General features: G+C 43.8%; 49 protein-coding genes (2 of these 49 running past the window's edge). 18 read left to right on the top strand and 31 right to left on the bottom strand.

The window, feature by feature from the left end; genetic code table 11:
• A protein-coding gene (locus E2R65_RS19235; protein ID WP_134338118.1) for a cyanophycinase crosses the window boundary here: on the bottom strand, positions 1–408 show its 5' end (the start). It extends 516 nt beyond the left edge of the window; 408 of the gene's 924 nt are visible here — the first part of the coding sequence; its start codon is at positions 406–408; its stop codon lies beyond the left edge, outside the window.
• Positions 409–557: 149 nt separating this feature from the next.
• On the opposite strand from E2R65_RS19235, the gene cphA reads away from it, so the two are divergent.
• On the top strand, positions 558–3185 hold the full coding sequence (gene cphA, locus E2R65_RS19230; RefSeq protein WP_134338117.1) for a cyanophycin synthetase: 2628 nt from the start codon (positions 558–560) through the stop codon (positions 3183–3185).
• Between the two features lie 243 nt (positions 3186–3428).
• Here the strand turns inward: cphA and E2R65_RS19225 are convergent, their stop codons facing one another.
• Positions 3429–4061 carry a DNA-3-methyladenine glycosylase family protein gene (locus tag E2R65_RS19225; RefSeq protein ID WP_134338116.1) on the bottom strand — a complete coding sequence of 211 codons (633 nt, stop codon included), beginning with the start codon at positions 4059–4061 and terminating at the stop codon, positions 3429–3431.
• A gap of 68 nt (positions 4062–4129) precedes the next feature.
• On the opposite strand from E2R65_RS19225, the gene E2R65_RS19220 reads away from it, so the two are divergent.
• The 5 genes from E2R65_RS19220 to E2R65_RS19200 all read left to right on the top strand — a co-directional run bounded on the left by E2R65_RS19220 (position 4130) and on the right by E2R65_RS19200 (position 8868).
• Entirely contained in the window at positions 4130–5410 is a 1281-nt protein-coding gene (locus tag E2R65_RS19220; RefSeq protein WP_134338115.1) for a replication-associated recombination protein A, read from the top strand.
• Between the two features lie 78 nt (positions 5411–5488).
• Positions 5489–6142 (top strand): TMEM175 family protein, encoded by a 654-nt coding sequence (locus E2R65_RS19215; protein WP_134338114.1) that lies wholly within the window; start codon positions 5489–5491, stop codon positions 6140–6142.
• A 6-nt stretch (positions 6143–6148) separates the two neighbouring features.
• Positions 6149–7621 (top strand): DUF5687 family protein, encoded by a 1473-nt coding sequence (locus E2R65_RS19210; protein WP_134338113.1) that lies wholly within the window; start codon positions 6149–6151, stop codon positions 7619–7621.
• A gap of 2 nt (positions 7622–7623) precedes the next feature.
• Positions 7624–8364 carry an ABC transporter ATP-binding protein gene (locus E2R65_RS19205; RefSeq protein ID WP_134338112.1) on the top strand — a complete coding sequence of 247 codons (741 nt, stop codon included), beginning with the start codon at positions 7624–7626 and terminating at the stop codon, positions 8362–8364.
• A 9-nt stretch (positions 8365–8373) separates the two neighbouring features.
• Positions 8374–8868: a GNAT family N-acetyltransferase gene (locus tag E2R65_RS19200; protein WP_134338111.1), complete on the top strand. Its 495-nt coding sequence runs from the start codon at positions 8374–8376 to the stop codon at positions 8866–8868.
• 141 nt (positions 8869–9009) lie between these two features.
• Here the strand turns inward: E2R65_RS19200 and gltX are convergent, their stop codons facing one another.
• The 9 genes from gltX to E2R65_RS19155 form a co-directional block, all read right to left on the bottom strand.
• Positions 9010–10530: a glutamate--tRNA ligase gene (gene gltX / locus E2R65_RS19195; RefSeq protein WP_134338110.1), complete on the bottom strand. Its 1521-nt coding sequence runs from the start codon at positions 10528–10530 to the stop codon at positions 9010–9012.
• A gap of 262 nt (positions 10531–10792) precedes the next feature.
• On the bottom strand, positions 10793–11641 hold the full coding sequence (locus E2R65_RS19190) for a transglutaminase-like domain-containing protein (RefSeq protein WP_134338109.1): 849 nt from the start codon (positions 11639–11641) through the stop codon (positions 10793–10795).
• Positions 11631–12368, bottom strand: coding sequence for a peptidase (locus E2R65_RS19185; RefSeq protein WP_134338108.1), 738 nt, complete (start codon positions 12366–12368; stop codon positions 11631–11633). Before E2R65_RS19185 ends, E2R65_RS19190 begins: the two co-directional genes overlap by 11 nt.
• 106 nt (positions 12369–12474) lie before the next feature.
• Complete coding sequence (locus E2R65_RS19180; RefSeq protein ID WP_134338107.1) at positions 12475–13452, bottom strand: transglutaminase family protein; 978 nt, start codon at positions 13450–13452, stop codon at positions 12475–12477.
• 14 nt (positions 13453–13466) lie between these two features.
• The gene (locus tag E2R65_RS19175) at positions 13467–14402 is read right to left on the bottom strand and encodes an alpha-E domain-containing protein (RefSeq protein WP_134338106.1); all 936 of its coding nucleotides are present in this window, start codon (positions 14400–14402) and stop codon (positions 13467–13469) included.
• 107 nt (positions 14403–14509) lie between these two features.
• A complete protein-coding gene (locus E2R65_RS19170) occupies positions 14510–15961 on the bottom strand; it encodes a circularly permuted type 2 ATP-grasp protein (protein ID WP_134338105.1) in 1452 nt (483 codons plus the stop codon).
• A 281-nt stretch (positions 15962–16242) separates the two neighbouring features.
• On the bottom strand, positions 16243–17442 hold the full coding sequence (locus E2R65_RS19165; protein WP_134338104.1) for a glycosyltransferase family 87 protein: 1200 nt from the start codon (positions 17440–17442) through the stop codon (positions 16243–16245).
• A gap of 114 nt (positions 17443–17556) precedes the next feature.
• Positions 17557–18291: a hypothetical protein gene (locus E2R65_RS19160; RefSeq protein ID WP_134338103.1), complete on the bottom strand. Its 735-nt coding sequence runs from the start codon at positions 18289–18291 to the stop codon at positions 17557–17559.
• 111 nt (positions 18292–18402) lie between these two features.
• Positions 18403–19053 (bottom strand): autotransporter outer membrane beta-barrel domain-containing protein, encoded by a 651-nt coding sequence (locus E2R65_RS19155; protein WP_134338102.1) that lies wholly within the window; start codon positions 19051–19053, stop codon positions 18403–18405.
• Between the two features lie 159 nt (positions 19054–19212).
• Here E2R65_RS19155 and E2R65_RS19150 point away from each other — a divergent pair, with 159 nt between their 5' ends.
• From E2R65_RS19150 to E2R65_RS19135, 4 genes are read left to right on the top strand one after another with little or no spacing between them, the layout of a single operon-like run.
• Positions 19213–19590, top strand: coding sequence for a nuclear transport factor 2-like protein (locus E2R65_RS19150; RefSeq protein WP_134338101.1), 378 nt, complete (start codon positions 19213–19215; stop codon positions 19588–19590).
• A gap of 53 nt (positions 19591–19643) precedes the next feature.
• Positions 19644–20417: an exodeoxyribonuclease III gene (gene xth, locus E2R65_RS19145; RefSeq protein WP_134338100.1), complete on the top strand. Its 774-nt coding sequence runs from the start codon at positions 19644–19646 to the stop codon at positions 20415–20417.
• A 44-nt stretch (positions 20418–20461) separates the two neighbouring features.
• On the top strand, positions 20462–21022 hold the full coding sequence (locus tag E2R65_RS19140; RefSeq protein WP_134338099.1) for a YeeE/YedE family protein: 561 nt from the start codon (positions 20462–20464) through the stop codon (positions 21020–21022).
• Entirely contained in the window at positions 21019–21429 is a 411-nt protein-coding gene (locus tag E2R65_RS19135; protein WP_229704707.1) for a DUF6691 family protein, read from the top strand. The genes E2R65_RS19140 and E2R65_RS19135 overlap by 4 nt, the downstream gene beginning before the upstream one ends.
• Positions 21430–21523: 94 nt before the next feature.
• Here the strand turns inward: E2R65_RS19135 and E2R65_RS19130 are convergent, their stop codons facing one another.
• Together E2R65_RS19130 and E2R65_RS19125 are read right to left on the bottom strand one after the other, a co-directional pair.
• Positions 21524–23032 carry a SusD/RagB family nutrient-binding outer membrane lipoprotein gene (locus E2R65_RS19130; RefSeq protein WP_134338097.1) on the bottom strand — a complete coding sequence of 503 codons (1509 nt, stop codon included), beginning with the start codon at positions 23030–23032 and terminating at the stop codon, positions 21524–21526.
• An 11-nt stretch (positions 23033–23043) separates the two neighbouring features.
• The gene (locus tag E2R65_RS19125) at positions 23044–26214 is read right to left on the bottom strand and encodes a SusC/RagA family TonB-linked outer membrane protein (RefSeq protein ID WP_158285300.1); all 3171 of its coding nucleotides are present in this window, start codon (positions 26212–26214) and stop codon (positions 23044–23046) included.
• 883 nt (positions 26215–27097) lie between these two features.
• Here E2R65_RS19125 and E2R65_RS19120 point away from each other — a divergent pair.
• From E2R65_RS19120 to E2R65_RS19095, 6 genes are all read left to right on the top strand, one after another.
• Positions 27098–27703: an RNA polymerase sigma factor gene (locus E2R65_RS19120; protein ID WP_134338095.1), complete on the top strand. Its 606-nt coding sequence runs from the start codon at positions 27098–27100 to the stop codon at positions 27701–27703.
• A gap of 70 nt (positions 27704–27773) precedes the next feature.
• Positions 27774–28787: a FecR family protein gene (locus tag E2R65_RS19115; RefSeq protein ID WP_134338094.1), complete on the top strand. Its 1014-nt coding sequence runs from the start codon at positions 27774–27776 to the stop codon at positions 28785–28787.
• Positions 28788–28889: 102 nt separating this feature from the next.
• Entirely contained in the window at positions 28890–32285 is a 3396-nt protein-coding gene (locus tag E2R65_RS19110) for a SusC/RagA family TonB-linked outer membrane protein (RefSeq protein ID WP_229704706.1), read from the top strand.
• 14 nt (positions 32286–32299) lie between these two features.
• Entirely contained in the window at positions 32300–33829 is a 1530-nt protein-coding gene (locus E2R65_RS19105; RefSeq protein ID WP_229704705.1) for a SusD/RagB family nutrient-binding outer membrane lipoprotein, read from the top strand.
• A gap of 78 nt (positions 33830–33907) precedes the next feature.
• Positions 33908–35542 carry an alpha-L-fucosidase gene (locus E2R65_RS19100; protein WP_134338092.1) on the top strand — a complete coding sequence of 545 codons (1635 nt, stop codon included), beginning with the start codon at positions 33908–33910 and terminating at the stop codon, positions 35540–35542.
• Positions 35543–35568: 26 nt separating this feature from the next.
• Positions 35569–37896 carry a beta-N-acetylhexosaminidase gene (locus tag E2R65_RS19095; protein WP_229704704.1) on the top strand — a complete coding sequence of 776 codons (2328 nt, stop codon included), beginning with the start codon at positions 35569–35571 and terminating at the stop codon, positions 37894–37896.
• A gap of 13 nt (positions 37897–37909) precedes the next feature.
• On the opposite strand, the gene E2R65_RS19090 is transcribed toward E2R65_RS19095, so the two are convergent.
• The 12 genes from E2R65_RS19090 to E2R65_RS19035 form a co-directional block, all read right to left on the bottom strand.
• Positions 37910–38821, bottom strand: a complete 912-nt coding sequence (locus E2R65_RS19090; RefSeq protein WP_229704703.1) for an SDR family oxidoreductase — start codon at positions 38819–38821, stop codon at positions 37910–37912.
• An 8-nt stretch (positions 38822–38829) separates the two neighbouring features.
• Positions 38830–39600: an enoyl-CoA hydratase/isomerase family protein gene (locus E2R65_RS19085; RefSeq protein ID WP_134338091.1), complete on the bottom strand. Its 771-nt coding sequence runs from the start codon at positions 39598–39600 to the stop codon at positions 38830–38832.
• Between the two features lie 35 nt (positions 39601–39635).
• Positions 39636–41447 (bottom strand): AMP-dependent synthetase/ligase, encoded by a 1812-nt coding sequence (locus tag E2R65_RS19080; protein WP_134338090.1) that lies wholly within the window; start codon positions 41445–41447, stop codon positions 39636–39638.
• Between the two features lie 29 nt (positions 41448–41476).
• Positions 41477–43270 (bottom strand): acyl-CoA dehydrogenase family protein, encoded by a 1794-nt coding sequence (locus E2R65_RS19075; RefSeq protein WP_134338089.1) that lies wholly within the window; start codon positions 43268–43270, stop codon positions 41477–41479.
• Positions 43271–43297: 27 nt separating this feature from the next.
• Positions 43298–44476 carry an acetyl-CoA C-acyltransferase gene (locus E2R65_RS19070; RefSeq protein WP_134338088.1) on the bottom strand — a complete coding sequence of 393 codons (1179 nt, stop codon included), beginning with the start codon at positions 44474–44476 and terminating at the stop codon, positions 43298–43300.
• Between the two features lie 20 nt (positions 44477–44496).
• Positions 44497–46869 carry a 3-hydroxyacyl-CoA dehydrogenase/enoyl-CoA hydratase family protein gene (locus tag E2R65_RS19065; RefSeq protein ID WP_134338087.1) on the bottom strand — a complete coding sequence of 791 codons (2373 nt, stop codon included), beginning with the start codon at positions 46867–46869 and terminating at the stop codon, positions 44497–44499.
• Positions 46870–46908: 39 nt separating this feature from the next.
• Positions 46909–47364, bottom strand: a complete 456-nt coding sequence (locus tag E2R65_RS19060) for a DUF2147 domain-containing protein (RefSeq protein ID WP_134338086.1) — start codon at positions 47362–47364, stop codon at positions 46909–46911.
• 242 nt (positions 47365–47606) lie between these two features.
• A complete protein-coding gene (locus E2R65_RS19055) occupies positions 47607–47870 on the bottom strand; it encodes an acyl-CoA-binding protein (RefSeq protein ID WP_134338085.1) in 264 nt (87 codons plus the stop codon).
• 6 nt (positions 47871–47876) lie between these two features.
• Positions 47877–48326, bottom strand: a complete 450-nt coding sequence (locus E2R65_RS19050) for an acyl-CoA thioesterase (RefSeq protein ID WP_204986337.1) — start codon at positions 48324–48326, stop codon at positions 47877–47879.
• Positions 48327–48330: 4 nt separating this feature from the next.
• Complete coding sequence (locus E2R65_RS19045) at positions 48331–49308, bottom strand: electron transfer flavoprotein subunit alpha/FixB family protein (RefSeq protein ID WP_134338084.1); 978 nt, start codon at positions 49306–49308, stop codon at positions 48331–48333.
• A gap of 22 nt (positions 49309–49330) precedes the next feature.
• Positions 49331–50074, bottom strand: a complete 744-nt coding sequence (locus tag E2R65_RS19040; protein WP_134338083.1) for an electron transfer flavoprotein subunit beta/FixA family protein — start codon at positions 50072–50074, stop codon at positions 49331–49333.
• Between the two features lie 235 nt (positions 50075–50309).
• Complete coding sequence (locus tag E2R65_RS19035; RefSeq protein ID WP_134338082.1) at positions 50310–51197, bottom strand: helix-turn-helix domain-containing protein; 888 nt, start codon at positions 51195–51197, stop codon at positions 50310–50312.
• 276 nt (positions 51198–51473) lie between these two features.
• Between E2R65_RS19035 and E2R65_RS19030 the strand changes: the two genes are divergently transcribed.
• Positions 51474–52697: an OmpP1/FadL family transporter gene (locus tag E2R65_RS19030; protein WP_134338081.1), complete on the top strand. Its 1224-nt coding sequence runs from the start codon at positions 51474–51476 to the stop codon at positions 52695–52697.
• Between the two features lie 18 nt (positions 52698–52715).
• Positions 52716–54044 carry an SGNH/GDSL hydrolase family protein gene (locus E2R65_RS19025; RefSeq protein ID WP_134338080.1) on the top strand — a complete coding sequence of 443 codons (1329 nt, stop codon included), beginning with the start codon at positions 52716–52718 and terminating at the stop codon, positions 54042–54044.
• A gap of 135 nt (positions 54045–54179) precedes the next feature.
• On the opposite strand, the gene E2R65_RS19020 is transcribed toward E2R65_RS19025, so the two are convergent.
• The 6 genes from E2R65_RS19020 to E2R65_RS18995 all read right to left on the bottom strand — a co-directional run.
• Complete coding sequence (locus tag E2R65_RS19020) at positions 54180–55175, bottom strand: zinc-binding dehydrogenase (protein ID WP_134338079.1); 996 nt, start codon at positions 55173–55175, stop codon at positions 54180–54182.
• Between the two features lie 223 nt (positions 55176–55398).
• A complete protein-coding gene (locus E2R65_RS19015; protein ID WP_134338078.1) occupies positions 55399–56010 on the bottom strand; it encodes a superoxide dismutase in 612 nt (203 codons plus the stop codon).
• A 165-nt stretch (positions 56011–56175) separates the two neighbouring features.
• A complete protein-coding gene (locus E2R65_RS19010; protein WP_134338077.1) occupies positions 56176–56649 on the bottom strand; it encodes a nucleoside deaminase in 474 nt (157 codons plus the stop codon).
• On the bottom strand, positions 56649–57023 hold the full coding sequence (locus tag E2R65_RS19005; RefSeq protein ID WP_134338076.1) for an SdpI family protein: 375 nt from the start codon (positions 57021–57023) through the stop codon (positions 56649–56651). Before E2R65_RS19005 ends, E2R65_RS19010 begins: the two co-directional genes overlap by 1 nt.
• Entirely contained in the window at positions 57020–57355 is a 336-nt protein-coding gene (locus E2R65_RS19000) for a tRNA-binding protein (protein ID WP_134338075.1), read from the bottom strand. The genes E2R65_RS19005 and E2R65_RS19000 overlap by 4 nt, the downstream gene beginning before the upstream one ends.
• A 138-nt stretch (positions 57356–57493) precedes the next feature.
• Positions 57494–57671, bottom strand: partial view of a hypothetical protein gene (locus E2R65_RS18995; RefSeq protein WP_134338074.1) — the 3' portion only. The gene runs 38 nt beyond the window's last position; 178 of the gene's 216 nt are visible here — the last part of the coding sequence; the start codon falls outside the window, past its right edge; it ends in the stop codon at positions 57494–57496.

The following is a 57671-nucleotide window of genomic DNA, read 5'->3' as shown; positions in this document are numbered from 1 at the left end:
ATGCTTCAGAATCTGTAAAAATTGCGTGCCGCCAAAAATAGCGGTCAGGCGCAACTGGTCGCCGCCGCTAAACATTACCACATCCGCTTTGCTGATGCGTTCTAAAAAATCAGGGTTAGATGCATCTTCCCGGCTTTTAATGTGCAGCACATTAACATGGGTTACATTAAGCTGGTTAAACGCTTTGATATATTCGTTACCAACCAGTTCGGGTATTTGCGAAGCCGTGGTAATAACCTCCACTACAGAACCCTCGTGCTTATCCGATTCATTGATAATACGCCGGAGTATGCCCTTTTCAAAAAACTTGATATAGTTAGGCTGCATAATGTGCTCTAACACGCTTACGTTACTGCCCATATCAACAGCACCACCAATAATTACTAATTTTCCTTTAGGGGCATCCATAATCTTTGTATCAATTTATACAAATTAAAATAAAATTGATTAAAAACTAATGGTTTAATTAATAAAACTGCATTTTTAGGCTGAAACATTTTATTAGATTGATAAGTTCTTTAGATTTAAAAAGAAATTCTGAACTGATTAAAGCAAACATGAAGATTGAAAATATACAGGTACTACGTGGGCCGAACATCTGGAGCGGCAGCCGCAAAAAATTGATACAAATGCGGTTGAACCTGCAAGAGATGGAAGACCGCCCATCAAACACCATTGATGGCTTTTACGAAAGGATGAAGGAACTGATCCCCAGTCTTTATTCGCACCGCTGCTCGCCGGGTGTACCGGGGGGCTTTTTTGAGCGGGTTGCTGCCGGCACCTGGATGGGCCATGTGATAGAGCATATTGCTTTAGAGATACAAACCCTTGCCGGCATGGATACCGGCTACGGCCGTACACGCGAAACCAAAACACCCGGCACCTATAACGTAGTATTTGCTTACGTGGAAGAAAAAGTAGGCGTATTTGCGGCAGAAAGCGCTGTAAATATTGTACAGGCTTTAATTGACGGTACAGAGTACGACCTGGAGAAAGATATCCAAACCATGCGCGAGATCAGAGAGCGTACGCGCCTGGGCCCAAGTACCGGCTCCATTGTAGAAGAGGCTATTGCCCGCCGCATCCCCTGGATCCGCCTGAATAACCAATCGCTGGTACAATTGGGTTATGGTAAAAACCAGGTACGTTTTCGTGCCACCATGACCGAGAAAACCAGCAGCATTGCCGTTGATATTGCCAGCAATAAGGATGAAACCAAGCGCCTTTTACAGGAGCAGGCCATCCCGGTTGCCAAAGGCATAACCATCAGCAGCACCGAACAAGTGGTAGAGGCTATTAAAAAAATCGGTTTTCCGCTGGTATTTAAACCTTTAGATGGCAACCACGGCCGCGGCATCAGTATCAATATCAATACGATTGAAGATGCCATCAGCGCCTATGAATTTGCCGCTAAAATTTCGCGCCGGGTTATTGTAGAGCGCTACATTACCGGTTTTGATTTCCGGGTGTTGGTGATCGATAATAAAATGGTTGCTGCCGCCCTGCGCGACCCGGCCCATGTGGTTGGCGACGGCGAAATGAACATTCAGCAACTTATTGATAAAGAAAACACCGATCCGCGCCGCGGCTACGGGCACGAAAATGTGCTTACCCTGATAGATGTTGACCGCGATACGCTGGACCTGTTAGAGAAAAAAGGCTATACGCTGGAAACGGTGCCCCAAAAAGGCGAAAAGATCTTTGTAAAATCTACCGCTAACTTAAGCACCGGCGGCACCTCGGTAGATGTTACCGACCATGTACATCCACAAAATATCTTCATCTGCGAGCGGATCTCCAAGATCATCGGTTTAGATATCTGCGGGATAGATATTATGGCCCAAAACCTTACCGAACCCCTTACCGAGAATGGCGGTGTGGTATTAGAGGTGAATGCCGCACCTGGCTTCAGGATGCATATTGCTCCCAGCGAAGGCTTAAAACGTAACGTGGCCGGCCATGTAATTGATATGCTTTACCCGGCGGGCAAATCTGCCACTATCCCAATTATTGCTATAACCGGCACCAACGGTAAAACCACCACCACCCGCTTAATTGCACATATTGTTAAAAACAATGGCCACCGTGTAGGCTTTACCACCAGCGATGGGATTTATGTGCAAAATAACATGATGCTTAAAGGCGATACTACCGGCCCGGTAAGCAGTGAGTTTATTTTGAAAGACCCTACGGTTGATTTTGCCGTGTTAGAAACTGCCCGCGGCGGTATCCTGCGCTCGGGCCTGGGCTTTAGCAGGTGCGATATTGGCGTAATAACCAATATACAGGAAGATCACCTGGGCCTGTCAGACATTCACACCCTGGATGATCTTACCCGTGTAAAAAGCGTAGTAATTAACGCTGTTAAAAAAGATGGCTGGGCTGTTTTAAATGCCGACAATAAATACTGTGTGCAGGTTGGCAAAAAAGCCGACTGCAACGTGGCCTACTTTAGCCGCGACGAGCATAACCCGGTAATTGTATCGCATTGTAAAAAAGGCGGGATCGCCTGCGTTTGCGAAAACGGCTATATCACCATCATGAAGGGCGATTGGAAGATCCGCGTGCAGCGTACCATCCTCATTCCCCTAACATTTGGCGGTACCGTTCCGTTCATGATCGATAACGTGATGGCCGCCACCCTGGCTACCTTTTTGCATGGCTTTAAAACCGAGGATATCAAAATGTCGTTAGAAACATTTATCCCATCGGCAGCGCAAACACCGGGGCGGATGAACATCTTTGAGTTTAAAGATTTCCGTTTTATGATTGATTTTGCACATAATCCGGATGGCTTTAACGGTATCAAAACCTTCCTGAGCCATATCGATTCGCCACTGAAAATTGGTATCATAGCCGGTACCGGCGACAGACGTGATGAGGATATCCAGGAGATAGGCAAAATAGCTGCCGAAATGTTCGATTACATCATTCTTCGCCAGGAAAAACACCTGCGTGGCCGTACAGAAGAGAATATTTTGGACCTATTGATAAAAGGCATTAAATCGGTTGATGAAAATAAATCATTTGAAATAGTACCAAAAGAAATAGATGCCATTAAGCACGCCATGAGCAAGGCTAAACCGGGCACATTCATCACCGCACTAAGCGATGTGGTTGATAACGCCATTGAAACGGTACAAAACTACCAGGAGCAGGAACGCAACGGGTTATTTAACGTTTAAGAAGCCCCTCCCTGACCTCGCCAAAGGAGAGGATTCAAAAAAGCTCGTCTGAAAATCAGGCGGGCTTTTTGGCTGTAGAGACAATACTTCGCGTCTCTCTCAAATATGCAATTTGAAAAACAAGGCGTAATAATTCTCGTCTCTCGTAAATTTGAAATTTTCCTAAATAAGACACGATAATCTGCATCTTTCGCAACCCTGTAATTTAATACCTTCTTAAATAAGACGCGAAGTATCGCGTCTCTACGGTTTGGGTTTTCTATCGCTTAAATAATAATGCCATAACAACATACTGGCCACCGTTCGGTATGGCCGCCATTGTTCGGCAATCATCACTAATTCTTCTTTGGGCGTTTCTTTGGGCAGCCCTTTTAGCCGTTTTACAGCATTTACAATAGCCAGGTCGCCTACCGGGAAAACGTCGGTATGCTGCAGGGCAAACATTAAGTACACATCCACCGTCCAGTTGCCAATGCCTTTTAATGCGGTTAATTGCCTGCGGATAGCGTCATCTTCCATCTGCTCAAAACCTTCAAGATTTATTTGTCCGCTGATGATGGCTGCTGCCAGGTAACGTATGTAGGCTGTTTTTTGGCGGCTGCAATAACATTCGCGCATTTCGGCATCAGTCAGGAGCAGGATGCAGGCCGGGGTAATTTCCTGTACACGCTCGCGCAATTTATTCAGGGCAGATAACGCCGATGCCAGCGACACCTGCTGCTCTAATATGATATGCACCAAACTCTCGAACGTGTTAGGCCGCGACCAAAACGGAGGGTAGCCGTGTTGCTTAATAATTTGGTTAAAGTCGGCATCTGTAAGCGCAAGTTCATTGCACAGGGAATGATAAGTGGCTTGGGTAAACTGTTGTGGCATATAATTGTTAGTGATAAAATTACTAACTTTTTTAGGATTTAGCGTTTCAATTACTGATTTTTACATTTATGATTAACCTGCCGCCATTAGCCGAACGCATGCGCCCCAAATTATTAGATGAATATGTGGGCCAAAAACACCTTGTTGGTAAGGGCGCGGTGCTGCGCAAGGCTATTGAAAGCGGCTCGTTGCCATCCATGATCTTTTGGGGGCCGCCGGGAGTGGGTAAAACTACACTGGCTTATATTATATCCCAATCACTTTACCGCCCGTTTTTCGCATTAAGCGCTATTAACTCGGGAGTAAAGGATGTACGCGAGGTTATTGAAAAGGCATCATTACTTAAAGAACAGGGCGAGATACTGCCCATATTATTTATTGATGAGATCCATCGCTTTTCCAAATCTCAGCAAGATTCTCTATTGGGCGCGGTAGAACGTGGCATTGTAACGTTAATAGGTGCTACTACCGAAAACCCATCCTTCGAGGTCATCTCCGCTTTGCTGTCGCGATGCCAGGTTTATATTTTGCAGCACCTTTCAGAGCAGGACCTGCTCGACCTGCTGGACACTGCCAAAAAAGAAGATGTTGTACTGAAAGAAAAAAACATCGTTATACAGGAACACGAAGCCCTGCTGCGCCTGAGCGGCGGTGATGCACGTAAGCTGCTTAACATATTCGAGTTACTGGTAAATGCCTTTGACAGTAAAAAGATAATACTGACCAACGAAATTGTGCTGGAGCATGTGCAGCAGAACATGGCCTTGTATGATAAAACCGGCGAACAGCATTATGATATTATCTCAGCTTTCATCAAAAGCATGCGCGGCAGCGACCCAAACGGCGCCGTTTACTGGCTGGCCCGCATGATCGTAGGCGGCGAAGACCCGCTGTTTATTGCCCGACGCATGCTGATACTAGCATCAGAAGATATTGGCAATGCCAACCCTAATGCTCTGCTGCTGGCGCAGGCCTGCTTTGAATCGGTTAATAAGATCGGCATGCCCGAGTCGCAATTGATCCTGAGCCAAACGGTTATCTATCTGGCAACCTCGCCTAAAAGTAACTCGGCCACTACGGCTATTGGTGCAGCCATAGCCCTGGTGAGAGAAACCGGCGACCTGCCCGTTCCGCTACACCTGCGCAATGCCCCAACCAAACTGATGAAAAACATTGGCTACGGTAAAAATTACAAATACGCCCACAGCTACGAAGGCAACTTTGCCGACCTTGATTTTTTACCCGAAGCAATCCGCGGAACAAAAATTTATAACCCCGGTAACAATGCGCGCGAAAATGAATCAAAAGAAAAGTTAAAGAAACTTTGGGGCGACCGGTACAAATACTGATCCTGCCGGTTAATATTTATACTAATACTTGTCCGGTTGTTTTAAAAAGGCTATTTTTCCAATACGGAAACCTGTTAAATGATCAAAGACGATACTCACCATAAAAAATTTCAGCTTGATAGAATTGCGCTGTTTAGTGATGCTGTTTTTGCCATCGCTATCACCTTGCTCATTATCGAAATAAAGGTACCGGAGATAGAGCATCCTTTTACAGATAGTAAAGTATTATCGGCTTTGAGTTTACTCATTGGCAAATTCATCGGGCTGCTGGTAAGCTTTTTTGTAATTGGCCGCTACTGGCTTTTTCACCATCGCTTATTTGGTTATGTAACAGATTATAACGGGAAACTGCTTTGGGTAAACCTTTGGTTTTTACTTTCTATTGTGCTGATGCCTTTCAGTTCGGCATTTTTTAGCGAATATTATGTTGACGGGCTGCGTGTACCCCTGATGTTTTATGTACTTAACATCTGTTTTACGGGTTATATGAATTATCGTTTGCTTGCAGTTGTAAGTAACCCCAATTATAAACTCAGCACCAATTTACAAAACCCTAAAAAGGTTAAATTTTATCAGCAAAGATCGGCTATTGCGCCTTCTGTTTTTTTGTTTGCGGCAATCATTTCATTCCTTAACCTGTACCTTGCTTATGCTGCCTTTATCCTGATCCCAGTATTTTCCTTTACCATAAACAGGTACTATCGTAAACACTATCCCGATTTTTTTAAATAGCCTTATATGATAACAACCTTCTTTAATCACGAATTAAAATCTTTTTGGCGCTCAAAAAACACAGGTAAAAGTGTCGCTATAAAAGTGGTAATGGGCGTCCTTATCCTTATCTTGCTTTTGTATGTGCTTGCCTTTGGGGTATTTCTGGATATTATCTTAAAAAAGATGTTCCCGGCAGAAAATCTTACCGTTACCTTCTGCGGCATTATTCTGGTTTATTTCCTATCAGACCTGTTAATGAGAATGCAGTTACAGGAGCTGCCTACTTTAAAAGTTCAGCCTTATTTGCACCTGCCGGTTAAGCGCAATAGCGTGGTAGGCTACCTGGCGCTAACATCTTTGTTATCGTTTTTTAATTTATGGCCAATCATCCTTTTCGGGCCATTTATCCTTAAAGTGATCGTATCTGCGGCGGGCGGCGGGGTTGCAGCCGTTTTTATGATCGCTATTATCGCTTTAGCCATATTTAACAACTACCTGGCTTTGTATATCAAACGCAAAGCCAATTTAAACGGCTGGATCTTTTTGATGGCCGGCGGCATTTTAGCCTTAATAACTTGCGGCGATTACCTGTGGCACCTTTATTCTTTTAAGTCGCTGTCTTATTTATTTTTTGGTAACCTTATCCTTAAGCCTTACCTGGTGGCATTGCCTTTAATACTTGCGGCGGGTATGTTCTACATCAACTTTTACTATCTTAAAGGCAACCTGTACCTGGAGGAGCTCAGTTCAAAAAAAGAAGCGGCAAAAAGCAGTACCGAGATCCCTTTTCTTGGCCGGTTTGGCCAGGTTGGCGATTTGGTTGCCAACGAGGTGAAATTGATCCTCCGTAATAAAAGGCCGCGGTCTGCCTTGATCATGGGCTTGTTTTTTATGTTTTACGGGCTGATATTTTACACCAACCCTAAAATGGGCGAAGGCTTTAAAGTGTTTGTAGGCATGTTTATGACCGGCATCTTCATCATTAATTACGGGCAATTCATGTTTAGCTGGCAGGCCTCGCATTTTGATGGCATACTGGTAAGCAAAGTAAAGTTTACTGATTTTTTGAAAGCCAAATACCTGCTTTTCACTATAGTATCAACCGTTGCTTTTATCCTTACTACGCCTTATGTTTATTTTGGATGGCGCACCGTATTAATTCATTTTGTAATGTACCTGTGGAATTTGGGCATCAACACCACTATTGTGCTTTACTTTGCCAATCGCAACTATAAACGCATAGACCTGAGCAAAGGCGCATCATTTAATTGGGAAGGCGTTGGCGCGAGCCAGCTTTTATTATCGTTTCCGCTTATACTGCTCCCCTACCTGATATACCTGCCGTTTAAATTTTTAGGTTATACGGATGCCGGCCTGGCCGTACTGGCAGTAACAGGTGTCGTATTTATCATCACCCGCGACTTCTGGATCAAAAAGCTGGAAGGCGATTTTTACAATAAAAGATATCAAATAGCCGAAGGCTTCAGAAACAAATAATCATGATAGAGATCAAAAACCTAAAGAAAGTTTACAATGGGGCGATTGTTGTAAACGTACCTGCTTTACAAATTAATAATGGCGAAAGCATTGGCCTGGTTGGTAATAATGGCGCGGGTAAAACCACCCTGTTCCGCATGATACTGGATCTGATTCGGCCCGAAAGCGGCGAAGTTTTATCAAAAGGAGAAAACGTTGCCGGCGGCGAAAGCTGGAAAAGTTATACGGCATCTTATCTGGATGAAGGCTTTTTGATAGATTACCTTACGCCGGAAGAGTACCTGTACTTTATAGGCGGCCTGCATGGGCAAAACAAAGCACAGGTAGATGAGAAACTGGCTGGTTTAGCCGAGTTTTTTAATGGCGAGATCATCAAAAAAGGCAAGTACATCCGCGACCTATCCAAAGGTAACCAGTGCAAGGTTGGTGTGGGCGCATGCTTGTTACAACAACCGGAACTATTGATGCTGGATGAACCTTTCGCTAATATTGACCCAAGTACACAGTTCAGGCTAAAGAATATTTTAAAAGATCAGAACAAAAACCATGGCGTAACTACCATCGTATCCAGCCATGACCTTAACCACGTAACCGACGTTTGCGACCGTATTTTACTAATGGAAAAAGGTGTGGTGATCAAAGATATTGCCACAAGCTCTTCAACGCTATCTGAACTGGAAGAATACTTTGGTGTTGGGCAAAACACATCAACTTTTACGGTTGATAAAGAAGAAAAACATTAATTTTAATTTATGTTTTTGATAAGAGAAGCAACCACTGCCGATGTGGATGCCATTTTACAGATAGCCAAACAAACCTGGTGGCCTACTTACGAACCTTTATTGGGTAAAGAGCAGGTGGCCTATATGCTGGCAGAATTATATACCGCTGATAAAATAACCAAACAGATAACAGAAAAACAGCAAACGTTTTTGTTATTGATTGAGGATAATCAGCCGGTTGCATTTGCCGCTTATTCGGCACGCCCGGAAGATGCAGAAATATACAAATTACACAAGTTATATTGCCTGCCCGTAACCCAGGGTAAAGGGTATGGCAAAATACTGATCAACGCGGTTGCAGATAAGGTTATTGCGGCAGGCAAGCATACTTTAGATCTTAACGTGAACCGTTTCAACAACGCCAAAAACTTTTATGAAAAAATGGGCTTTACGGTAATATTGGAAGAGAACATCCCCATTGGCCCATACTGTATGAATGATTATGTGATGCGGAAGGAGTTATAAAATTTAAGCTGTCAAAGCTATCGCGGGCTTTCAGCCCGTGATATAGCATGGCTGCAGCTTTCAGCTGCAGCCATGCTGAAAGCTTACATTTGTTGCATCACGGCTTATACTACGCGAGACCACGACAGCACGGGGCCTGCCTTATGCTGCAAATGCCTCAATTGCTTTCTCTATCCTGATGATAGTTTCGCTTTCGCCCAGTAATTTGGCAATATCAAATACATGCGGGCCAAATTTGCCACCAACCAGCATAATACGGAATGGCAGCATCACATCACCTGCCTTAAGGCCCTTTTCTTCGGCCAGGGCTTTAAATTTAGCCTCCAGTTCGTGTGCATCAAAGGTTTCGGGGCTGCTTAATACGGCTATAAATCCATTAAAGAAATCTGCTTTGGCATCAGTCCATTTTGGTTTTACCGCATTGATGTCATATTCGGCAGGCTGCTGAAAAAAGTATGCGGCCTGCTGATAAAAATCGGGCAATAAAACGCAGCGTTCTTTAACCGTATCTATCACTTTCAGCAGGTAAGCTTCATCTTTGATAACGATGCCCTTTGTCTTCAAGATCTCCCAAACCTTAACCTTTAGGGTTTCGGCATCGGTACGTTTAATCCATTCGGCATTGTACCATTTGGCTTTCTCAAAATCGAATTTTGCGCCTGCTTTGCTGATCCGGTCGATAGAGAATTTTTCTATCAATTCATCTAATGAGAAAATTTCCTGATCGGTACCATCATTCCAGCCTAACATGGCTAACAGGTTCAAAAATGCCTCGGGCAAAAAGCCTAACTCGCGGAAACCGGGGGTTAGTTCGCCTATTTTAGCATCCAGCCAGTTCATGGCATACACCGGGAAACCCAGGCGTGCGCCATCGCGTTTGCTTAACTTACCGTGCCCATCAGGTTTTAGTATCAACGGTAAATGGGCCCATTGCGGCATCTCGGCCTTCCAGCCCAGGTATTCCCAAAGCAGGATGTGTACCGGTGCAGATGGCAGCCACTCCTCGCCACGGAAGGCGTGGGTTATTTTCATCAGGTAATCATCAACCACCACCGCTAAGTGATAAGTTGGCATACCATCGGCCTTTAGTAAAACCTTATCATCAACCTGGTTAGTTTCAAAGCTAACATGGCCGCGTATCATATCATTAAAGCTGATGGTTTCGTCTTCCGGCATTTTTATGCGGATAACGTGCGGGGTACCGTCATGCAGTAGTTTTTCGGTTTCGTGCAATGGCAACGAAAGTGAATTGCGCAGCCCTTTACGTGTTGCTAAACCATACTGAAAGTTTGACACTTCCTTACGTTTGGCATCCAGCTCTTCGGCGGTATCAAAGGCGTAATAGGCATGGCCTTCTGCTACCAGTTTTTCGGCATATTCGCGGTAGATAGGTTTGCGTTCACTTTGGCGGTAAGGCGCGTATTGGCCGCCAACTACGGGGCTTTCGTCCGGCGTAATGCCGCACCATTTTAAGCAATCTAAAATATATTGCTCGGCACCATCCACATAGCGGGTTTGGTCGGTATCTTCTATACGTAAAACAAAATCGCCCTGGTGTTTTTTGGCAAACAGGTAATTAAACAAAACGGTGCGCACACCACCCAAGTGTAAACCACCTGTAGGGCTTGGCGCAAAACGGACTCTTACTTTTTTATCTGACATCGCGCAGCAAAGATAATGGGAATAACCCGAAGCCGAAAGCTTGATGTTAAATGTGGCAGGAAGGATACAAAAAGAGTATGTTATCCCTGGCTTGTGGAAAGGCATTGAAATGTTTTATTCCCTCCTCGGGGAGGGGTGCGGTTGGCGGGGGTGATGGCGGGGAGGGGTTTGTACATCACACCTTCAACCTAAATATCGAATAAACCCCTACTTCCTCCTTCCCCAAGGAAGGAATCGCACAGGCGATCGCTTTTATTTTCTCCTACAAATACGTCACCCCGTCAAATACGGATTTGGTGTAGTAGATGGGGTTAAACGGTTCATCCTCTACCATCTGGCAATCGGCTTTTACATAATTACAATACACATCGCCAAATATGCTGGCAATGGCGGCATCGGCAGCATCGCGGCCGGTAGCAATTTTAACCAGGCCGTTTAGCGGGGCCAGCTTGGTGGCATCAAACAAGATCCACTCGCCGCCAATATAAGCTTCAAAGCAGGCGTGGAAATCGGCCGGGATCAGTTTATAGGCATAACCTGTAAAATAACGCGCCGGGATAGTTAAGGCACGGCAAAGGGCTATGCCCAAGTGCGCAAAATCGCGGCATACACCGGCCTGTTGCGTAACCGTATCATAAGCTGATGTTTCGGAATTACTAAAACCGCTTAAATATTCTACATTTTTATGGATCCACTCGGTTACGGCAACTACCTGGCTATAGCTATTGTTTATCTGCCCGAAAGTATTGTTGGCTAAACGATACAGCTTGTCCGACTGGCAATACCTGCTTGGGTTTAAATAGGTAAGCACCGCAGGGTCAAACCGGCTTACGGGCACTTCCTGAAAACTGCGGTAATCTTTTATCTCGTAGTAATTATCAACCGTGGCTTCGTATTTAATGCTAAACTCGCCGGGTTCAGTAATATCCAGGCGTACAAAGCGATTCTCGCCATTAGTTGAGGGTAACTCTTCGGCTTTGATGTATGGATCTATCAAAAGTTCTTCCTGCAGTACAGTTTGCCGGGCGGTACGCAGCGCATGTACGTTTAATATTAAAGTGCTTGGGGCTTTTACTTCGTATGCTAATTCTGCCGAAACTTTAAACTTCATCTTTAACCTTTGGTAATTTTGCAAATGCTTTTTCCATCCAATCGCCCGATATATGCTGCAGGGCGGCTTTTAGTTCATCATCCCATTGGGCCGATATACTGGCCATATCTTTTTGAGTATATCGCTGCTCCACTAATTCAAACGTATCTTTTCTATATAAAGCAATATCTATCGGGAAATCTACATTGTTACTGCTTACCCGCGTAGAATCAAACGACAGGAACGCTGCCTTCAATGCTAAATGCATGCCAGAATCTTCATCCAGCGTGCGGTTTAAAATAGCCTTGCCATGCCCCGAGTTACCAATGGCTACAAACGGCGCGCCCTGCCCCAGCTCTACCCAGTTACCTTCCGGATAAAGCAGGAAAAGTTTATGCTCATCGTCCCCTTTTAACTGGCCGCCAATTATCGTATTCAAATCGAATTTAAAGCCGGCTTTCTCCAGTGTGGCGCGGTCCTCTTCGGCTACACGACGCACCTGTTCGCCAAAGGCATTAACGGCCTGGTAAAGTTTCTCGAAAGTTTGGGTTTCTACCAGTTCGTTAAAGTAAACTACCGCCTTATCCCGTACAGATCGCAGGCCGCTGGTCATGATGAACATGCTGCCGCCATCTTTTTGTACGGTGGTCAGTTTCTTTTTTACAGTAGTTTCTGTGCCTGATGTAATGCGGGTATCGGCAAGGGCAATTAAGCCTTCTTTAACTTTAATTCCTAAACAGTAAGTCATGATTTACCTTTTTTGAGGGAGGCAAGAATCAGGAGAACAAGAACTAAGACACCAATTATTCGCTCTTTGTCTTGCCTCTGGCTTCTTAAGATCTTGCCTCTCTTAATTATTGCTGCTGTTGTTGTTGCTGCTGCTCTATCATCTCCATGTACTTGGCATAGCTGTTACGGGCAATGCCGGCAGCCGGCCGTGCATGATTAGCAACGGTAAATATATCCTTTTCCTCGTGAACCTGGCCGTCTTCGTATCCTACAGAAACAGACACTTCCAGCCTATGGCCGGCCACACCTTTATACACTCCCTTAACCGGCGAGCAATCACTAAAATTACGCCCAACAGCTAAACGCACATGGTTTTCGTTAGCCACGCAATTATTAGTGGGGTCGATACCTAACCAACCGTAACCGGGCAGGTAAGCTTCGGCCCAGGCATGGGTAGCCCCTTCGCCGCGCATACCATCTTTGTTCGGGCAGATATAGCCGCTCACATAACGCGCCGGAATGCCAACCAGGCGCAGCATAACCATCAGCAAATGGGCAAAATCCTGGCAAACGCCTGCCTTTAATGCCCAGATCTCGTCCAGCGTGGTTTCTACCGTGGTTACGCCTTTTATGTATTCAAAGTTTTTGTAAACGTATTTACAGAATTTTAGGGCGGTATGGTAAGGCGTATCTTCGGCCTTGCGCTCGGCTTCTACCACGGGGCGCAGTTCGCTCAGTCCTTCAAAATACTCTTGTTTTAAAAAATCAATATAAGGCACCACATAGCGCAGGTTAAACAGCTCGTTCCACTGCTCGGCAGAGAATATGTTATCTAAAGGTAATGGCCGCGGGTGGGTGATGATAGATAGCTGCGAATTGATTATCATCAGGTTATGCGGCTCGGTATAGGTAAAGCTGCCAACTTCGTTACCGTAATAATCAACATAGGTATCAACCTGGGGGTGCCCGGTAATATTCAGATCGTGCTTTAAAACTTCCTGGTAAATATCAACAATAGGGTACAGGATAATTTTATTGGCACTATCGCGCACAAAACCATCGTAAGCGTATTTGGTGATATGTTGTATTTTAAATTCGGGCATGGTACTAATGTTTATCAGGAATTTGCAAAATAATATTCGTTAAGCGAGTTACCTATGCGGTACAGGTCTTCGCGCAGGCTGGTGAGGTATTCGTGCAAACCCATTTGCCTGATGCTTTTAACCGAACTATATTTAATGTTGCTTTGCAGCTTACCTATCTGAAAGGAGATCTCGCGGTAATCGTTCACATTACTATTGTTCTTCAACCTGTCGAAATACCGTTGGATATTATTTACCGAATAGATAACCGAACGCGGAAAATCGTTATTTAAAATCACCTGCTCAATAACATTATGCGCTTCCAATCCGTCGCGATAGGTTTTTTGGTACAATTCGTACCCACCTATAGATAACAACAGGTGTTTCCAGTAGGTGATATCCAGCAGCAGATCGGGGTTACTGTTGATGGGCCCAAACTTTACATCCAAAATATCTATAGACTGGATGGCGCGCTCCAGATATTTACCTATGTTCATAAAGCTACGGGCCTGGCCCCGCTCCATGGTAATTTCGGCCGTGCCATAATAAAGCATAACCTCTTTGATCAGGATATCTAAAACGCCTATCGGGTCATCCTTTTTAAGGCCATTAACAATGCGCGGCTCTTTGGCAGTATGGTAATATTCGTTAAGGCATTGCCAAAGATCTTTGGGGATATGTTCCTGTACACTCCGGGCGTTCTCTCGCGCCAGCGTAACCAGGTTTACAATAGAGTTGGCATTATCCTTATCTATCACCATATACTTTAAAACGGCGCGGCTGTCGTCCCCTAACTTTTCTATCAGCTCCTCATCTGAGCCGGAGAAGATCCTGATCACGGGCTCCCAGGTAAACCCAGCCACCGAATCCTGCGACGATGCATAATTGGTTTTCAGCATTCTTAAAATACCGTCGCTACGCTCTATATACCTGCTTAACCAATAAAAACTTGCTGCTACCCTGCTTAACATATTGGTTCGCCCCCCGGCCCCCTGAAGGGGGAGTTTTTTGAATGAGATATTTTATTTATACAGATATGCATATAGTTAGTTTAAAATTCTGTTCCCCCTTCAGGGGGTTAGGGGGCTAATACCCACGTATCCTTACTGCCGCCCCCCTGCGAACTGTTCACCACCAGCGAGCCTTCTGTTAAGGCCACACGGGTTAAGCCGCCGGGCACAATCTCAATGCCATCCGGGCCGCAAAGGGCGTAAGGCCTTAAATCGATACGCCTGGGCTGCAGCACCCCACCTATATAACATGGCGCTGCCGATAAGCTAATTGTTGGCTGCGCGATGAAATTTCGCGGATCTTTTAATATTTCTAGTTTGTACTTCTCTATCTCTTCTTCGCTGGCTGCATGGCCCATCAGCATGCCGTAACCGCCGCTTTCGTTGGTTTTTTTAACCACCATGGTGTTGATGTTTTTGAACACGTGCTCGCGCTCGTCATCATTACTTAACCTATGGGTAGGCACATTCTTTAATAACGGCTCTTCATTCAGATAATAGCGGATCATATCCGGCACATAAATGTAGGTGGCCTTATCATCGGCAACACCGTTACCGATGGCGTTTACGATGGCTACGTTACCTTTACGATAAGCGCCCATTAAACCGGCTACACCTAATACACTGTTGGGATTAAATACCAAAGGGTCTAAAAAGTCGTCGTCTACCCGGCGGTAAATTACATCTACCTGTTGCAGGCCGGTAGTGGTTTTCATATACACTTTGTGATTATTCACCACCAGGTCGCGGCCCTCTACCAGTTCCACACCCATTAAACGGGCCAGCGTGGTATGCTCAAAATAAGCTGAGTTGTAAATACCCGGACTAAGCAATACGATAGTAGGGTTACTTATTTGCCTTGGCGATAACGACAGCAGGTTTTTATATAATATCGACGGATATTCGGTTACGCTGCGTACGCCGCAATTCGGCAACAGATCCGGAAATAAACGTTTGGTTATCTCGCGGTTCTCCAGCATATAACTTACGCCCGATGGGGTTCGCAGGTTATCCTCCAGCACATAAAAAGTGCCGTCATGGTCGCGGATCAGATCTATCCCCGCAATATGTACATAAACATCATAAGGTACATTCAATTGGTACATCTCGCGCAAAAAGTGCGGGCACGAATAGATGATATCAATTGGTACAATACCGTCTTTTACAATAAACTGATTATGATAAATATCTTTCAGAAATAAGTTTAGCGCGGTAAGCCTTTGCTTGATGCCTTTCTCTACAAATTCCCATTCGGCGGCTGTAATAACGCGCGGAATGATATCAAACGGAAAGATCTTCTCGATACCTTCGCCGCTGTTATAAACCGTAAAGGTGATGCCCTGCGTCATGAACAGGCGTTTGGCCAATTCTTCTTTTTTGTTTAGATCATCAGGCGATTCTTTGGCTAAATATTCTATTACCTTTTGATAATGGCCACGAACGACACTATTTTCATTGTACATTTCGTCCCATACGCCGTTTATTAAATTGTACTTTTCAAAATGCTGCGATTTGTACATAAAAATGCCCTTAATTCATTAAAAAAATCAAACGTCTGTCATAAAGTATTTATTTAAGACCGGTTTAACAATCACAATTATGATTTCTTTGGTAAATTATGAAAATAAAAGCACAATTAATGCAACATTTATATTAAATACATTACGAATGGTTAAATTTTGAAATATAAGAAGTAAATGATTCACATTGACAGGCATTTACCAAAGACAAAACATAACACGCCGCCTGCAACACTGTTTGATACACCGTTATATTATTTATACCAGAAAAATTAAGGATGTTATACGGATTCGCCGGTAGCTGTTTTCAATGGCAGCTTATCGTTGCTAAAATCTTTAAACAATAGCTCCCAGGCTATTTTAAACCAGATAATAATTGGCACGTAAGCTTTTATAGCATAGTTCTGCATCCAAACACGGGCAGGCTTAGGGAAGGCATCCGACGGGCCAAGCCCGGTAACCACCAACAGCAAAACCAGTATCACAATATTAAAGGGTGTAAAAGGCTTCTCCTGCATCATCATGTAAATTATGGCGCCTGCGGTAGCTATAATAAAGGTAGGGTGCTCTGACGCGGTGCTGAATATCACTACCATTAACAACATGGAGCACATTACCTGCAGTTGAAATTTAAGCGAACTATATTGTTTAAACCGCAATAATGCCCCGCTAAATACAGCCACGCCACCCAGCAAAAATGGCCAGTTTGGAATGCTTGCATCCTGAAATAAACGCCTTGTTACGCCCATCAGGCACCAGTCGAACCCGGTGGTTAAACTTTGGTTGGTTAGGTTTTTGGAGGTTAATGCCGCAAACCAATCCTTATAGGTTTGCACCAAAAATTGCGGCCCGGATATGATTGCCGGCAGGCACAGTAGAACAATTAGCCATATAAATGACCAGGCTATATACTTCAGCTTATTTTTAGAGAACATAAAAAAAGCCAACCCTACAATTGGGTAAATTTTCATGAGCGTGCCAAACACCGTAAATAGTGTGGCATATTGCTCTTTTTGGCGCCTCACCATCGTAAAGCTAAGTATAATAATGGCGGCAATTATCGGGTTAAATTGCATGTAATGGCTGGAGTTGGCAAACTCAATAGCGCAAAGCAGCAGTATGGCGGTTTTAGTACGGTTTGTAAAAGGCAGGGTATTAATGGCCCACAAAAATGCTGCGGCATTACCTACTTCCCAAAAAAAGAAGCCCCAACCCTCGGGCATTAAGGCAAGCGGGGCAATAAACAAAGTAAATGCCGGCCCATAAATATACACGTCGTAATACTCTTTGGGGTAAAGCAGGTACAGGTTAAGATGATCTTTAAAATGATAGAACGAGGTGCGAAAAATGAGGTAGTTATTATCTATATGCCTGAAATATTTAAGCTGCCAGCAAAAAATGGCCACGGCTATGTATAGCATGCAGGCCCATTGATAGCCGGTTAATTTCAGAAATTTTTTAGGTGATGATTGCTCGCTCATTTACAGATATAAATTAAAGCAAAAAATGTTATTTGTCCCGCTAATTTGCAACAAAAAAGCCGCTCATAAAAAGCGGCCTCTCCATTAACCTATACAAAACTGATTTAAATTATTTTACTTTTTTTTATGTTTTTCGAAACCACGCGCTTCTATTGCTAAAAGCAAGTTGGCTATAACTTTATTATAAATAGCGGTATTGCTGGCATTACTAATTACAATTGCACCGTTAGTACGGGTAGCGGCATCTATTTGCGTAGACGGAATAGCAGTAAGTAATTTATTTAAATGGAAATTAAGCTTTGCAGTAACATCTGTAGTTGCATCAACAGTTACGTTCTCCACTTCTGCTTTCAGGATAGCATTGTCATTATAATCAAACTCTATTGGCACGGCTGCACCGCCAGCTGATGTAAATGTACCCTTAACAGTAAGCGGGATATCAGTGCCGGATGATTTTACAAGCAATACTTTTATAGATATCTCTTTATAATTACCTGTATCTATTTTAGCGGCAATAGTAGCCGGGTCAATAGCAAAAAGATCAAGATTGGTGATGTTTTTTGTAGTAATCTCAATCTCTTTACCATTCTTTTTTGCCTCAAGCTTAAAACGGCCGATATTGGCAATGGCCGATGTCCACTTAATGCTGGCAGCCGTAACTCCGGTAACATTAATAGCAGGGTTGCCAACAGATTTGGTGACCAGGGTTGATGAGGCATTATCGGCCGATAAAGCAAAGGCCACTTCGGCAGTTGAAGCAGTTGCAGGCGTACTATCCTTTTTACACGATACGGCAGCAATGCTCGTTAACAAGGCAAGTACGCTAAATTTAAGTAAGTTTTTTTTCATGTTATCTTTTCGGGGTTTTTCTTACCTATTACGATAGATATACACATGTGGTTGTGCAATTATAAATTTAATTCAGCGCCTTAAGTTTTTAGGATAAGGCGCTGATAAAATTTATTTACCAAACACGTAATTAACAGATAAGGTAAGTGAGTTAGCAAAAGTCAGGTTAAAATTACTGTTGCTACCTTCTGTTGAACCGGTATAGGTCAGTCGAGAATAGTTTAGATTACCCATTACAGCAGAAAGCGCTAATCTTTTTACCGGGAAATAAATAAAATCCAAGCCTACTCCGCCAGCATAATAATTGCCTTTACTAATATTATCCGCTACATCCGGATAGGAGCGGGTTATATTTGAATTTTGATAACTCAAATAAGGCCCTGTTCTTACACCTACCTTATTATCATATAAAAAATATTTCCTTAGATATACAAATGCATTAAATCCACGCTCTTTATATTCACTGGAATATATTTGCTCGCCATCATATTTTTGGTGGCTGGATAAATAGCCTATGGCTCCGCCAAGATCAAGCTTATCTGCAATAAAATAACTGTAATTTGGCGTAATTGTGTACTGCGTTATTTTGCCATGATAATTTTGCCCATAAGCGCCGGTTGCGGAATCGAAACTTTTAGAGTCTGACCTTGATGTCATAACACTAAAACTTGCGCCAAGCAACTGGCTGCCTTTTTCTGTTTGTGCTTTAACGGTTTGAATGGTAATTGCTGATAAGCATATCAGCAGGAGTTTTTTGTACATAAAATTGTTTTAAAGGTTTGTTGTTGATTTAAAAATCGGCTGTATGACAGCGCATGGTTAAATAGGTTTAATTACCTTTATCATATTTTTATAATGAGCTTATAACGTGCCTATTAATTTAAAAACAGCCTATAATTAACTTCTATTACACATAATTTGATGCAAAAACAGCAAAACATCATTAAAAGCTATATCAATGCTTACAACAACTTCGGTATTGATGGCATGTTAGCTACTTTAGATGAATCAATTGTATTTGAAAATATCACAGACGGCAAACTTACCATGACGCTTAAAGGCATTAATGAATTTAAAATTCAGGCAGAATATGGCAAAGCGTTATTTAGCAGCAGGCGGCAAACTATTACCGATTTTAAAGATGCATCCCAGCATACCGAAATAGAGATAAACTATCACGCTGTATTAGCCACAGACCTGCCAAATGGGATGAAAAAAGGACATGAGCTGAACCTGAAAGGCAGATCTATATTTAAATTCACTGAAAATAAGATCGTTTACATTAGAGATGAAAGTTAATTATCATCACAAACATTTATAAATTGCGCTATTAATTCAATCGTTCCTCAACCATGAAAATAGCCACCTACAATGTTAACGGCATAAATGGGCGCCTGCCTGTATTGCTGCGTTGGCTGCAAGAAACCCAACCGGATGTAGCCTGCCTGCAGGAACTTAAAGCACCCGACGAAAAATCCCCTCTTCAGGCCATAAATGACGCCGGGTATAACGCCATCTGGCATGGGCAAAAAAGCTGGAATGGTGTAGCAATACTGTCTCGCAATTTACCTCTTACCGAAACCCGCCGCGGCCTTCCCGGCGACCCGGACGATACCCACAGCCGCTACATAGAGGCAGAAGTGAACGGCATTACTATTGGCTGCCTGTACCTGCCCAACGGCAACCCGGCCCCCGGGCCAAAATTTGATTATAAGCTACAGTGGTTTAAACGTTTTACCCAACACGCCGCAGCGTTATATACATCCGGCAAGCCCGTTGTGCTAACCGGCGATTATAATGTTATCCCCACCGGTTTAGATGCTTATAAACCCGAACGATGGGTAGAGGATGCACTTTTTAGGCCGGAAACGCGGGAGGCGTTTGAAAACCTGCTGGCACAAGGCTGGACAGATGCCCTGCGCAAAATTTATCCGGATGAGGTTGTTTATACTTTTTGGGATTATTTTAGGGATGCCTACGGCCGTAACGCAGGCCTGCGCATTGACCATTTTTTACTGAATCCCCAGTTGAACGACAGGCTGCTTACAGCAGGGGTTGACCGCAACGTACGTGGCTGGGAAAAAACCAGCGACCATGGCCCGGTATGGATACAACTGGCAGATTGATAACGCGTATGCACATCAGCTAACGCTTAAACCTATTAAAACAGATGAATTTTATTTTACAACCCTGGCCCTGGTATGTAGCCGGGCCATTAATTGGGCTTATTGTGCCTGCACTGCTACTGCTGGGGAACAAAACATTTGGTATTTCGGCCACATTACGCCATGTTTGCGCCGCATGTATCCCGGCGGATATAGATTTTTTTAAATATGACTGGCGAAAAGAAAGCTGGAATCTATACTTTGCTTTAGGGATAATTGCAGGCGGTTTTATAGCCACTTATATACTTTCGCATCCCGGGCAGGTAAACATAAGCCCCGAAACCACAGCATTACTTAAGCAGCAGGGGGTTAAAGATTTTAACGGCTTGCTACCACAGGATATTTTTAGCTTAAGCCAGTTACTAACGCTTCGTGGTTTTGTTTTTATAGTTGTGGGCGGCTTTTTAGTAGGCTTTGGTACACGTTATGCAGGCGGCTGCACATCTGGCCACGCCATTATGGGTATTTCATCGCTCCAATGGCCCTCATTAGTGGCAACCTGCTGCTTTATGGCGGGCGGTTTTGTTACTGCATGGTTTATTTTACCTTATTTATTACAGTTATGAAAAACATCAAATTCCTGCTATTGGGACTACTGTTCGGCATTATCCTGGTTAAATCAGAAGTTGCATCCTGGTTCCGGATCCAGGAGATGTTCAGGCTACAAGCTTTTCATATGTACGGCGTAATCGGCAGCGCCATTAGCGTAGCCATGATAGCTATATTAATTATTAAAAGGTTCCACCTTAAAACTATCCATCAGGAAACAATTGTTATCCCTCAGAAAAAGTTCCATTGGGGCAATGTATATGGCGGTTTAATATTTGGAGTAGGCTGGGCTATCACAGGCGCTTGCCCGGGGCCGCTTTTTGCACAGATCGGCAGCGGCTTTTTTGTGATTGTAGTTACACTTTTAAGCGCTGTTGCCGGCACCTGGGTTTATGGCCTGCTGCGGCAACGGTTGCCTCATTAGCATCATTTCTTCCAAACCGCCTTTAATAACAAAACGGGTACAAATACTAAAATTCAATAGCATTTATACCCGTTTTATTGTTGTTTACAGTCGGTTATTTATCCCACCATACATGTGTAGATAATACATCCGGGCCTTGCCTTGCAACTACTTCGTTGTAGTTTTGCACATTAAGTTGCAATTCTGTTTGCGGATATTGTTGCCTGCGGGGGATATGCTTATCAGCATTTAAAGCAGTAGGTACCGGGTCTAACAAACGTGGGAAACCGGTACGGCGATATTCTGCCCATGATTCCCAACCGTTACCAAGGTAATTAGCCAACCATTTTTGAGTAATAATCTGCTCTACAGCGGTTGTTGCATTAAAAACAACACCCGGTTTGGCCAGGTAAGTTGCCACATCCGCACCTGCTATACCATTTTGTGTTAATGAAGCGGTTATGCCCTGGTTGTACAGCGTTGCTGCTACCGCATCACCTCCGGTTATCCACCCTAAGTGGGCTGCTTCTGCCTGGGCAAATAATACCTGTGCATAGCTTGTCCAGGTAGCTGGCGAACTTTGGTTTGAGTATGCAATCCCAATTTGTGAAATATTACCTGGTCTGAATGTTCCTTCACTTACATCACGATTACCTATTTTGTATTTACCCAAATCGGTGCCGGCAGTTCCGTAAGGCAACCCAACAAATGTACCTGTTGAGGTTGGCTGTGCATAAACCGGTAAGCGCGGATCATCATTGGCTTGCAATTTATCTACCACAATACCACTTACGGCATAATCATACCTGGAGCGGTAATTACCAAAATAAGGGTTCTCGTTATTTTGTTCGCCAAGGTAACTATAGGTTGCGTTATCATCATTAGATGCCATTAAGCCATCGGCAACAGCTTTTTTAAATTCGGCGCTACCGGTAGTTGGGTCAACTTTACTTAAGCGTAAAGCCATTACCGCACGTAAAGAATTTGCCCAATGTTTCCATTTAGTGTTATCACCTCCAAATAAAATATCTCCACTAAGAGACGCACCACCATCAAATTGTGCTTGTGCTTCAGTCAGCTCTTTAAATAAGTCTGTATAAATATCTTTTTGCGCATCAAATTTTGCATTAAGATTTTTATTTCCCTTTAAAGCTTCCGAATACGGAATGTCGCCCCATCTATCAGTAATTGTTAAAAAGATAAACGCCTTTAAGATACGGGCAGAAGCTATCTGATTGGCATTTGAGCCGAATGAAAGAGTAGTTGCTTTATTTTTAGTGGCTTCATCTGTATTAAAATTGATGATCTGCTGCAAATCTGTAAGAGGGCCTGTATAATATCCCTGATAATCATACTGTGCTAATGCAAACCTCGATTCGTTGTTATAAAACGTTTCTGAAAGGTATTGTGAATATAACTCGCCTGCAGCACTATTAATATTTGTAGTACTATTGCCACCACCTGTGCCGCCCAGATATTGAATAGCACTTGTAAGCGCATATCCTGTTGATAAATTAACAGGCTGGTTAGGGCTTACATTGATATCGTCTGTTATTTTTTTGCAAGATGACATTACGGCACCTGCAATAAAAACTAACAGAACTTTATTTAAAAACTTTTTCATAAATACTCTTCTTAAAAGGTTAAATTAAGGTTAAAGCCGAGTGTGCGGGTTGCGGGTAATTGCCCGCCTTCGTAAAACGAAGTTTGCAACTGGGATGGATCGATACCTTTAACCCTGGCTTTAGTGTATATTAACCATGGGTTTTGGCTAACGATGGAGAATCGTGCTGTTTGCAGCGGAGTTCTGCCAAACCATTTTTTTGGTAAATTATAACCAATGCTTACTTCCCTTAATTTAATATACGTGGCATCATAAGTGTATTGCTCCCAAATTGCGCTGTAGTAACCCTCGTTAAGTGTACGGGTATCAACATAGGTAGTGTTGGGGGTGCCATCTTCATGTACGCCTTTTACTAAGGTACCGCCGCCATTTGCAGGGTCATCACGCTTAGGGTTGCCTTTATCATTATTACCCACAGTTGATGCCCCTAAGCCGGAGCCTGCAAGGTTTTGCTGCGTAACCGATACAAATTTACCACCATATTGGAAATCGAACGAGAAACCAACCATTACGCCTTTATAAGTAACACTATTGGTAAAACCACCTGTAAATTTTGGCAGGATGTTACCTAAGTTTACATTGTCATTCCTTTCCGGGAAACCGTCAGCATCAACCACAATATTACCGGCACCGTCCCTTACAAAACCAGAACCAATCAACTCTCCATAAGGTTTACCAACAACACTGTTAACTGCAAATGATGGCGAACCCACAAAGCCAAAGCCGGATGCACCTGCCCCCTGATAACCCGATAGCGTTGCGCCACCGCCGCCTTCCGGAGAGGTACGAAGTGTATTAAAGTTTGGATACAGTGAAACAACTTTATTACGGTTAAACGCAATGTTAAAGCTGGCATCATAAACAAAATTGCTGGTTTTAACCGGCGTACCACCTAACGAGATCTCGATACCATGGTTAACTATAGATCCCGCATTGATCAGGATAGTAGAGTAACCTGTAGTACCGTTAACCGGCAACGGCAATATCTGGTTTTTTGTATTACGATGATAGTAGTTAAAATCAAAACGGATCCGGTCGCCTCTTAAAAAGTGCAGTTCGGTACCCAACTCGTATGATGTAGACAGCGTTGGTTCAAGGTTAGCGTTTGGCAGGCTATTAGGCACAAATTGTACCGGGCTGCTGCCGTAAGGTACAGTACTTAAATTATACGTTTGCCCAACCTGGTATGGATCGATATCAGAACCTACCTTGGCAACCGAAGCCCTCAGCTTACCAAAGGTAAGGAAGTTGTTCTTTTCGATAAGTCCGGATTCGGTAAATACGAAAGATCCTGAAGCGCCGCCATATACATAAGAATTATTTGCTTTTGGCAAAGCCGATGACACATCATTCCGCACGTTCAGATCTAAATATAAGAATTGTTTGTAACCTAATGAGGCATACCCATATAAGCTATTTACCACTTTAGTGCTGTGTATGGTTGCTGTACTTGGCCTGTCTAAAGAGTTACCTACAGTGTACAATTCCGGTATAGCCAAACCACCAACAGTACTGCTGGTTAAATATTTAGTTACATCCTGCCTCGATTCGCCGTAGGCACCTGCGCGGAGGGATAAGTCTTTACCAAACATATGGTCATACTCTAATGATGCCACATAATCATACTCCTTGTACTGATAGCTGTTTTCTGCATACTCATCCGGGTTAATGGTATATGACCCCACTCTGCTGTTAGCATCGCGGTTTAAGTAATCGCCACGCGCAATAACAGATACTTTCAAATCTTTACGGATATTGTAAGCAGCTGTTAAGTTACCGTACAGACGGTTATTGTTAGCCTCTGATGTATTTACGTAAGCTTCGGTATAAGGGTTATCCCAATACTTTGGCGTAAGATCTGCCGGCCCTGTAATATTCCAGGTAGTAAAAGTACCATCTGGTCTTTGGTAATTTTTTAGCTTCCCAATTTCCAGGTCACGGTGAAACCACTGATTAAATGAGCCGGAAGTTTGCGTTCCGTAACCTTCTGCCGGTACATTCTTCAGATTTTCCTGAAACACGTTAATGTTGGCACTAACAGTTAATTTAGGCGTAATTTTCAGATCGCCGTTAAAACTTACGTTGTTACGCAATTGTTTAGTGTTAGGGCTTACACCGGTACGGTTTAAATTGGTATATGATAGGCGGGCATTATACTTATCGCCGGACTGAGAAAAAGCAACGTTATTGTTAGTAGCAACGCCCGTTTTGTAAAAATCTCTTACGTTGTTTGGCTGCGCAACAAATGGCTTTAATTTACCAAAATCCGGGTTGCTTGGGTCCCAGAAATACCATGGGGCATACAAGGTACCATCCATTTTAGGGCCCCAGCTTTCATCAACAGAATAATCATAATATTTAGTGCCGTTAAATTGCTTTAAGTAAGCCGGATCGTTTGCGGGATCATAAGTATAAGTCTGAAACTCTTGGTCGGCACCACCTCCATACTCATTTTGATATTTAGGTAAAGTATATACCTTCTCAAAGGTAGTGGTTTGATTAACCGAAATACCAAAGCCTTTTGCAGAGCCCTTTTTGAGCGTAATAACCACTGCACCTTCTGATGCGCGCTGGCCGTACAATGCTGTGGCAGCGGGACCTTTAAGCACGGTTAACGATTCAACATCATCATTGTTAATGGCATTAGGATCGGTAACTACACCGTTAACCACGTAGATTGGGTTACCACCCTGTAAAGAGTTGATACCCCTGATACGCACGGTTGATGCACCAAATTTAGCGCCCGAACCACCCAGAATTTGCACACCGGCAACTTTACCTGCCAGTGCGGTATTAAAATCCTGCTGACGGGTCATGGTTAGGTTTTCGCCTTTTATTTGCTGGGCAGCATAACCCAATGATTTTGCCTGGCGCGAGATACCTAAAGCGGTTACTACAACCTCGCCCAGTTGCTGGTTACTTTCGGCAAGCTGAACGTTTACAACACTTTGGTTACCTACTACCACTTCCTGACTGGTAAACCCCAGGAACGAAAATACAAGCGTATTACCGCCGGCTGACACGTTTATGGTAAATTTACCATTTGCATCGGTAACGGTGCCCGTTTGTGCCCCTTTTACTCTTACACTAACGCCTGGAAGCGGCCCTTTGTCTGATTTTGCTGTAACCGTACCTGTAACCGTTTTGGTTTGGGCAGAGGCTATGGCAACATTAAAAATCAAGATGATTAGTAAAAATAATCTATTCATACTCATTACTCCTATTCATAAATTAACATTTTTATTTAGCATTATTTAACAATAAAAAGATACTCCCTACGCTCAAGAGAGCATCTTTTCTAATTAACTGATCTTATAAAGAACAAATAGCGTTTTAATATTTTTATGGCAACAAAAAGCCGTTGCATTACAATTGATTGTACACACAAGCATAAACAGTAAGTTTAATTAACAGGGCAACAGATTAGCGGCACATCAGGGGTAGATACACCATTGCCAGATGAGGTAGTGACATCCGACATGGCAAACTTATTAATTTTTGATTAAAAACAAATAATCATTGATTAACCAGAAATGGGTATTATTTAGAATTAAGTCGCTCAAAGAAATAACATATTAACTCTAAAAAAATATGGGTATCATAGTAATAATACATTTCCACATAAGCTTAAAACCATTAAATTATATAAATAGCAAATATAATACCTCACCTAATAATACTTTTTTTGAAAGATTAGTAACCGTTTTATTACACAAAATGGCCAAAAAATGTCCATTTATATTGCGCAAACAAGCCACTATGTGCCAAAAGCGACATTAGAATTCCATTAGAGAATCATAATCGATAAAATCCATTATTTATTTGTAGATGAAGCGTCCGGTTCCTTTAAAAAGAAACTCACGTCAACTGTTTGCTGTTCCTCATTTGCTTATTTGGTAAGCACTAATACTGGGAGTTTGCCAGATAAATTGGTTAATCATTTGGCAATTAAAATTTTAGGATAGTGTAAAAAACAGCTCTGTAACACATTAAGTTAATATTAATTTTCTATTATTATTTTGAAACCCTATCTTAGATTTGATTTCCAACCCGATTAATACCGTAATGCCTAAAACTGAAGAAACATTATCGCTTTGGAATTTATTTAAACAAGGCGACTGGGAGGCTTATACGGAGATATATAACCAAAACTTTAAAATCTTAAATAATTATGGGCATAAGTTTACCAGGGATGTTAACCTGATAGAAGATGCGGTTCATGATCTTTTTATTAAATTATGGACTAACAAGGATAATTTAGCCACTCCCGTATCTGTTAAAAATTATTTATACAAGGCGCTACGCAATATCATCTTTCGTAAGATGCAGTCTCAATCCAGGTTTACCGAGATAGAAGATGAATATCCATTTTCATTCGAGGTATCTTTTGATGATATTGTAATTAGTAACGAAAAAGAAAAAGAGTTACAGGATAAAATTAAATCTGTTATTAAAACACTGCCTCCACGGCAGCAGGAGATTATATATTTAAGGTTTTATGAAGGGTTCAATTACCCTGAGATTGCCGAGATCATGAACATTAATGCAAGCTCTACTTATAAATTACTTTATAAAGCATTAAACAACATGGAAGTGGCGTTAAAAGCATCAAAATTGGCAATAATATGGGTGCTATTTTGTGAATTTCATCAAAATCATAAAATTTTATAAAAAAAATCTTTTTTTAAGGGATAATTTTCCCGCTATCATGTATATAAGTAATGTTTAACACACTTAATGCATGGATCTTAATAAATACGCCTCCTTTTCGTTAAAAGATTTTTTAGAAGACGATGATTTTGTTAATAGTATTATTAACACATCTAAAGAGGACAGCCTTTTTTTTGCAGAAATGCTTTTGCATTATCCCGAAAAAAAAGAAGACATAGAAACCGCTGAAAGCCTTATCCATAACTACCGCAAACAGGATACTTTTTTAAACGAGGACCGCCAGGCCGAAGTGTGGAAACGTATAGAGGCCGAAGCCCGCCCGGTTAAACAGGCTAAAGTTTTCAGTTTATTAAAACTCATGCGCGTGGCAGCAGCTGTTTTAGTGGTAGGCCTGGGTGCATTTACTTTTTGGTATAACCAGCAACAAAATTTCTCCACAACATTCGGCGAAATAAAAACAGTAGTAATGCCCGATGGGACTACCGTATTGCTTAACGGCAATTCAAGCCTCAGCTATCAACGTGGTTTTGGCAAAAACCCACGCGAGGTATGGTTAAAAGGCGAAGGCCTTTTTAAGGTTATACACCTTAATAAAAACCCGGCCAATATTAAGCCCGCCGAAAGATTTATAGTGCATTGCAACGATTTAAATATCGAGGTTTTAGGCACAACTTTTAACGTTAATAACAGGCACAATAAAATTAACGTGGGCCTTATTACCGGGAAAATAAAGGTAACAGCAAATAATGTTAAAAAGGCGGCCCCGTCTCTGATACTTGCACCGGGCGATTATGTTGAATATGCTACAAAAAAAGTTGTGCTGAAAGGTAAACTGGCTCATCCCGAAAGATTGGCCAATTGGTCAAAACGCCAGTTTGTGTTTGCTAATGAAAAGCTGAAAAACATCCTAAAAACACTTGAAGATACTTATGGGTACCAGATAAAATACACCAATGCTGCAGCTATGGATATGGAAATTGAGGGTGAAATAAATGTTACGGGGGTTAAAGAACTCCTGGAAACGATATCCGCCTCGTTACACGTAAGTATTTATCAGAATGAAAACCAGATAATAATTAACTAACCCCTATTAATTAACTTTACTAAATTAAAACGTATGAGAAATTTCAACTCAAAGAGTTGTTTAAGATGTTGTATCGTATTGCTTTTGCTTTTGATGAATGTTATGCCCAGCAGAGCCCAGTTAGCCCTGGCGGCAAACACAAAGAAAAACAATATTAATTACACCACACAGTCCGGGCAATTAGATACGGAGCCAAGGCAAACTTTAAAAGAAGTTATAGAAAAACTTAAACTGCAGTATCATATTCAAGTTGCATTTAAAGAAGGCCTGCTGAATGACAAATATGTTTCGGCTGCGTCGCTTAACGAAAATAACGGCGGCCAGGTTGAACTTATCTTAACACAATTACTGCATGATTTTTCTTTGGGCCTTAAAAAAATAACCGCAAATCAATATGTTATTTATCAGGCTGCCGCCCCCGTGGTTATGATTAATAATAATGCCGATATTATTAAGGGTAAGGTTTTATTTGCCGAAGATGGTACAGGGGTACCCGGGGCTACCATTACTTTAAAAGATGACCCTAAAGTTGGTACAACAACAGATGTTAATGGTAATTTTAACCTGAGCATACCTGCAAGTTATGATAATAAACCCTTAACAATTATAGCCGCTTTTATAGGTTATGTAAAAGCAGAATTAAATATTACCAACAGGTCTGCCCCTGTTACCATCAAATTAACCCAAAACAGCCAGGCGTTAAACGAGGTTGTGGTAACCGCACTGGGTATCAGTAAACAAAAAAAGGCTTTAGGTTATGCCATTACAGAAGTAAAAGGGAGCGAACTTACCCAAGCCCGAGAAAACAATGTGGTTAATTCACTATCCGGAAAAGTGGCTGGTGTTAACGTTGCCGGTATGTCTACTGGGCCGGGCGGTTCAAGCCGGGTAATTATCCGTGGTAACGGATCGTTGTCTCGCGATAACCAACCCCTGTATGTTGTTAATGGTATGCCAATGAATAATTCGGTACCAGGAAACGCCCCTACAACAAGCGGCGGCGGCAGCAATGTTGATCGTGGCGACGGTATAGCAGCTATAAACCCTGATGATATAGAATCTGTTACCGTGCTAAAAGGCGGAACAGCCGCTGCTTTGTACGGTTCGCTGGCAGCAAACGGCGCTATTTTAATTACCACTAAAAAAGGTAAAGCGCAAAAAGGCATAGGTGTAGAATTTAGCAGTACGGCAACCATGGAAACAATTTCTGTACTGCCCGATTTTCAATACGAATATGGCCAGGGAGATAATGGCATTAAACCAACCACGCTGGCTGCTGCACAAGCTACCGGACGCCGATCATGGGGTGCCAAAATAGATGGCTCTACAGATTATGTAGGTGTTGATGGCTTAACCCATCCTTACGTAGCACAAAAAGATAATATTAAAAATTACTACCAAAACGGAAGCACATACACCAACACCCTGGCATTGTCGGGTGGTTCAGAGAATCTTGTGTACCGTTTTTCTGTTGCTGATTTAGATAGTAAAGGCATTTTACCCGGTACCACTTATAATCGTAAAACGGGCAATCTTTCTTTAAATGGTAAGTTAAGTTCTAAATTAAGCTTTGAGGCATTAGCCCAGTATAATTTAGAGGTTGCGCACAATCGCAGCAGTGCTGGCGATGCTACGGCAAACCCCAATTGGTCGCCTTACATGATAGCCAATACGGCAGATGTACGCTGGCTTAACCCCGGTTATGATGCTAAAGGCAACGAAACCGTATGGAATGATGCAAGTGTTGCCACAAACGGTTACTTTGTAATTAATAAATTCAAACAAAACGACCGCAAGAACAGATTTATAGGCCAGGGATCTATCAGTTATGAATTTGTTAAAGATCTGGTACTGAAAGGGACTGTAAGCCAGGATCATTACGATTATAATTATACCAATATTACTCCTACAGGCACGCTTTATGCACTTACCGGCCAGTACAACGGCATCAAATCTGATGTTACCGAAACCAACGGTTTGGCCACATTGTCATATAAAAAACAGATTAAAGATTTCGGTTTGTCGTTTTTAGGAGGTGTAAATAAAAGGCATTTCGAAAACAATGAGTTCAACCAGTCCGGAACCGGCTTCGTAATACCTTATTTTTACAGTTATAATAACCTGTCGGCAGGAGTAACGCAGGCAGTGAATCAACATTTTGAAGTAAATTCGATATTCGGCTCTGCAGATTTTAGTTACAAAACCTTTTTATATTTAACAGCTACCGGCCGTAAAGATTGGTTTTCTACGCTTAGCCCGCAAAACAACACTATTTTTTATCCAAGCGTTAATGGTAGTTTAATCTTGTCGGAGGTATTAAACCTGCCTAAAGCTATCAACCTGCTGAAACTTAAAGGCGCTTATGCGCAGGTAGGCGGTGGTGCACCAGACCCATATACGGTAAGGTTATCATATAGTAACGTTGCAAGCTCGGGGCAGCCTTTACAAAATGTTAGCGCTAATACGCCAGGTACAGGCATATCCGGTATCAGTAACATTAACCTTGGCCCGCTCAAATCAACTACATCCGAAGGTGGGATTGAAGCCCAGTTATTTAACAACAGGTTAAGTTTTGATTTTACCTATTATAACAGGCTGACTGAAGATGATATTGTTAACGCTACTATTTCGGCAACGTCGGGTTATAATAATGTGATTTTAAATTCCGGCCGGGTGCGTAACCGTGGTATTGAGGCCCTGGTTAGCGGTACACCAATAAGAAGCCAAAACTTTACCTGGACAACCAGCTACAACATCGCTTATAATGACAATAAAGTGTTAAGCTTAACACCTGGCATTACTTCACAAAATGTAGCATCAACTGTGGGTAACTGGGGCAATCTCAACAACGTTGTAGGGATGTCGTCTTTTGAAATTTATGGTACAAAGATTTTAAAGGATGCAAACGGTAATACTGTGTTTAACGCAACCAGCGGCTTGCCGGTTGCTACAGGCCAGTCTCCATTAGGTAAAAGCGTTGCTCCCCTAACAATGGGTTACAGCAACGAGTTCAGGTACAAAAGATTTAACTTTAGCTTCCTGTTAGATGGCAAGTTCGGCAATAAGGTATTCTCTATAGCCGAAGTTTACGAAACCCGTTTGGGATTACTTAAAACTACACTGCCGGGCCGCGAAAATGGTTTAACTTTAACAGGAGTAGATCAAACCGGCGCCGCTTATAGCCGTGTGGTGCCTGTAAGTGGTTTAAGTGCTTACTATAATAATTATAGAAATTATTCGGAGCTGTTTGTACATGACGGTAGCTTTGTTAAGTTACGCCAGGCAATTTTATCATACAGCCTGCCTGTAACCAACATCAAAGGGTTTAAAATTCAATCGGCAAACATATCTTTGGTGGGTCGCAACCTGCTTATCCTGTACAAGAAAACTGATTTCGATCCGGAGCAAAGCTACAGTAACAATAACTTCCAGGGGTTTGAATCCATTGGTTTACCGCGTACCAGGTCGTTTGGCTTAAATCTTTCAGTTAAATTTTAACGATAAAAATTAAAATGATGAAGAAATCTATATATATAAACAAGTTTCTTGCACTGTTTGGGCTTATGGCCCTGGTATCGTGTACCAAGAACTTCGAAACACTTAATACCAACCCTAATGCAGTAACAAATCCGTCTGCAGAATACGTTTTCACCAAATCGCAATACGATGGTGTTGCCAATATGCTTAACTTGCTGCTGGGTACCATGCAATATACTACCAGCTTTAATGATGTGGCAGGCTTTGGCTCAAAATATGTTGCAGCACAAGTAAATACCTCGTCGTCATCGTTCAGCAGTGCTTATCCGGGCGCTTTAAACGAGCTGGCAGTAGTTATCAATACGGTAACGCCCGATCCGGCTAAAACAAATTTATTGGCGGCAGCACGCATCTGGAGGGTTTATTGCTACAGCCGTTTAACCGATGTTTATGGCGATATTCCTTATTCTCAGGCTACAGGTGGTTATACCGCTTCTGTGTACTCCCCGATGTATGATCCTCAAAAAGATATCTATGCCAATATGCTTACCGAGCTTGATGAGGCAGCAGCGAGCCTGGACGCATCAAAAGCTACTTTTGGGTCTGCCGACCTGATCTACGGCGGTAACACTACGCAATGGAAAAAATTTGCATATTCCCTTATGCTTCGTTTAGGGATGCGTTTAACAAAAGCTGATGCAGCCACGGCCGAAACTTGGGTTAAAAAGGCTATTGCCGGTGGTGTTATAACTGCCGATGCCGATATTGCAAAAATAGCTTACTTGGCCAGCGGACAGGATATAAACAAAAACCCTTTAGCTTTAAGCTTATGGAATAGCGATTATATTGCCCAAAACGGTAACACTAACCAGGAAGGTGGTAAATATCAGGAAGTATTTATTAATTATCTGAAGCAAACCAATGATCCGCGCCTGGGTATAATATCCATAGTTTATTCTGGCGGCAGCCCTGATACAGCTTATGCCAAACAGCAAGGCATGCCGGCTACGCTGGGTGCAAAACCTGCAAACTTTGCATCTTTAAGCGAGCCAAACCCTAAAACAGTTTTGCTGTTCAATTCTTCGCGATTAATATTTACAGCATCAGAATCATATTTTTTACTGGCAGAAGCGGCCTTAAGAGGCTGGTACACAACCGAGTCAGCATCTTCATTATACAGCAACGGTGTAAACGCTGCTTTAAGGCAATGGTCAATCATCAGTTTAGGTTCAAGCAATGGCACCTTATCTGCAGCACAGATAAGCACTTATGTAAACAACAATCAGCTTGTTGCAGGTACGTTTGACCAACGGATGAACCAAATTTACACACAATTTTGGGTAAGTATCTTCCCTGATGCACAGGAGGCTTTTGCCAGCTACAGAAGAACCGGTTACCCGGCTTTAACACCTAATAATTATACAGGCAACGCCACCGGTGGCCAGTTTCCTCGCCGGTTTTTATACCCCGTGTCTGAACAAAACCTTAACGCTGCATCGTATGCTGCAGCTGTAGCAAGGCAAGGGGCTGATAACCTTTTAACAAGGGTTTATTGGGATAAATAGCAATTTGGTACATTAGTTTAATAGTTTGATTATTTCAGGAAGGGCGAAAGTCCTTCCTGATTATTTTTATGCCACGTGATGATAAACAAAACCCTGATACTTCTTTTAGCAATTCTTTACTTCAATTTCAATAAGGCATCCGCGCAAAACGATGTTGTTAACGACGACGAAAAAAGCAGCTTTAACCTTAACAAGCCCGAACGCGAACAATGGTTAAAAAACACCGGCGCCGGCTTATTTATACATTTTAGTGTTGATGCCCAACTGGGCGTGGTGATCAGCCACTCGCTTGTTGGCGCTTCTGACGATTATGTGGACCGTTTTTTTAACGATCTGCCAAAAACATTTAATCCTGATAAATTCGACCCGTACCAGATAGCTGTTCTGGCCAAGCTTGCGGGCATGAAATATATTGTGTTCACTACTAAGCATCATTCGGGATTTTGTATGTGGGATACTAAAACAACCGACTTTAATATCACTAAAACCCCCTATAAAAAGGATTTGTTAAAAGAATTTGTTAATGCTACGCGCGCAGTTGGCCTGGATGTAGGCTTATATTTTTCTCCGGAGGATTTCTACTTTCTGCATGCCAATCATATTCCTATCAGCCGTACTAACGTAAAAATGGATGCGGCTCTCGAAAAAAAATACGCTGATTACAACCGCAGGCAATGTGAGGAACTGATGAAAAATTACGGCAAAATAGATGTTTTTTTTATCGACGGCGAGCCTAAAGAAGTAGTTAAAGAAACCTGCTGGAAAATTCAGCCCGATCTGCTGATCACCCGTGGCGCCATTAAAACACCCGAGCAAACTTTACCCGGCACCCCTATCACCCAACCCTGGTTATCGCCTATTACCATAGGTACAGCATGGCAGTACCAACCTACTAACGAACGTTACAAAACGGGTACGCAATTAATTGACCTTTTAGTAGAGGCACGCTCAAAAGGCGGATCGTTACTGTTAAATGTTGGCCCCAAACCTAACGGCGAATTGCCCGAAGAGCAGGAAGGCCGCTTACGCGAAATGGCCGCCTGGTACTTTATAAACCACGAATGCATTGACAGTGTTAAAAGCTGGGTGATTAATAAAGAAAATAATATTTTATTTACTGCTAAGGGCAAAACGGTTTATGCCATTGTTACCGAAGCCGCAGGCTGGAAAGAAGGCGAACGCAAAACGTTTACCCTGCACTCTGTAAAGGCTGGTAAAAATACCATCGTTAACGTATTAGGGCAAAACAGCAAAATTATGGAGTATAAGCCTGATGCTGATGTAAGCTGTACTTACAAACAAACAGCTGCCGGTTTAGAGATATCTGTGGTAAAGACACAGCGGATCTATGACGATCATCGCTGGCCTAACGCCGTGGTAATTAAACTCGAAAACGTTTTACCTGCTATTGCCGAAGCCGTTACCGTACAAACCGACGATGCTAAAGCTACTGCTGCCGGGGTTTTATTCAGCGGCCGCTTATACAATTTTAAAAATAAGGACGTTAAACGCGCCCGCTTTGCTTACCGCGCATACCGTGGCCGGGTAGAAACATTATACGCCGACCAATGGAAATATACCAACTGGATAAACATTGGCGCTGATGGCCGCTTTAGTATCCCTGTTAAAGCATTAAAAGGCGATATTGAATATAAAGCCGTTGCCGAGCAAAGCAACCTTGAGGTAGAAGGCGACAACAAGCTGCTCAACTAAACAGATACCGGGTGAAAACAACTCCTTTGAAAAAATTACTAAATCCTAAAATCGGGCTGTATTGGGTTAAACTTACCGCCGCTATATTTTTTGCGGCGGTGGGCTTGCCGTCTACAGCCCAGCAGGCTAAGAGGAATTATGACATTGATGTAATACCCCGGCCTGCAAAAGTTATTGGCTTTAAAGAGGTATTTACCATAACCCACAAAACCAGCATACAAACAAGCAATGCAGAAGCTTTAAATGTTGCCGGTATGCTAAAACAGCATATTAATGCAATAAGCGGAATAACACTTAACACCGGCCAGGCAAAAAACAGTTCAAATACTATTAATTTAAAAATTGATAGTACCACAGTATCCCAAAGGGAAGGTTATCATTTGGTTATTCATACCCATCAGATCACCTTATCAGGCCATGATGAGGCTGGTTTGTTTTATGGCCTGCAAACGCTTACCCAGCTTATTAAACCCGGTGCAAAATCAAACATCAGTTTGCGCGGTTGCGATATTACCGATTATCCGCGTTTTGCTTACCGCGGGATGCACCTGGATGTAAGCAGGCATATGTTTACAGTTACCGCTATAAAAAAATGGCTTACCGCCCTGGCCGCCTACAAGATCAATACTTTCCACTGGCACCTTACCGACGACCAGGGCTGGCGGATAGAGATCAAAAAATATCCGCTTCTGCAAAGTATTGCGGCTTACCGCAGCCAGACCCTTATAGGGCACAAAAGGGAGTGGCCACACCTTTTTGACGGTAAAAAGTACGGCGGCTTTTACTCGCAGGATGATATTAAGGATATGATACAATATGCCGCCAAGCTGCATATTACCATTATACCAGAAATAGAGATGCCCGGCCATGCAATGGCTGCTTTAGCAGCCTACCCCTCGCTGGGGTGCACCGGCGGCCCATACCAAACTGCTACCTACTGGGGTGTATTCGATGATGTGTATTGCGCCGGGAACGAAGCGACATTTACCTTTTTAGAAGGTGTTTTGGATGAGGTTGCAACGCTATTCCCCTCCAAATACATCCATATTGGTGGTGATGAATGCCCTAAAAGCAGATGGAAGGCCTGCCCCAAATGCCAGCAAAGAATAAAAGACGAACACCTGGCAGATGAAAGCCAGTTACAAAGCTATTTTATAAAACGTATCAGCAATTATCTGGCATCCTATAACAAAAAAATTATTGGTTGGGACGAGATCTTAGAGGGTGGCTTAACTCCCGGGGCCACAGTAATGAGCTGGACCGGCGAGCACGGAGGGATAGAATCAGCCAAACAGGGCCATAATGTGATCATGACACCCGAAAAACAGGTGTACCTTGATTATTATCAATCCTTATATCCGCAGGATTCCATTGCTGCAGGTGGATATACGCCCTTAAATAAAATATACAAATACGACCCGGTTCCGCAGGTTTTAACAGCCGGGCAGGCCCAATATATTATTGGTGTACAGGCAAACGTTTGGACAGAGTATATGCCTAATACCCAAAAGGCCGAGTACATGATGTTCCCCAGGATACTCGCACTGGCAGAGATTGCATGGTCTCCTAAAAAGCAGCGCAATTTAAAGTCTTTTTTGCGGCGCATCCGCGCCGGCCGGGAAACCTTAAGCAGCATGGGCATAAATGCGGCAAACAATTTCGATCAGATAACCGATAGCATAAGCAGCGGTAAAAACGGCATGCCATTATTACATTTAACATCAGTTTTAAAAAACGCCGTGATCCGATACACTACTAATGGCCGGGTGCCGAACCAGCAAAGCAAACTTTATCAATCAGCGCTGCTGGTAGATAAAACCTGTATAGTTAAGGCTGGCTTATTTACCGGTACAAAAAGCGTTCAGGAAATCTACACCAAAAAGATAGCCATCAGTAAAGCAACAGGCAAAAAGGTAACCTTAGTAAACCAGCCATCAGGCAACTATAATCCACAAAATACCGGGGTAATGGTTAATGGCGTAACCGGCAGCAGGCTTTATAATGATGGAGAGTGGTTTGGCTTTAGCGGTACCGATCTGGATGCGGTTATTAATCTGGATTCTTTAAACTTAATCAGCAATTTAGGCATTAACGTGCTAAATTATCACTGGCAAAAAATGTGGGCACCTGTTGAATTAATATTTTCTGTATCGGCAGATGGGGTCAATTACCAAACAGTTTATCAGCAAAATAATTTCCCTGTAAATGGCATCAATACTGTACGCGCTAAAATTGCCCCTGTTAAAGCACAATATATAAAAGTTAAGGCTATTAATCAACGTATTATACCGACCGGCGAATATGGTGCAGGCGGCAAGCCCTGGCTTTTGGCAGATGAGTTTTTTGTGAATTAAAAAGCCATTCGGGTTAACTGCCCCTGGCAGACCTGGTTAGCTGTTCAATACCATCCCACATTTCATCGGTCACCATCTCCAGGCCGTTAAATTGCCCTGCCCCCTGTAGCCATTCGCCGCCATCAATCGTAATTACATCACCATTGATGTAGCCTGAGTAATCAGAAACCAGATATGCGGCCAGATTGGCTATTTCCTGATGTTCGCCAACACGCTTAAGCGGAACACGGTTTTTAAAGTCGAATTTAGCTGCCATTTCGCCCGGTAATAATCTTTCCCAGGCACCTTTTGTAGGAAAGGGCCCCGGGGCAATGGCATTAGTGCGGATCTTATGGCGGCCCCACTCTGCGGCTAAAGAGCGCGTTAGAGCTAATACCCCCCCCTTAGCACAAGCCGAAGGGACCACATAGCCCGATCCTGTTGATGCATAAGTTGTAATAATGTTCAGGATGTTACCGGGAATTGCTTCCTTTATCCAATACTTACCCAGCGCAAGCGAGCAGTTAACCGACCCTTTAAGAACAATATCAATAATGGTAGAGAAGGCATTAGCAGATAAACGTTCGGTAGGCGAAATAAAATTACCCGCAGCATTATTTACCAAAGCATTCACTGCTCCAAAGCTTTTAATAGCCTTTTGCAATACCTCCTCAACTTCGCTATAGTTACGTACATCACAAACTACCGGCAAAACATTGTTTCCTGTTTGGGCAGTAATATTATCGGCTGTTTTTTGCAGCACATCAAACTTGCGGCTTGTAATAACCAGGTTGGCGCCCAATTTTGAAAAGTAAGTACCCATGGCTTTCCCAAGGCCTGTGCCGCCACCGGTTACAACAATGGTTTTCCCTTTAAAGGCATCGGTTTTGAGCATTCCGGTATCGTTACTGCCGGCTGTCTGGTTCTCGTTATTGCTATTTTGCATGGCTTATGTTACTGCTTTACAGGATTATTTAATTTATCGATAGCTTTTTGCAGCGTAGCGCGCGTTGCAGGCGCCCACCATTGCTGCTGCATTTTTTCCAGGGCCTGGCTGTTCTCATTTTTTAACTGCGCTAAAAGATCGCTGCGGAAGTTTAGCTTACTTTGCTGCCATGCCGCCTGGTTAAGCTGCATATACATTCTTACCTTTTGTTCTGCAGCCGCCAATACATTAGCAGGTTCTGCAATTTCATCTATTAAGCCATTTTGCAGGGCCTCTTCAACATTCAGCAGCTTACCTTCCAATAGGTATTGATAAGCCTTGCGCTTACCCAGCCAAAACGAGTAAAGATGAAAAACAGCATCGGGCACTACAATACCCACCGGGATCTCATTTAAGCCGATAATGTAACGGCCCTGGGCCATTACCCTGTAATCGCAGGTTAGTGCTATAATGCATCCCCCCGCCGGGCTATGGCCGGTTATGGCCGCAACCAATGGTTTTTTAAAGTTTGCCAGTACGGCCTGCATCTGTAAAAAAAGCGTCCAAAAATGGCTGCTTTCCTGCTCATTATAGGCAAACACTTCCATCAGATCTATCCCGGCAGAAAAAAAACCTTCTTTGCCCGTTATGATCAGTCCTTCAATTGCATCATCAGCTTCCATCTGCTGTGCGGCAGCTATCAGCTCGGTAATCATTTCAATATTGATGGCATTGGCGCGCCCCCTGTTTAAGGTTATAGTGGCCAGTTTATTATTTACGGCTAATTGCAGCGTATTCATACAGGTAAATTATATCAGATATTAAAACTGGCCTCTTAATGTGTAACCAAAGTGCCGTTAATATTACCGGCGTAGATCTCTTCTATTTCGTTTTTATATTTTTCCATTATAATGCGGCGTTTCATTTTACCTGTGGGGGTAAGTTCTCCGCCATCTATGGTCCATTCCTGCGGTAACAGGGTGAATTTTTTCACCTGCTCCACGTGGTTGAATTCGGTATTGAAACCGTCAATAATGAGTTGGAACTGGGCAATGATGGCCGGTTCTTTCAGGAGTGTTTCATTGGATGTGCAGATGATCTTATTTTGATCGCACCAAAGTTTAAGGTTAGGAAAAGATGGGACGATCAGCGCAGAGGTGAATTTCCGTTCGGCACCAACAACCATCATCTGCTCAATCAGCGGGCTCTCCTTCATCCTGTTCTCTATGGGTACAGGTGCTACATATTTGCCACCCGAAGTTTTAAAGATCTCTTTTTTCCTGTCGGTGATCTTTAAAAATCCATCATTATCAAAAGCACCTATATCCCCGGTATGGAACCATCCGTCCTGTAGTACTTCGGCTGTAAGCTCGTTGTTTTTATAATAGCCCACCATTACGCTTGGGCCCTTAGTTATAATTTCGCCGTCGTCGGCAATTTTAACCTGCACATCGGCTATGAGTTTGCCTACGGTGCCAAACCTTCTGTTAGTAGCATTGTAATAGTTAACAGAAATTACAGGCGAGGTTTCTGTTAACCCGTAACCTTCTAATACTACCATTTTAGCTGCGGTAAAAATTCTTGCCAGCCTAACCGGGCAGGCCGAGCTGCCTACAACAATAGCCTTTACTTCGCCGCCTATTGCTGCGCGCCATTTACTGTAAACCAGTTTATCGGCAAGGGCCAGCTGTAGTTTAAACCAGGGGCCTTTACCAGCGTTTTCAAATTGCTCTGCAAGTGCGATAGACCAATTGAAGATCTTTCTTTTGAGCCCTTGCAGCTTGTTGCCCTCTATCATTATTTTTTCAAAAACCTTCTCCAGCAAGCGTGGTACCGCAGTAAAAATATCGGGTTTTATCTCTTTCATATTTACACCGATGGTATCCATACTTTCGGCAAAGTAAACCGAAAAGCCATTGAACAGATAGATATACATGCACATTTTTTCGAAAATGTGGTTCATCGGTAAAAAGCTGAGGGCGCGTTGGTGATTTAACGGGATCTGGGTTAAAACCTGGCTGGAACCGGTAACATTGTTCACAATATTTTTATGCGTAAGCATAACGCCTTTTGGCCTGCCTGTTGTGCCGGATGTAAAGATAATGGTGGTTACATCCTGCTCCTTAATAGTATTGCTTATCTCATTTATCCTGTCTATACCGGTTTTAGGTACCGGTTTTAAGATCTCCTGCCAATTAGTGCAGCCGTCTACCCGGTCAAACGAAAAGATATGGGTTAAGGAGGGTACCTTTACCTGCACCGCAGTTACGTTGCTGCAAAGGCCTTTATCACTCACAAAAATGCATTTAACCTCGGCCTCGGTTAAGATCTGTTCAATCTCTTTTAAAGCTATATTGGGGTATAAAGGCACCAATATAGCACCTATCAGCTGAACCGCCAGATCCACAATCACCCATTCTGGCCTGCCGTTGCTGATCAATCCTACCTTATCGCGGCCCTCGGTAGTACCATCGCCGGCAGATATACCCATATCCATTAAAGCTGCAGCCAGTTGATACACCTGTGTATGTATCTGCGTAGTACTGTAGGCCTCCCAGGCGCCATTTACCTTGGCATTTAAAAAATTTGCCTGCGGGCTTTGGGCCTGGATAGCCATACAATCAAATAACCGGGCTGCATTTTTCATGGTAACTTGTTTTAAGGATCAGTTATAAATTAAAAGCAGTATTTGTTATTGTCTATCAGTTTTGCGGCAACACGCCGGCGCGCAGCCGTGGCGTTCAGATCCTCGGTTTTGGTATAACGCTTTAAACCTGTCATGATCATTCGGCGCTCATCGCCTTCTGCAAACGAATTCAGCGCCTCCTTACCTGCTTTAAAGATCTTATCGGCCGAGTCTCTGATGTAAACCTGCATCATATCTATCTGGTCCTGTATGGCAGCTTCGCCACGCTGGCCGGCCAGTTTTTCTACCCGCAGCTGTACAGATTCGCTCACATAAGTTTCAATCACCATATCTGCCAGGTACATTAATACTTCCTGTTCTTTTGCCAGGCTGGTCATTAATTTCTGTACGGCGGCACCTGCTATCAATAAAACGGCTTTTTTAAAATTGGCCACATATTTTTTTTCCTTCTCAAACAGCGTTTCTTCTTCGGTATTAAAATCAGGAATAGACATCAGCTCTTTAGCCACGCTTTCTGCCGGGCCCATCAGGTCCAGCTCGCCTTTCATCGCACGTTTCAGGATCATATCAACCGTAAGCATACGGTTGATCTCATTGGTGCCTTCAAAAATGCGGTTGATCCGGCTGTCGCGGTAAGCGCGGTCCATCGGCGCTTCGGCGCTGTAGCCCATCCCGCCGTAGATCTGTACACCTTCATCCACCACATAATCCAATGCTTCTGATGCATGTACTTTTATAATGGCAGCTTCTATCGCAAAAAGTTCGGTACCTTTTAATTTGGCTTTTGAAGCTTCCATGCCGTTCTCTATCAGGTTACTAATGGCATCCTCTATGTTTTGACTGGCACGGTACATGGCAGCCTCGGTTGCATACGTGCGGATAGCCTGCTCGGCCAGTTTATAGCGGATAGCGCCATATTTGGCAATAGGCCGCCCAAACTGTTCGCGCTCATTGGCATAACGTATCGCATTGGTAATAACTGATTTTGAAGCGCCCAATGCGGCTCCGCCCAATTTAATACGCCCCAGGTTTAAGATGTTTACCGCTATTTTAAAACCGTTGCCCCGTTCAGATAGTAAATTTTCTACCGGCACCTGGCAATCGTTAAAAAATACCTGTCGGGTAGAACTTCCCTTGATACCCATTTTATGCTCTTCTGGGTTTAGCGATAACCCTTCAAACCCTTTTTCCACAATAAAGGCGCTCAGATTTTCGTCGTTATCTATCTTGGCGAAAACAGTAAAAATATCTGCAAAGCCGGCATTGGTGATCCACATTTTTTGGCCATTGATCAGGTAATGCTTACCATCTGCAGATAACGTTGCGCGTGTTTTGCCCGAGTTAGCATCAGAGCCTGCACCCGGCTCTGTAAGGCAATAGGCACCCTTCCATTCGCCGCTCCCCAACTTGGGGATATACTTGTTTTTTTGTTCTTCGTTACCGTAATAAAGTATAGGCAGGGTGCCAATGCCGGTATGCGCCATTACGGCTACAGAAAAAGACGCCCCCGGCCCGGTTTTTTCGCTGATGAGCATAGCCGTAGGGAAATCTTTACCAAAGCCGCCGTACTCTTCGGGAATGGATACGCTCAGGATCCCCAACTCGCCGGCCTGGTCTATCAGGCTTACCATCAGCCCTTCTTCCTGCTTGTCTATACGATCTATAGCGGGTACAACCTTTTGCTCTACAAACTCCTGGCAGGTTTGTGCAATCATCAATTGCTCTTCATCCCAGTTTTCGGGAATAAATACATCTGCGGCATCGGTGGTTTTTATTAAAAACTCACCACCTTTTAAATGCTTATTTTCTGTTGCAGTGCTCATAATTCTATGGAGTTAATGTTTTTGATGTTAATTTAATAGTTCAAAAATGCCTGCGGCACCCTGGCCTGTGCCTACGCACATGGTAACCATGCCATATTTTTTATCCCGCTGCTTCAATTCATCAAATAGTTGTACCGAAAGCTTGGTGCCGGTGCAGCCCAGCGGATGGCCTAAGGCTATAGCGCCACCATTTATGTTTACCAGATCGGGGTTTAGGCCCAGGCCCCTGATGATGGCTAACGACTGCGAAGCAAAGGCCTCGTTCAGTTCTATCAGGTCCATATCATCTTGTTTTAACCCGCCTTTTTTCAACACTTCGGGTATGGCGTATAAGGGGCCTATGCCCATAATACGCGGCGGCACGCCCACCACCGAATAGCTGACCAGCCGTGCTATTGGCGTTAAATTATGCTGTTTCATGAACCTTTCGCTCACGATCATTACAAAAGCAGCCCCATCGCTGGTTTGGGATGAATTGCCTGCAGTAACCAAACCGCGGGCATCAAATACCGGTTTTAACTTAGCCAGTGCTTCTATAGAAGTATCGGCACGGGGGCCTTCGTCTGTATCTACCGTAAAATCTCTTTTCTTTCTTTTGCCGCTTTCATCCACATAAGTTTCGGATACTGTAACCGGCACTATCTGGCTTTTAAAAGCACCTCCTGCAATCGCTCTGATCGCTTTTTGGTGCGATTGATACGCAAACTGATCCTGATCCTCGCGGCTGATGTTAAATTCTTTGGCTACCGCTTCTGCCGTCAGACCCATACCCCAGTAATAATCGGGATGGGTAAGCGCTACATCTGCATTGGGTACAATACGCCAGCCGCCCATGGGTAAAAGGCTCATGCTTTCTACGCCGCCGGCAATAATGCAATCGGCCATGCCGCTGTGCACTTTAGAGGAGGCAATGGCTATGGTTTCCAAGCCCGATGCGCAATAACGGTTAACGGTCATACCCGGCACCTTATCCGTATCTAAGGCCATTAGCGAAATTAACCGCCCAACGTTCAGCCCCTGCTCGGCCTCGGGCGTAGCGTTGCCTACAATCACATCCTCAACATGTTCTTTATCTACGTTGGGCACACTGGCCATTAAGTGTTTTATTACATCGGCAGCCAGCGTATCGGGCCGGGTAAACCTGAAGCCCCCGCGGTTTGCCTTACCTACTGCACTGCGGCTTGCTGCTACTATATATGCGTTCATGGTTTTGTTAGTAGTTAATGTTAGTTTCTTAATACTTTACCGCCTGTTAAGATCGACTGGATACGTTCCAGCGTTTTTCGCTCGGCGCAAAGCTGTAAAAACGCCTCCCGCTCCAGGTTTAACAGGTATTCTTCGCTTACCAGTGTTGGTTGCGAAAGGTCGGCACCGGCCATTACATAGGCCAGCTTCTGCGAGATCTTTACATCGTGCTCGCTGATGTAATTGCCACTGAACATGGTATTGGCGCCAACATAGCCTAAGCCCAGCGCCGCTTTACCCAACACCCGGATATCTTTACGCTGAACCGGTTGCGTGTACCCTTCATCGGCCAATAACAGGCATTGCTTTTTAGCTTCGGCCAAGAGCCTGTTACGCGATATCACCACCATATCACGGCCCTTTTTAAGGTATCCCAGCTCAAAAGCTTCCTGCGCAGAGGTGGATACTTTGGCCTGGCCGATAGTGAGGAACCTGTCGCGGAAGTTGTTCATCTCTATATCACCATCCTGCAGCTCGTCGCTCAGGCGCAGTGCAAACTCTTTAGTGCCGCCACCGCCGGGTATAAGGCCTACGCCAAATTCTACCAGGCCCATGTACAGTTCGGCATGTGCAACAACCTTATCTGCATGCAGGCAAAGTTCGCACCCGCCGCCCAAAGCCATTTGATGAGGCGCCGCAATAACCGGGATAGAAGAATAGCGAATGCGCATCATGGTATTCTGGAATGCTTTGATCACCATATTCAGTTCATCAAATTCCTGCTCAACCGCCATCATAAATATCATACCCACGTTGGCGCCTGCGCTAAAGTTGGCACCTTCGTTAGATATCACCAGGCCTTTATAGTTCTGCTCTGCCAGGGTAATGGCTTTGTTGATGCCTTCTATCACCTCGCCGCCAATGGTGTTCATTTTAGTATGAAATTCCAGGTTAATGATGCCATCGCCCAGATCGGTAATGGTGGTGCCGCTGTTCTTCCAAATAGTATTTGCGGCACGAATGTTATCCAGCAGGATAAACTCTTCGGTACCGGGAATGATCTTGTAGCTTTTAGAAGGAATATCATAGTACAAGCGCTTGCCATCTTCAATTTTGTAAAAAGATGATGCACCGGCAGCCAGCATATCATAAACCCATTGCGCAGGCTTATGGCCGTCTGCTTCCATGGCTTTCAGAGTGTCTGCAACGCCCAGTGCATCCCATTTCTCGAACGGGCCGGTTTCCCAGCCGAAGCCGGCATTCATGGCGGCATCTATTTTATAAAGGTCGTTTGTAATTTCGGGGATACGGTTGCTGGAGTAGGCAAACAGCTGATAAAATATAGCGCGGTAAAAATCCCCCGCTTTATCTTTAGCTGCAAACAGCACCTTCATCCTGTCGCTAAGGCTCTCAATGGTTTTGGTGGTTTCCAGCGATGCGAACTTTACTTTTTTGGAAGGTTGATATTCCAGCGTTTTCAGATCCAGGGTAGAAAACACGTTAGCACCGTTTACCTTATCTTTTTTATAAAAGCCTTGTCCGCTTTTACTGCCCAGCCAGTTATTGGCTACCATTTTGGTCACAAATCCCGGTATCTGAAACAGGTGACCGGCTTCGTCATCGGGCACACCCTGGCTAAGGCCGTTAGCCACATGCACCATCGTATCAATACCCACCACATCGCTGGTGCGGAAGGTGGCCGATTTTGGATGGCCGATAACCGGGCCTGTTAATTTATCAACTTCTTCAATACTGATGCCTGTTTTATCGGCATAATGCAAAATGCTCATGATGCTGAACACCCCGATGCGGTTACCAATAAACGCGGGGGTATCTTTAGCAAGCACGGTAGTTTTGCCTAAATATTTTTCGCCAAAGTGTAGTAAAAAGTCTGTCACCTCTGGCAGGGTATCAGCCGCAGGGATAATTTCCAGCAGTTTTAAATACCGGGGCGGGTTAAAAAAATGACTCCCGCAAAAATGCTTTTTAAAATCATCGCTGCGCCCTTCGGCCATTAAGTGGATAGGGATCCCCGATGTATTAGAAGTAATTAAAGTACCGGGGGTTCGGTACTTTTCAACCTGGTCAAAAACCAGTTTTTTGATGTCCAGCCGCTCAACCACTACTTCAATTATCCAGTCATAACCGGCAATCTTCGGCATATCATCCTCAAAGTTACCGGTAGTGATATTTTTGGCTAACGTTTTATTATAAATAGGCGAAGGGCTTGATTTTAAGGCTGCGGCAAGGGCATCATTCACCAGTTTATTCCTGGCGCCTGCAACAGCATCTTTAGGTACAATATCCAGCAGCAGTGCCTGCAGGCCAATATTGGCAAAATGGCAGGCTATGCGGCTGCCCATTACACCAGAGCCCAGTACAGCAACCTTTTTTATTACTCTTTTTGCATTCATGATGCTATGCTTATATTTTTTTATGATTTTATGTGAAAACTATTCTGCCCTTGTAAAGGTGGTTGTACGGCCAAATAACGAGATACCGATGTATCCCCTGATATCCAGCTTATTGCCTTTGTAAGTCATTTTGCAGCTATAGGTTTTACCGTTGTTAGGGTCGTAAATAGTGCCGTTCGTATATTTGTCGCCATCTTTTTCAAACCCGGCCAGTACCGGTAAACCCAGCCGCGGCCGGCTGCGCAGCTTTTCATCGCTGTTTAATTCATCAACCTTGGGCTTGCCGTTTTTTAAGGGCTCTTTCAACCACACTACCTTTCCATAAAATTTGCCATCTGCACCTTTGGAAATCTCTACTTTCCCGGTTCTCTCCTGGTTATACCATAAACCTTCTATCTGGTCTTTATGGCTCTGTGCTTTTGCGGTAAAACAAGCTGTAGTTGCGATAAAAAGGATAAGGACTAACCGCGTTAATTTTTTTTTGAAAACAGGCATGGCTTAAATGTTATGTCCGCACAGTTTATCATCTTTAAAAAACAGTAAAGCAGCGCAGGTAATGCATTTTCCCCGACAGTATAAACTGAATTTTGAAACAAAGAAAGATTAACAGTTTGGCCGGTAAATAATTAGTATTGGTTTATTATAACAAATATCCTGATTATGCATGCATAACAAAGGGCTATATATCGGAATGATTTGTCAAAAGTTCGGTTATTCGTAAAATGCGGCTTAATAAGCTAAACTGTTTTTAAGGCATTTATGGTGCTGATGTATTGCTCCATCGCCTCATCTGCACTTGTACCGGTTAGTTTCTTCCAGGCATCCTGTTTAGCCTTATTCACAAAATCAAACATCCCGGGGGCGGGTGTATCAGCCGGTATATCGCCTTCTGTTGCCTGTTTATACAGGCTATATATTTTTAGCAGCGTATCATCATCGGGGCGTTTTGCTAATTGCTTGCTTTCTGCAACGGCTATTTCAAAGCTTTCTTTTAAACTCATGGTAAATTATTGTTTTGAATTGGGTATATCCTCGGTATAATCATCGCTCAAGGGCGCATGTGCAAACAGGTTGCCCAGTTCTGGTGGCAATAGTGTAAGCCTGCGCTTATCCATATCTATCCAGGCGCCGTCGGCGTTTATCAGGGCCGCCTTAACCCCATCGGCACGGAATATTTCATGCCGGATAGACCATCTTGAACCATCAGCCCTTGACCGGCTAACCTGGCAGCTAACCTTAATAAGTTCGCCAAGCGCAATTTCGCGCAGATAAAAAAGTTCTTCCTTGAACAACACGGGGCCAACCCGGTATTCAAACAGTTTAACAGGGTTAAGGCCTACCCCACCCAGCATATTTAGCCGGGCCTGTGCGGCTACATCTGCATATGCCGAATGCCGCATATGCTGGTTAGCATCTATCTGCGACCACAGTACCTGGCCCTCATAATATATATGCATAGTATTAATGCTGTTGTGCTTTAAATTTCTTTACAGCTTCGGTAAGGCGCGGCAAAACTTCCATTACATCACCTACCACACCGTAATTTGCTGCTTTAAAAAATGGCGCCTCGGGGTCTTTGTTGATCACCACAATGGTTTTAGAACCGCTTACCCCGGCCAGATGCTGTATGGCGCCCGAAATACCTGCCGCAATATATAAATTGGGCCGCACGGTACCGCCGGTTTGGCCAACATGCTCGTGATGAGGCCTCCAATGGGCATCTGCAACCGGGCGCGAACAGGCCGTTGCTGCACCAAGCTCTTTTGCCAGGCCTTCAATCAGCCCCCAGTTTTCGGGGCCTTTCATACCACGGCCGCCAGATACTACCAGTTCTGCATCAGACAGCGGAATTTCTCCGGTGATCTGATCAACGGATTGTACTGTTACGCCAAAATCTTTTTCATCAAAAGCTACCGTTAAATTTTCAATAACTGCACTCCCTTCGCCTTTAACCAGCGGGAAGCTGTTTGGAGCAAGCATCACTACTTTAACCTGGCTGGTAACGTTTACAAATGCAAAAGCTTTACCAGAGAAAGCCGATTTTTTTACCACAAATCCATCACTCATATCCGGAGATGATAGTGCGCCCGAAACAAGGCCCGCCTTTAACTGCACGGCTACACGCGGTGCAATGGCACGGCCGTTAACATCATGCAAGGCTACAATTACCGGGCTGCCCTCCTGCCTGGCAGCAGTTACCAATATGCGGGTAAAGGCACGGGCATGTAACTGGTTTAAACGGTTGTCGCCTATATACAGCACTTTGGCTGCACCGTAATTACCCAGGTTTTGCATCTCGCTTTCGGCAACATTGCCGGCAACAATAGCGGTTGCTGTGGTACCCAGTTTTTTAGCAATATCTGCGGCATACTGCACCGCTTCCAGGCTTTTCTTTTTGATAGTACCTTCTGTATGTTCTACTAATACGATTACTGACATTTTTTTTAAGATTTGGGGGTTATTATATCACCTTTGCTTCGGCATGTAACAGGTTAACCAGCTCATCCATCTGGTCGGGCGCAATTAATTTCACACCTGCCTTAGCCGGCGGTAATTCATAATGCGCTACCGTTGTTAACGGTTCAATAGCTGTTGGGCTTATGGTTTTTAACGGCTTGGTACGAGCTGCCATAATACCGCGCATATTAGGGATGCGCGCTTCGGCAACACCCTTTTGGCAGGATATTACTAAAGGCAGGCTGGCGGTATCTGTTTCTTCGCCGCCATCTATTTCGCGTTTAACGGTAGCAATGGTGCCTGCTATATTAACAGCGGTAGCAAAACCTATAAAATCTATATCAAGCAGTTCGGCCAGCATAGGGCCAACGGCACCGTTAGCGTAGTCTATCGTTTCTTTGCCGCAAAGCACCAGGTCGTAAGCCTCGTTTTTGGCATATTCGGCTATGTAGCCTGCTGTAACATATGGGTCGTTGCTATCAGCATCAATACGGATGGCTTCATCGCCGCCCAATGCCAGTGCTTTTCTGATAACAGGTTCGGTATTGGCACGGCCAACGGTAATCAGGTGCACGGCATCGGCAATACCCGCCTCTTTAAATTCCAGGGCGCGTACAAGCGCGTACCATTCGTCATAAGGGTTTATAATAAAGGTAATGCCGTTTTCTTCTACGGTTTTATTATTGTCTTTTAATACAATTTTGGTTACCGTATCAGGCACCTGGCTGATACATACTAATACTTTCATTTATATCGGTTTTAATTGGTAGATAGCCGCCGGATAAGAGGTATCCGCATCAGGCTATATTATTTAAAGGCCAAATTTAGGCGGGATGCTACAGCAAAAAAGGGCAGGAATGCGGACTTATTGGTCAAAAAATCGGGCGTTAGCAATTAAACGCTTTAATATCGAACCCTTTCTGTTCAAATATCAAATAATGAAGGGATATCATTATTCTGTATTGTTTACCTAAGCAAATTCATCAGCTATTTGCCTTAACCCGGTATTCTGAAGGTGATAAGCCGGTTTGCTTTTTAAAGTATTTGCCAAAGGAGGACTGGTCGGGAAAATGGATAGCCTCGGCAATCCGGGCGATGCTTATTTCATAGTTTCGCAACAGTACTTTAGCCTCTAATATTACGGCATCATCTATCCATTCGCCGGCGGTTTTGCCGGTTACTTCTTTAATGCTTTCTGTTAAGTGCTTAGGCGATACGCATAATGTATCGGCATAGTGCTGCACATTGCGGTGCTCCTTGTATTGATGGAACACCAGGTTCTGAAACCGGATATTGAGTTCCTGCTTACGCGTCTGCTTGTTTTTGATGATGACGTTGAGATGCTCATAAACAGCGGCTACCTCGTACAGCAGCGTGGCCAAAATACTGCGACATATCTCGGTTTTGTAGGGATGCTCTTCGCGCAGCAGCTTATTTTTGATCAGTACAAAAACTTCCAGTATCACTTTAGCCTTTTCATGATCGGGATAGATAACCGGGGTTGAAGAACTATTGAAATAACTGAACGATTCTAAAAAGTGGCTGTTGATATTATTTTCGGTTAAAAACGACTTTGAAAAGACCACAAAACGGCATAAAAAGTCCTCGCTGCTATCATAAATACGCAATACATGAAAAGGGGTTGCCAGCAGCATCGCATTCGGCCGGGCATCATAAACCTGCAGGTTCACTTCTACCCTGGCCGTGCCGCGGGTGCAGATGCCGATGATATATCCATCAGACCGGTAGGGATATTCGCTAAGGGCTAAAAGATGCTTTTCTTCGGTGATAAAAAAATCTGCCCCAATAGATTTATCTGCATACAGATCGACAAATTTAGGGAAACTTAACTGGGCGATTTTTTTGCTCATGCAGATCTGGAAAATAGGTATCGATACCCAAACATATTTAAAATATATGAAAAATAGATAGCAGGCTACGATAAAAAACCATCTGCGGCTATTAATAAAATAGTTTTAATTTTATTTTTGCGCCAAGATGTATTATTTTTCAACTTCCGACTTTTTGACCAATAAGTCCGCACTACAACCCTTTTTTTGCTGTTTAAGCTACTTACTTTTACTCAAGTGCTATCTTCGCACAAACCAATTATAAGCAACACCAGGGCTTAAACTATATTATTAATTATGAAACGACTATTACTATTGCTATTGGCATGTTTGCCTGTTATGGCATTTGCACAGGGTTTCCAGGTCAATTTACATGGCCAGAAACAAATTGGCATGGGCCACACGGGCACAGGTTTATTACAAGACGGTGCATCGGTACTGTTTAATCCCGGGGCGCTCTCCATGCTTTCCGAAAATTATGTACAGGCGGGCATAAGTCCGCTTATCTTTAAATCGGGGTTTAATCCGGCCGGCACAAACGATAGCTATTATACTAAAAGCAAACTGGCCACTCCGTTTACGTTTTACGGCGTTTGGGGGCCTAAACAAAGTAAATTTAAATTTGGCCTGGGTGTGTACACCCCCTTTGGCGGCTTAACCGACTGGGGCAATAACTGGCAGGGTAAATACTCGCTGGAAAGCCTGGATCTTAAGGCCATTTACATTCAGCCTACCATTAGTTATAAATTAACCGACTTTTTAAGCATAGGCGGCGGGTTTGTATATAACCATGGTATTGTTAACCTAACAAGGGCTATCCCGCTTGCGGATGCTAACGGCGCCGACGGACAGGCACAACTAAAAGGAAGCGGCCACGGCTACGGATGGAATGCCGGTGTTTTTATTAAAGCAAGTAAAGATTTTACCATTGGTTTAAATTACCGCTCAAAAGTAAATACCACCATAAAAGATGGCGATGCGCTGTTTACCGTGCCAAATTCTGTTAAGGCTAATTTCCCGCAGCCTAATACCTTTACGGCAAGCCTGCCTTTGCCTTCAACCTCTTCTATTGGTTTTGGTTACACCCCATCAAATAAATGGCTGCTGGCACTGGATGTAAATTATGTGCACTGGAGCGTGTATAAAGTACTGGGATTTGATTATGCTAAAAACACCCCTACACTACAGGATACCTACTCGCCCAGGAATTATAAAGACGGCGCCGCCTTTAGGGCCGGTGCGCAATACCAGGCTAAAGACAATCTGTTTTTACGTTTCGGCGGTGGATACGGCATCACCCCGGTACGCGATGGTTATGTTACCCCCGAGGCACCGGATGCTAACCGCTATTATTTTACCGGCGGCCTGGGTTACAAAGTAACACCACATCTGGACCTCGACCTGTCTTTTGAGTACGAGAAGGTATTTGCGCGTACGCAAACCAATATCGAATCTAACCTGTCGGGCACGTTTAAAACAAACGTTTACATTCCCGGAATTTCTTTAGCGTATCACTGGTAATCTCTTTAATATAATCAGATGAAAAATTTTAAACTATACTTTTATGTGTTGCTGGCTGCCGGCTTTGTTGCCTGTAAGCCCTCGTTCGAAACGCCAAAACCCAGTGCGGGCACGGCAGATTTCTCTAAATATATTGCAGTAGGTAACTCGCTTACCGCCGGCTATGCCGATGGCGGTTTATACCTGGAGGGGCAGGAGAATTCCTACCCGTCTATCATTGCCAAGCAGATGCAAGCTGCCGGCGGCGGTACTTTTACCCAGCCATTATTTAACCAGGCGCAGGCCAACGGATCGGGCTATTTAAGATTAACCGGCTTTACGGCAACAGGATCGCCCGTTACTGCATTGGTGACTGATAATACCGCGGTAACCGGCCAAACGGCTATCCCGGGCTTTGGTAATGTAACCACTTATGCCAAATACAGCGGTACCGATATTAATAACTACGGTGTGCCGGGCATTAAGCTTTTGCATATTACCCTGGCCAGCTATGGCAACTTAAATGGCTTTTACGAAAGGTTACTACCCGGTTCGATAGGTACGCACACTACACCTTATATTGATTTTGTTACGGCGAAACCTTTTACCTTCTTCTCTAACTGGCTGGGCAACAACGATGCCCTGGGCTATGCAACATCCGGCGGTGCAGGCGATGTACTGACAGATAAAGCCACCTTTGCTGCCTTATATAACCTGGCTATGGGCAAGCTTACTGCTGCAGGCCAAAAAGGTGTGGTAGCAACCATACCGGATGTTACCGCTATCCCTTACTTTAACACGGTTACCGTGGCTGCTATACTGGCCGGGGTACAAAAAGCCAACCCGCAGGTGCAGGCAATTTATATTAATGCTAAAACTGCCGCAGATGGCACTACTACCTACGCACCAAGAGTGGCTACCGCCCAGGATATGATCGTGCTAACCTTCCCTACTGCCAAGATCGGTACAATGGTTTCTTCGCCTGCAGGTATGCTGCCTTACGGCTTAACCCCCTACACACCTATAGAAAACCAGTATGTGCTGGATAATAACGAGGTTACCCTTACTAAAGATTATGTAAATGCCTACAACAGTACCATTGTATCTGTAGCTGGCGCCAAGGGTATTGCAGTAAATGATATGTACACCTTTTTAAATAATGTAAAGGCCCACGGCCTGGTAGTGGATGGTGTAAGCTTAAACTCGGGTTATATCAGCGGTGGCCTGTTCTCTTTAGATGGTGTTCACCTTACCCCAAAAGGGTATGCTATTGTAGCTAACGAATTTATAAAGGCTATTAACAAAAAATATAACTCGAGTATCCCGCTGGCTAACGTTTCTGCCTATCGCAGTGTAAAGTTTCCATAATAGTTAATATAAGGCAGCGGGGCAATATATAAACCCGGTTAGCATTTATTACCAAGCACAAACAAAAGGAGGCCGCATATATTAAATTATGCGGCCTCCTTTTGTTTGCCATTAGGCGCTGTGCCTGCAGTTGATTCAGGGGGTTATTACCAGTTTGCCAAATTGTTTAGAGGCGCCCATTTTATCAAAAGCCTTTTTGGCATCCGCAAGCGGGAATACTTCATCAATAACGGGGACGATACGGTACTGATCAACAAAGGCAAGCATCGCTTTAAAGTCTTCATCCGTGCCCATGGTGGTGCCTAAAATTTGCAGTTGTTTCCAAAATATTGGCCGGGCATTCAATTCCGGAATATTACCTGCCGTACCCCCGAAAAACACGATACGCCCGCCGGGCCTACACAGATCAGGAATCTTATTAAAATCGGGCCCAAGGGCGCTGTCCACTACCACGTCAAACCCGCCGCTACTTAAATGTTTAAGTTCTTCGGCCCAGTCTTGCGCCTTATAGTTTACACCTGCGGCTGCGCCAAGCTGTTTGGCCTGTTCTATCTTTTCGCCCGAGCCGGATGTTACAAACACCTGCGCACCTGCAGCAACCGCAAATTGCAAAGTAAACGAACCTGTACCTGCACCAACACCCACAACTAACACTTTATCGCCCTTTTTTAGCTGTGCCTTGGTAAACAATGCCCGGTAAGCTGTTAAGCCGGCCAATGGCAAAGCGGCAGCCTGTTCAAATGTAAGGTGTGCCGGTTTTGGATACAGGTATTCTGCTTTTACCAAAACATAATCGGCCAGGGTACCATCATTCGGCAGGCCTAAAATTTTAAAATCCTTACCCTGAAATTCCGGGCTTTCTCCCCAGTTATGAGATGGGTTGATGATCACCTCTTTACCGAGCCAATCGCCGGCACCTTCGCCTGTTTCGGTTACAATACCGGCACCATCGGCACCTAAAATAGTTGGATATTTGATGCCGGCATATTTACCCTGGGTTATCCACCAGTCGCGCCGGTTTAAGGCAGCGGCTTTTATTTGCACCAGTACTTCGCCCGGGCCGGGTGTGGGTTTGGCAACTTCTTTTACAATGATAGGGTTTTCTGCAGATTCGAGGACGATGGCTTTCATAGGATAATATCTTAAACGTTACGTTTTATGAGTGATAGCTTAAGCCTCACCCTGCCCTCTCCTTTGGAGAGGTTTCTTTTTCCCAACTTAATCCCCTGCTTTGAAGTGGATTTGGTTAGGCGAATTACGTAGCGTATTTATAAAATAAAAAAAGCGGCAGAATGTTTATCCTGCCGCCTTGTATTTTAAACTCGCTCTTTTAGGAGAGGGTTGGGTGAAGCTATTAAGCGATAGCTTTGGTATATAATTCTGAAACGTGGTTCCAGTTGATCACATTCCAGATAGCGGCCAGGTAATCCGGGCGGCGGTTTTGATATTTTAAATAATAAGCATGCTCCCAAACATCGATACCTAAAACAGGGGTACCTTTTACTTCGGCAATATCCATTAAAGGATTATCCTGATTAGGGGTTGAGGTAACCGCCAGCTTTTTATCGGCAGTAACTATTAACCATGCCCAGCCAGAACCAAAGCGGGTTGCACCGGCTTCAGATACCTTTGTTTTAAAATCGGCAAATGAACCGAAGGTGCTTTTAATAGCATCTGCCAAAGCGCCGGTAGGCTCGCCGCCACCGTTTGGTGAAAGTAGCGTCCAAAACATGGTGTGGTTATAGTGGCCGCCACCGTTATTACGCACAGCAGGCGGAAACTTTGATATATTTTTGATGATATCCTCAATTTTGCTGTCAGCCTCTGGCTTGCCTTCTAAAGCTTTGTTTAAGTTGGTAACATAAGCCTGGTGGTGCTTACCATGGTGAATTTCCATAGTAGCTTTGTCAATGTGCGGTTCCAGAGCATCGGTAGCGTAGGGTAACGCCGGTAGTGTAAATGCCATAATATTTAAAATTTTAAGGTTAAACGTTTTTGGTGATGGAACAAATATAAGGGTTGAGGCAGGTTTTTGTTCTATATCAATGTCAAGTTTTTGTTAAGTAGTCGGGAAGCCCGATGTCCGCAAGTCCGAAAGATAAAATGCGGCGTCTCCGTCTTCCGGACTAACCTACTTCCTCTTACTCTTAAAAAAATCCTTCACCAGTTGCGCGCACTCATTCTCGTGAATGCCGCCGGTAATTAAAGTTTTGGGGTGCGTAATGGTTTGGTTAAGCCTGCCAAAACCGCGTTGTACATCATAAGCGCCAAAAACAATGCGCCCTATCTGGAACCAATAGCTTGCGCCTGCGCACATTACGCAAGGCTCCATAGTAACATACAAGGTACATTCTGGCAGGTATTTGCCGCCCATATAATTGGCGGCAGCAGTGAGCGCCTGCATTTCGGCATGTGCAGATACATCGTTAAGCCGCTCGGTAAGGTTATGCCCCTTGCCGATGATCTGCCCCTTGCAAACCACTACGGCGCCAATAGGGATCTCGTCTTCCTTCAGGGCCTGGCGGGCCTCTTTAAGGGCTTCGTTCATAAAAAACTCATCGGGAGAGACGGCGGGCTGCTCATCCCCAAAGGTGTAGTATCGCATTATAAGGTATCGCTAAATTGCTGTTTTAAATGTTTTTCTGTCGACCTGAAAAGTACGATCACCGTACCGAATGCACAAAGCAGCATCAGTATTACTTTAATACCTGTGCGCCATTCCGGGCTGATAGGTATCAGCATCATACCCGCTGTGAGGATAGCCCCTGTTATTACCAAAACTACGCCGCATTTGATCATCATGCGGGTAGAATAGCGGTTACCTTCATCCCAGTTCTGCTTGTCTTTCATAGATCGCGAGGTACGGTAGCCATAAAGGCTATTGATCTCTTGAGGCGGGTATCGCTTTTGTATCAACCCGGCTATGATGAATATCAAACCGATTAAATGAGGGCCAACTATCCAGTTTGCAAATATCATATCAGTTTACTGCCGTTGGGTACCGGTTTATCAATAGCTGTTAATACAATGTCGCCGTTCTCATCGGCCAGGCCGGTCACTAAAAACTCCGACATAAAATTGGCGATCTGTTTCTTAGGGAAATTCACCACACCCAATATCTGCCTGCCCGGCAGTTCATCTTTAGTGTAATGTTTGGTGATCTGTGCGCTGCTCTGCTTGATACCAAGCGGGCCAAAATCTACCGTTAGTTTATAAGCAGGTTTACGCGCCTGTGGGAAATCGGCTACTTCCAGAATGGTACCGGCGCGTAGTTCTACCTTCTCAAAATCGTTCCAGCTGATGGTTTGCATAATAGCAAAGGTAATGGATTGCCTTAAGCAATTAACAGGGGTTTACATTTTTATAACCCCCTGTTGGGATATCCGGATATACTACTGCGTTATTATAAAGAATACACCGTAACCCTTGTTAGTACCAACAACCAATGGCTAATAAGCCAACTGCTCGCAGGTAAAACCGGCTAATTGCAGCATGTGGTTAATGGTTTGCGGCTCTATCCCGTTGCTTACCACACGCAGTATTTTATCGCAGTCTTCCAGATCAAAATTATACTGGCGGATCTCGGCCAGGGAGGTAAGCAGCGGATGAATCCGGCTTATTTCCTGC

It is taken from the genome of Mucilaginibacter phyllosphaerae (genome assembly GCF_004378255.1).
GTDB classification, from domain to species: Bacteria; Bacteroidota; Bacteroidia; order Sphingobacteriales; family Sphingobacteriaceae; genus Mucilaginibacter; species Mucilaginibacter phyllosphaerae.
This window is presented reverse-complemented; position numbering and strand designations above follow the sequence as displayed.

Coding starts and splice junctions, on each gene's coding strand:
- E2R65_RS19160 (WP_134338103.1), bottom strand. CDS start 18,291: ATGAAAAAAAACTTACTTAAATTTAGCGTACTTGCCTTGTTAACGAGC.
- E2R65_RS19090 (WP_229704703.1), bottom strand. CDS start 38,821: ATGCAAAATAGCAATAACGAGAACCAGACAGCCGGCAGTAACGATACC.
- E2R65_RS19215 (WP_134338114.1), top strand. CDS start 5,489: ATGATCAAAGACGATACTCACCATAAAAAATTTCAGCTTGATAGAATT.
- E2R65_RS19030 (WP_134338081.1), top strand. CDS start 51,474: ATGAAACGACTATTACTATTGCTATTGGCATGTTTGCCTGTTATGGCA.
- E2R65_RS19055 (WP_134338085.1), bottom strand. CDS start 47,870: ATGAGTTTAAAAGAAAGCTTTGAAATAGCCGTTGCAGAAAGCAAGCAA.
- E2R65_RS19115 (WP_134338094.1), top strand. CDS start 27,774: ATGGATCTTAATAAATACGCCTCCTTTTCGTTAAAAGATTTTTTAGAA.
- E2R65_RS19015 (WP_134338078.1), bottom strand. CDS start 56,010: ATGGCATTTACACTACCGGCGTTACCCTACGCTACCGATGCTCTGGAA.
- E2R65_RS19165 (WP_134338104.1), bottom strand. CDS start 17,442: ATGAGCGAGCAATCATCACCTAAAAAATTTCTGAAATTAACCGGCTAT.
- E2R65_RS19220 (WP_134338115.1), top strand. CDS start 4,130: ATGATTAACCTGCCGCCATTAGCCGAACGCATGCGCCCCAAATTATTA.
- E2R65_RS19060 (WP_134338086.1), bottom strand. CDS start 47,364: ATGCCTGTTTTCAAAAAAAAATTAACGCGGTTAGTCCTTATCCTTTTT.
- E2R65_RS19100 (WP_134338092.1), top strand. CDS start 33,908: ATGATAAACAAAACCCTGATACTTCTTTTAGCAATTCTTTACTTCAAT.
- E2R65_RS19080 (WP_134338090.1), bottom strand. CDS start 41,447: ATGAAAAATGCAGCCCGGTTATTTGATTGTATGGCTATCCAGGCCCAA.
- E2R65_RS19105 (WP_229704705.1), top strand. CDS start 32,300: ATGATGAAGAAATCTATATATATAAACAAGTTTCTTGCACTGTTTGGG.
- E2R65_RS19045 (WP_134338084.1), bottom strand. CDS start 49,308: ATGTCAGTAATCGTATTAGTAGAACATACAGAAGGTACTATCAAAAAG.
- E2R65_RS19135 (WP_229704707.1), top strand. CDS start 21,019: ATGAAAAACATCAAATTCCTGCTATTGGGACTACTGTTCGGCATTATC.
- gltX (WP_134338110.1), bottom strand. CDS start 10,530: ATGTCAGATAAAAAAGTAAGAGTCCGTTTTGCGCCAAGCCCTACAGGT.
- E2R65_RS19065 (WP_134338087.1), bottom strand. CDS start 46,869: ATGAATGCAAAAAGAGTAATAAAAAAGGTTGCTGTACTGGGCTCTGGT.
- E2R65_RS19040 (WP_134338083.1), bottom strand. CDS start 50,074: ATGAAAGTATTAGTATGTATCAGCCAGGTGCCTGATACGGTAACCAAA.
- E2R65_RS19185 (WP_134338108.1), bottom strand. CDS start 12,368: ATGACTTACTGTTTAGGAATTAAAGTTAAAGAAGGCTTAATTGCCCTT.
- E2R65_RS19175 (WP_134338106.1), bottom strand. CDS start 14,402: ATGTTAAGCAGGGTAGCAGCAAGTTTTTATTGGTTAAGCAGGTATATA.
- cphA (WP_134338117.1), top strand. CDS start 558: ATGAAGATTGAAAATATACAGGTACTACGTGGGCCGAACATCTGGAGC.
- E2R65_RS19035 (WP_134338082.1), bottom strand. CDS start 51,197: ATGAGCAAAAAAATCGCCCAGTTAAGTTTCCCTAAATTTGTCGATCTG.
- E2R65_RS19130 (WP_134338097.1), bottom strand. CDS start 23,032: ATGAAAAAGTTTTTAAATAAAGTTCTGTTAGTTTTTATTGCAGGTGCC.
- E2R65_RS19010 (WP_134338077.1), bottom strand. CDS start 56,649: ATGCGATACTACACCTTTGGGGATGAGCAGCCCGCCGTCTCTCCCGAT.
- E2R65_RS19200 (WP_134338111.1), top strand. CDS start 8,374: ATGTTTTTGATAAGAGAAGCAACCACTGCCGATGTGGATGCCATTTTA.
- E2R65_RS19070 (WP_134338088.1), bottom strand. CDS start 44,476: ATGAACGCATATATAGTAGCAGCAAGCCGCAGTGCAGTAGGTAAGGCA.
- E2R65_RS19205 (WP_134338112.1), top strand. CDS start 7,624: ATGATAGAGATCAAAAACCTAAAGAAAGTTTACAATGGGGCGATTGTT.
- E2R65_RS19020 (WP_134338079.1), bottom strand. CDS start 55,175: ATGAAAGCCATCGTCCTCGAATCTGCAGAAAACCCTATCATTGTAAAA.
- E2R65_RS19005 (WP_134338076.1), bottom strand. CDS start 57,023: ATGATATTTGCAAACTGGATAGTTGGCCCTCATTTAATCGGTTTGATA.
- E2R65_RS19050 (WP_204986337.1), bottom strand. CDS start 48,326: ATGCATATATATTATGAGGGCCAGGTACTGTGGTCGCAGATAGATGCT.
- E2R65_RS19225 (WP_134338116.1), bottom strand. CDS start 4,061: ATGCCACAACAGTTTACCCAAGCCACTTATCATTCCCTGTGCAATGAA.
- E2R65_RS19180 (WP_134338107.1), bottom strand. CDS start 13,452: ATGCCCGAATTTAAAATACAACATATCACCAAATACGCTTACGATGGT.
- E2R65_RS19085 (WP_134338091.1), bottom strand. CDS start 39,600: ATGAATACGCTGCAATTAGCCGTAAATAATAAACTGGCCACTATAACC.
- E2R65_RS19025 (WP_134338080.1), top strand. CDS start 52,716: ATGAAAAATTTTAAACTATACTTTTATGTGTTGCTGGCTGCCGGCTTT.
- E2R65_RS19150 (WP_134338101.1), top strand. CDS start 19,213: ATGCAAAAACAGCAAAACATCATTAAAAGCTATATCAATGCTTACAAC.
- E2R65_RS19155 (WP_134338102.1), bottom strand. CDS start 19,053: ATGTACAAAAAACTCCTGCTGATATGCTTATCAGCAATTACCATTCAA.
- E2R65_RS19170 (WP_134338105.1), bottom strand. CDS start 15,961: ATGTACAAATCGCAGCATTTTGAAAAGTACAATTTAATAAACGGCGTA.
- E2R65_RS19140 (WP_134338099.1), top strand. CDS start 20,462: ATGAATTTTATTTTACAACCCTGGCCCTGGTATGTAGCCGGGCCATTA.
- E2R65_RS19190 (WP_134338109.1), bottom strand. CDS start 11,641: ATGAAGTTTAAAGTTTCGGCAGAATTAGCATACGAAGTAAAAGCCCCA.
- E2R65_RS19000 (WP_134338075.1), bottom strand. CDS start 57,355: ATGCAAACCATCAGCTGGAACGATTTTGAGAAGGTAGAACTACGCGCC.
- E2R65_RS19210 (WP_134338113.1), top strand. CDS start 6,149: ATGATAACAACCTTCTTTAATCACGAATTAAAATCTTTTTGGCGCTCA.
- E2R65_RS19110 (WP_229704706.1), top strand. CDS start 28,890: ATGCCCAGCAGAGCCCAGTTAGCCCTGGCGGCAAACACAAAGAAAAAC.
- E2R65_RS19075 (WP_134338089.1), bottom strand. CDS start 43,270: ATGAGCACTGCAACAGAAAATAAGCATTTAAAAGGTGGTGAGTTTTTA.
- E2R65_RS19120 (WP_134338095.1), top strand. CDS start 27,098: ATGCCTAAAACTGAAGAAACATTATCGCTTTGGAATTTATTTAAACAA.
- xth (WP_134338100.1), top strand. CDS start 19,644: ATGAAAATAGCCACCTACAATGTTAACGGCATAAATGGGCGCCTGCCT.